74 protein-coding genes (2 of these 74 running past the window's edge) are annotated in these 52,525 nt (G+C 53.9%); 14 read left to right on the top strand and 60 right to left on the bottom strand.

The features are described from left to right. Positions 1–1,088, bottom strand: the 5' portion of a protein-coding gene (dprA, locus tag SK54_RS04140) for a DNA-protecting protein DprA (RefSeq protein WP_048246783.1). The gene continues 37 nt to the left of window position 1, outside the view; 1,088 of the gene's 1,125 nt are visible here — the first part of the coding sequence; its start codon is at positions 1,086–1,088; the stop codon falls past the left edge of the window. Between the two features lie 127 nt (positions 1,089–1,215). Between dprA and def the strand changes: the two genes are divergently transcribed. The 5 genes from def to mscL all read left to right on the top strand — a co-directional run bounded on the left by def (position 1,216) and on the right by mscL (position 5,995). Further along, positions 1,216–1,725 carry a peptide deformylase gene (gene def / locus SK54_RS04135; protein WP_015571402.1) on the top strand — a complete coding sequence of 170 codons (510 nt, stop codon included), beginning with the start codon at positions 1,216–1,218 and terminating at the stop codon, positions 1,723–1,725. Between the two features lie 24 nt (positions 1,726–1,749). Further along, positions 1,750–2,697, top strand: coding sequence for a methionyl-tRNA formyltransferase (gene fmt / locus SK54_RS04130; RefSeq protein WP_032104909.1), 948 nt, complete (start codon positions 1,750–1,752; stop codon positions 2,695–2,697). A 52-nt stretch (positions 2,698–2,749) separates the two neighbouring features. After that, positions 2,750–4,036, top strand: coding sequence for a 16S rRNA (cytosine(967)-C(5))-methyltransferase RsmB (gene rsmB / locus SK54_RS04125; RefSeq protein WP_048247929.1), 1,287 nt, complete (start codon positions 2,750–2,752; stop codon positions 4,034–4,036). Between the two features lie 22 nt (positions 4,037–4,058). After that, positions 4,059–5,435, top strand: a complete 1,377-nt coding sequence (trkA, locus tag SK54_RS04120) for a Trk system potassium transporter TrkA (RefSeq protein ID WP_003863337.1) — start codon at positions 4,059–4,061, stop codon at positions 5,433–5,435. A gap of 146 nt (positions 5,436–5,581) precedes the next feature. Then, positions 5,582–5,995: a large-conductance mechanosensitive channel protein MscL gene (mscL, locus tag SK54_RS04115; RefSeq protein ID WP_003863335.1), complete on the top strand. Its 414-nt coding sequence runs from the start codon at positions 5,582–5,584 to the stop codon at positions 5,993–5,995. Here the strand turns inward: mscL and SK54_RS04110 are convergent, their stop codons facing one another. From SK54_RS04110 to rpsJ, 31 genes are all read right to left on the bottom strand, one after another. Next, positions 5,996–6,211, bottom strand: a complete 216-nt coding sequence (locus SK54_RS04110; RefSeq protein WP_017383729.1) for an alternative ribosome-rescue factor A — start codon at positions 6,209–6,211, stop codon at positions 5,996–5,998. It abuts the gene before it with no gap. 57 nt (positions 6,212–6,268) lie between these two features. Then, complete coding sequence (gene zntR, locus SK54_RS04105) at positions 6,269–6,694, bottom strand: Zn(2+)-responsive transcriptional regulator (protein WP_003863328.1); 426 nt, start codon at positions 6,692–6,694, stop codon at positions 6,269–6,271. A gap of 2 nt (positions 6,695–6,696) precedes the next feature. Then, positions 6,697–7,065, bottom strand: coding sequence for a DnaJ family domain-containing protein (locus SK54_RS04100; RefSeq protein ID WP_023295520.1), 369 nt, complete (start codon positions 7,063–7,065; stop codon positions 6,697–6,699). Positions 7,066–7,172: 107 nt separating this feature from the next. Beyond that, entirely contained in the window at positions 7,173–7,556 is a 384-nt protein-coding gene (rplQ, locus tag SK54_RS04095; RefSeq protein WP_001216368.1) for a 50S ribosomal protein L17, read from the bottom strand. A 40-nt stretch (positions 7,557–7,596) separates the two neighbouring features. Further along, positions 7,597–8,586, bottom strand: a complete 990-nt coding sequence (gene rpoA, locus SK54_RS04090) for a DNA-directed RNA polymerase subunit alpha (protein ID WP_002919219.1) — start codon at positions 8,584–8,586, stop codon at positions 7,597–7,599. Between the two features lie 25 nt (positions 8,587–8,611). Next, complete coding sequence (gene rpsD / locus SK54_RS04085) at positions 8,612–9,232, bottom strand: 30S ribosomal protein S4 (RefSeq protein WP_003863314.1); 621 nt, start codon at positions 9,230–9,232, stop codon at positions 8,612–8,614. Between the two features lie 32 nt (positions 9,233–9,264). Further along, a complete protein-coding gene (gene rpsK / locus SK54_RS04080) occupies positions 9,265–9,654 on the bottom strand; it encodes a 30S ribosomal protein S11 (RefSeq protein ID WP_003863312.1) in 390 nt (129 codons plus the stop codon). Between the two features lie 16 nt (positions 9,655–9,670). Continuing rightward, the gene (rpsM, locus tag SK54_RS04075; protein WP_003863308.1) at positions 9,671–10,027 is read right to left on the bottom strand and encodes a 30S ribosomal protein S13; all 357 of its coding nucleotides are present in this window, start codon (positions 10,025–10,027) and stop codon (positions 9,671–9,673) included. Positions 10,028–10,173: 146 nt separating this feature from the next. Then, entirely contained in the window at positions 10,174–10,290 is a 117-nt protein-coding gene (rpmJ, locus tag SK54_RS04070; RefSeq protein ID WP_000868187.1) for a 50S ribosomal protein L36, read from the bottom strand. Between the two features lie 31 nt (positions 10,291–10,321). Further along, positions 10,322–11,653 (bottom strand): preprotein translocase subunit SecY, encoded by a 1,332-nt coding sequence (gene secY / locus SK54_RS04065; protein WP_003863305.1) that lies wholly within the window; start codon positions 11,651–11,653, stop codon positions 10,322–10,324. A gap of 7 nt (positions 11,654–11,660) precedes the next feature. Further along, positions 11,661–12,095 (bottom strand): 50S ribosomal protein L15, encoded by a 435-nt coding sequence (rplO, locus tag SK54_RS04060; RefSeq protein WP_003863304.1) that lies wholly within the window; start codon positions 12,093–12,095, stop codon positions 11,661–11,663. Positions 12,096–12,098: 3 nt separating this feature from the next. Next, the gene (rpmD, locus tag SK54_RS04055; RefSeq protein ID WP_003863301.1) at positions 12,099–12,278 is read right to left on the bottom strand and encodes a 50S ribosomal protein L30; all 180 of its coding nucleotides are present in this window, start codon (positions 12,276–12,278) and stop codon (positions 12,099–12,101) included. Positions 12,279–12,284: 6 nt separating this feature from the next. Then, positions 12,285–12,785, bottom strand: a complete 501-nt coding sequence (gene rpsE / locus SK54_RS04050) for a 30S ribosomal protein S5 (protein ID WP_003863299.1) — start codon at positions 12,783–12,785, stop codon at positions 12,285–12,287. Positions 12,786–12,799: 14 nt separating this feature from the next. After that, positions 12,800–13,153 (bottom strand): 50S ribosomal protein L18, encoded by a 354-nt coding sequence (rplR, locus tag SK54_RS04045; RefSeq protein ID WP_003863297.1) that lies wholly within the window; start codon positions 13,151–13,153, stop codon positions 12,800–12,802. A 9-nt stretch (positions 13,154–13,162) separates the two neighbouring features. Next, positions 13,163–13,696 carry a 50S ribosomal protein L6 gene (rplF, locus tag SK54_RS04040; protein ID WP_006178917.1) on the bottom strand — a complete coding sequence of 178 codons (534 nt, stop codon included), beginning with the start codon at positions 13,694–13,696 and terminating at the stop codon, positions 13,163–13,165. Between the two features lie 12 nt (positions 13,697–13,708). After that, a complete protein-coding gene (gene rpsH, locus SK54_RS04035) occupies positions 13,709–14,101 on the bottom strand; it encodes a 30S ribosomal protein S8 (RefSeq protein ID WP_006178918.1) in 393 nt (130 codons plus the stop codon). Between the two features lie 30 nt (positions 14,102–14,131). Then, positions 14,132–14,437: a 30S ribosomal protein S14 gene (rpsN, locus tag SK54_RS04030; RefSeq protein ID WP_003863291.1), complete on the bottom strand. Its 306-nt coding sequence runs from the start codon at positions 14,435–14,437 to the stop codon at positions 14,132–14,134. A gap of 14 nt (positions 14,438–14,451) precedes the next feature. Beyond that, positions 14,452–14,991: a 50S ribosomal protein L5 gene (gene rplE, locus SK54_RS04025; RefSeq protein WP_003863290.1), complete on the bottom strand. Its 540-nt coding sequence runs from the start codon at positions 14,989–14,991 to the stop codon at positions 14,452–14,454. Between the two features lie 14 nt (positions 14,992–15,005). Then, the gene (gene rplX, locus SK54_RS04020) at positions 15,006–15,320 is read right to left on the bottom strand and encodes a 50S ribosomal protein L24 (RefSeq protein ID WP_003863287.1); all 315 of its coding nucleotides are present in this window, start codon (positions 15,318–15,320) and stop codon (positions 15,006–15,008) included. Between the two features lie 10 nt (positions 15,321–15,330). Further along, positions 15,331–15,702 carry a 50S ribosomal protein L14 gene (rplN, locus tag SK54_RS04015; RefSeq protein WP_002919748.1) on the bottom strand — a complete coding sequence of 124 codons (372 nt, stop codon included), beginning with the start codon at positions 15,700–15,702 and terminating at the stop codon, positions 15,331–15,333. Between the two features lie 166 nt (positions 15,703–15,868). Beyond that, positions 15,869–16,123 (bottom strand): 30S ribosomal protein S17, encoded by a 255-nt coding sequence (rpsQ, locus tag SK54_RS04010; RefSeq protein WP_002438707.1) that lies wholly within the window; start codon positions 16,121–16,123, stop codon positions 15,869–15,871. Next, the gene (gene rpmC, locus SK54_RS04005; RefSeq protein ID WP_003863282.1) at positions 16,123–16,314 is read right to left on the bottom strand and encodes a 50S ribosomal protein L29; all 192 of its coding nucleotides are present in this window, start codon (positions 16,312–16,314) and stop codon (positions 16,123–16,125) included. The genes rpsQ and rpmC overlap by 1 nt, the downstream gene beginning before the upstream one ends. Further along, entirely contained in the window at positions 16,314–16,724 is a 411-nt protein-coding gene (gene rplP / locus SK54_RS04000) for a 50S ribosomal protein L16 (protein WP_002919759.1), read from the bottom strand. Before rplP ends, rpmC begins: the two co-directional genes overlap by 1 nt. A gap of 12 nt (positions 16,725–16,736) precedes the next feature. Then, positions 16,737–17,438 (bottom strand): 30S ribosomal protein S3, encoded by a 702-nt coding sequence (gene rpsC, locus SK54_RS03995; RefSeq protein ID WP_000529945.1) that lies wholly within the window; start codon positions 17,436–17,438, stop codon positions 16,737–16,739. Positions 17,439–17,455: 17 nt separating this feature from the next. After that, positions 17,456–17,788, bottom strand: coding sequence for a 50S ribosomal protein L22 (gene rplV, locus SK54_RS03990; RefSeq protein WP_002919773.1), 333 nt, complete (start codon positions 17,786–17,788; stop codon positions 17,456–17,458). A gap of 14 nt (positions 17,789–17,802) precedes the next feature. Then, positions 17,803–18,081 carry a 30S ribosomal protein S19 gene (rpsS, locus tag SK54_RS03985; protein WP_001138117.1) on the bottom strand — a complete coding sequence of 93 codons (279 nt, stop codon included), beginning with the start codon at positions 18,079–18,081 and terminating at the stop codon, positions 17,803–17,805. Positions 18,082–18,097: 16 nt separating this feature from the next. Then, positions 18,098–18,919 (bottom strand): 50S ribosomal protein L2, encoded by an 822-nt coding sequence (gene rplB, locus SK54_RS03980; RefSeq protein ID WP_000301859.1) that lies wholly within the window; start codon positions 18,917–18,919, stop codon positions 18,098–18,100. A 17-nt stretch (positions 18,920–18,936) separates the two neighbouring features. After that, a complete protein-coding gene (gene rplW, locus SK54_RS03975) occupies positions 18,937–19,239 on the bottom strand; it encodes a 50S ribosomal protein L23 (protein WP_000617546.1) in 303 nt (100 codons plus the stop codon). Next, a complete protein-coding gene (rplD, locus tag SK54_RS03970; protein WP_000424395.1) occupies positions 19,236–19,841 on the bottom strand; it encodes a 50S ribosomal protein L4 in 606 nt (201 codons plus the stop codon). The genes rplW and rplD overlap by 4 nt, the downstream gene beginning before the upstream one ends. 10 nt (positions 19,842–19,851) lie before the next feature. Further along, positions 19,852–20,481: a 50S ribosomal protein L3 gene (rplC, locus tag SK54_RS03965; protein WP_003863274.1), complete on the bottom strand. Its 630-nt coding sequence runs from the start codon at positions 20,479–20,481 to the stop codon at positions 19,852–19,854. A gap of 32 nt (positions 20,482–20,513) precedes the next feature. Continuing rightward, entirely contained in the window at positions 20,514–20,825 is a 312-nt protein-coding gene (gene rpsJ, locus SK54_RS03960) for a 30S ribosomal protein S10 (protein WP_001181005.1), read from the bottom strand. Between the two features lie 380 nt (positions 20,826–21,205). Here rpsJ and SK54_RS03955 point away from each other — a divergent pair, with 380 nt between their 5' ends. After that, a complete protein-coding gene (locus tag SK54_RS03955; protein ID WP_017383731.1) occupies positions 21,206–21,679 on the top strand; it encodes a prepilin peptidase in 474 nt (157 codons plus the stop codon). Here the strand turns inward: SK54_RS03955 and bfr are convergent. The 11 genes from bfr to fkpA form a co-directional block, all read right to left on the bottom strand. Beyond that, entirely contained in the window at positions 21,663–22,139 is a 477-nt protein-coding gene (gene bfr / locus SK54_RS03950; RefSeq protein WP_003863270.1) for a bacterioferritin, read from the bottom strand. The two genes, SK54_RS03955 and bfr, sit on opposite strands and share 17 nt — an antisense overlap. Before the next feature lie 72 nt (positions 22,140–22,211). Beyond that, the gene (bfd, locus tag SK54_RS03945; protein ID WP_003863268.1) at positions 22,212–22,406 is read right to left on the bottom strand and encodes a bacterioferritin-associated ferredoxin; all 195 of its coding nucleotides are present in this window, start codon (positions 22,404–22,406) and stop codon (positions 22,212–22,214) included. A 178-nt stretch (positions 22,407–22,584) separates the two neighbouring features. Next, positions 22,585–23,769: an elongation factor Tu gene (gene tuf, locus SK54_RS03940; RefSeq protein WP_017693880.1), complete on the bottom strand. Its 1,185-nt coding sequence runs from the start codon at positions 23,767–23,769 to the stop codon at positions 22,585–22,587. A 69-nt stretch (positions 23,770–23,838) separates the two neighbouring features. Then, a complete protein-coding gene (fusA, locus tag SK54_RS03935; protein WP_006812195.1) occupies positions 23,839–25,953 on the bottom strand; it encodes an elongation factor G in 2,115 nt (704 codons plus the stop codon). A gap of 96 nt (positions 25,954–26,049) precedes the next feature. Then, entirely contained in the window at positions 26,050–26,520 is a 471-nt protein-coding gene (rpsG, locus tag SK54_RS03930) for a 30S ribosomal protein S7 (protein WP_003861706.1), read from the bottom strand. Between the two features lie 96 nt (positions 26,521–26,616). Then, positions 26,617–26,991, bottom strand: a complete 375-nt coding sequence (rpsL, locus tag SK54_RS03925) for a 30S ribosomal protein S12 (protein WP_000246815.1) — start codon at positions 26,989–26,991, stop codon at positions 26,617–26,619. 124 nt (positions 26,992–27,115) lie between these two features. Then, positions 27,116–27,403: a sulfurtransferase complex subunit TusB gene (gene tusB, locus SK54_RS03920; RefSeq protein WP_015571409.1), complete on the bottom strand. Its 288-nt coding sequence runs from the start codon at positions 27,401–27,403 to the stop codon at positions 27,116–27,118. Positions 27,404–27,410: 7 nt separating this feature from the next. Next, complete coding sequence (tusC, locus tag SK54_RS03915; protein WP_032649699.1) at positions 27,411–27,770, bottom strand: sulfurtransferase complex subunit TusC; 360 nt, start codon at positions 27,768–27,770, stop codon at positions 27,411–27,413. After that, complete coding sequence (gene tusD, locus SK54_RS03910; protein ID WP_048246781.1) at positions 27,770–28,156, bottom strand: sulfurtransferase complex subunit TusD; 387 nt, start codon at positions 28,154–28,156, stop codon at positions 27,770–27,772. The genes tusC and tusD overlap by 1 nt, the downstream gene beginning before the upstream one ends. After that, on the bottom strand, positions 28,156–28,878 hold the full coding sequence (locus SK54_RS03905; protein ID WP_003861697.1) for a helix-turn-helix transcriptional regulator: 723 nt from the start codon (positions 28,876–28,878) through the stop codon (positions 28,156–28,158). The genes tusD and SK54_RS03905 overlap by 1 nt, the downstream gene beginning before the upstream one ends. Positions 28,879–29,045: 167 nt before the next feature. Next, positions 29,046–29,864 (bottom strand): FKBP-type peptidyl-prolyl cis-trans isomerase, encoded by an 819-nt coding sequence (fkpA, locus tag SK54_RS03900; RefSeq protein WP_003861695.1) that lies wholly within the window; start codon positions 29,862–29,864, stop codon positions 29,046–29,048. 238 nt (positions 29,865–30,102) lie between these two features. Between fkpA and SK54_RS03895 the strand changes: the two genes are divergently transcribed. Beyond that, complete coding sequence (locus SK54_RS03895; protein WP_003861693.1) at positions 30,103–30,321, top strand: protein SlyX; 219 nt, start codon at positions 30,103–30,105, stop codon at positions 30,319–30,321. Positions 30,322–30,372: 51 nt separating this feature from the next. Here SK54_RS03895 and slyD read toward each other — a convergent pair whose 3' ends face one another. From slyD to kefG, 4 genes are all read right to left on the bottom strand, one after another. Continuing rightward, positions 30,373–30,963 carry a peptidylprolyl isomerase gene (gene slyD, locus SK54_RS03890; RefSeq protein ID WP_003861691.1) on the bottom strand — a complete coding sequence of 197 codons (591 nt, stop codon included), beginning with the start codon at positions 30,961–30,963 and terminating at the stop codon, positions 30,373–30,375. A gap of 94 nt (positions 30,964–31,057) precedes the next feature. After that, positions 31,058–31,258: a YheV family putative zinc ribbon protein gene (locus tag SK54_RS03885; RefSeq protein WP_003861689.1), complete on the bottom strand. Its 201-nt coding sequence runs from the start codon at positions 31,256–31,258 to the stop codon at positions 31,058–31,060. A 13-nt stretch (positions 31,259–31,271) separates the two neighbouring features. Then, positions 31,272–33,077, bottom strand: coding sequence for a glutathione-regulated potassium-efflux system protein KefB (kefB, locus tag SK54_RS03880; protein WP_032103994.1), 1,806 nt, complete (start codon positions 33,075–33,077; stop codon positions 31,272–31,274). After that, entirely contained in the window at positions 33,077–33,628 is a 552-nt protein-coding gene (gene kefG / locus SK54_RS03875) for a glutathione-regulated potassium-efflux system ancillary protein KefG (RefSeq protein WP_003861686.1), read from the bottom strand. Before kefG ends, kefB begins: the two co-directional genes overlap by 1 nt. A gap of 132 nt (positions 33,629–33,760) precedes the next feature. Between kefG and SK54_RS03870 the strand changes: the two genes are divergently transcribed. Together SK54_RS03870 and SK54_RS03865 are read left to right on the top strand one after the other, a co-directional pair. Beyond that, on the top strand, positions 33,761–35,665 hold the full coding sequence (locus SK54_RS03870; protein ID WP_039269632.1) for an ABC transporter ATP-binding protein: 1,905 nt from the start codon (positions 33,761–33,763) through the stop codon (positions 35,663–35,665). A gap of 15 nt (positions 35,666–35,680) precedes the next feature. Further along, positions 35,681–36,613 carry a LysR substrate-binding domain-containing protein gene (locus SK54_RS03865; RefSeq protein ID WP_017384171.1) on the top strand — a complete coding sequence of 311 codons (933 nt, stop codon included), beginning with the start codon at positions 35,681–35,683 and terminating at the stop codon, positions 36,611–36,613. A gap of 85 nt (positions 36,614–36,698) precedes the next feature. Here the strand turns inward: SK54_RS03865 and mdcH are convergent, their stop codons facing one another. The 8 genes from mdcH to mdcA all read right to left on the bottom strand — a co-directional run bounded on the left by mdcH (position 36,699) and on the right by mdcA (position 43,745). After that, positions 36,699–37,595, bottom strand: coding sequence for a malonate decarboxylase subunit epsilon (gene mdcH / locus SK54_RS03860; protein WP_017693877.1), 897 nt, complete (start codon positions 37,593–37,595; stop codon positions 36,699–36,701). Beyond that, on the bottom strand, positions 37,595–38,212 hold the full coding sequence (locus SK54_RS03855) for a malonate decarboxylase holo-ACP synthase (protein ID WP_017693876.1): 618 nt from the start codon (positions 38,210–38,212) through the stop codon (positions 37,595–37,597). The genes mdcH and SK54_RS03855 overlap by 1 nt, the downstream gene beginning before the upstream one ends. Before the next feature lie 2 nt (positions 38,213–38,214). Continuing rightward, a complete protein-coding gene (locus tag SK54_RS03850) occupies positions 38,215–39,174 on the bottom strand; it encodes an AEC family transporter (protein ID WP_000222846.1) in 960 nt (319 codons plus the stop codon). Between the two features lie 123 nt (positions 39,175–39,297). Further along, a complete protein-coding gene (mdcE, locus tag SK54_RS03845; RefSeq protein WP_032104009.1) occupies positions 39,298–40,098 on the bottom strand; it encodes a biotin-independent malonate decarboxylase subunit gamma in 801 nt (266 codons plus the stop codon). Continuing rightward, positions 40,098–40,931 (bottom strand): biotin-independent malonate decarboxylase subunit beta, encoded by an 834-nt coding sequence (locus tag SK54_RS03840; RefSeq protein ID WP_039269630.1) that lies wholly within the window; start codon positions 40,929–40,931, stop codon positions 40,098–40,100. Before SK54_RS03840 ends, mdcE begins: the two co-directional genes overlap by 1 nt. After that, a complete protein-coding gene (gene mdcC / locus SK54_RS03835; RefSeq protein WP_000411786.1) occupies positions 40,924–41,223 on the bottom strand; it encodes a malonate decarboxylase acyl carrier protein in 300 nt (99 codons plus the stop codon). Before mdcC ends, SK54_RS03840 begins: the two co-directional genes overlap by 8 nt. 9 nt (positions 41,224–41,232) lie before the next feature. Continuing rightward, positions 41,233–42,090, bottom strand: coding sequence for a triphosphoribosyl-dephospho-CoA synthase (locus SK54_RS03830; RefSeq protein ID WP_039269629.1), 858 nt, complete (start codon positions 42,088–42,090; stop codon positions 41,233–41,235). Then, the gene (mdcA, locus tag SK54_RS03825) at positions 42,090–43,745 is read right to left on the bottom strand and encodes a malonate decarboxylase subunit alpha (RefSeq protein ID WP_015571421.1); all 1,656 of its coding nucleotides are present in this window, start codon (positions 43,743–43,745) and stop codon (positions 42,090–42,092) included. The genes SK54_RS03830 and mdcA overlap by 1 nt, the downstream gene beginning before the upstream one ends. Before the next feature lie 228 nt (positions 43,746–43,973). Between mdcA and SK54_RS03815 the strand changes: the two genes are divergently transcribed. From SK54_RS03815 to SK54_RS03805, 3 genes are read left to right on the top strand one after another with little or no spacing between them, the layout of a single operon-like run. Next, a complete protein-coding gene (locus SK54_RS03815) occupies positions 43,974–44,993 on the top strand; it encodes a hydrolase (RefSeq protein ID WP_017693875.1) in 1,020 nt (339 codons plus the stop codon). Then, the gene (locus SK54_RS03810; protein WP_014171926.1) at positions 44,993–45,211 is read left to right on the top strand and encodes a YheU family protein; all 219 of its coding nucleotides are present in this window, start codon (positions 44,993–44,995) and stop codon (positions 45,209–45,211) included. Before SK54_RS03815 ends, SK54_RS03810 begins: the two co-directional genes overlap by 1 nt. A gap of 30 nt (positions 45,212–45,241) precedes the next feature. Next, positions 45,242–46,111: a phosphoribulokinase gene (locus SK54_RS03805; protein ID WP_048246779.1), complete on the top strand. Its 870-nt coding sequence runs from the start codon at positions 45,242–45,244 to the stop codon at positions 46,109–46,111. An 86-nt stretch (positions 46,112–46,197) separates the two neighbouring features. Here the strand turns inward: SK54_RS03805 and SK54_RS03800 are convergent, their stop codons facing one another. Then, the gene (locus tag SK54_RS03800; protein ID WP_015571423.1) at positions 46,198–46,602 is read right to left on the bottom strand and encodes an OsmC family protein; all 405 of its coding nucleotides are present in this window, start codon (positions 46,600–46,602) and stop codon (positions 46,198–46,200) included. 310 nt (positions 46,603–46,912) lie between these two features. On the opposite strand from SK54_RS03800, the gene crp reads away from it, so the two are divergent. Together crp and SK54_RS03790 are read left to right on the top strand one after the other, a co-directional pair. Beyond that, positions 46,913–47,545 carry a cAMP-activated global transcriptional regulator CRP gene (gene crp / locus SK54_RS03795; RefSeq protein ID WP_000242758.1) on the top strand — a complete coding sequence of 211 codons (633 nt, stop codon included), beginning with the start codon at positions 46,913–46,915 and terminating at the stop codon, positions 47,543–47,545. 57 nt (positions 47,546–47,602) lie between these two features. Continuing rightward, complete coding sequence (locus SK54_RS03790) at positions 47,603–49,690, top strand: YccS/YhfK family putative transporter (protein WP_006812214.1); 2,088 nt, start codon at positions 47,603–47,605, stop codon at positions 49,688–49,690. Here the strand turns inward: SK54_RS03790 and SK54_RS03785 are convergent. The 4 genes from SK54_RS03785 to ppiA form a co-directional block, all read right to left on the bottom strand. Beyond that, on the bottom strand, positions 49,687–50,907 hold the full coding sequence (locus SK54_RS03785) for a bifunctional acetylornithine/succinyldiaminopimelate transaminase (RefSeq protein ID WP_181007806.1): 1,221 nt from the start codon (positions 50,905–50,907) through the stop codon (positions 49,687–49,689). The two genes, SK54_RS03790 and SK54_RS03785, sit on opposite strands and share 4 nt — an antisense overlap. An 87-nt stretch (positions 50,908–50,994) precedes the next feature. Next, a complete protein-coding gene (gene pabA / locus SK54_RS03780) occupies positions 50,995–51,558 on the bottom strand; it encodes an aminodeoxychorismate synthase component 2 (RefSeq protein WP_048246775.1) in 564 nt (187 codons plus the stop codon). A 30-nt stretch (positions 51,559–51,588) separates the two neighbouring features. After that, positions 51,589–52,173, bottom strand: coding sequence for a putative adenosine monophosphate-protein transferase Fic (locus SK54_RS03775; RefSeq protein ID WP_048246773.1), 585 nt, complete (start codon positions 52,171–52,173; stop codon positions 51,589–51,591). 105 nt (positions 52,174–52,278) lie between these two features. Next, positions 52,279–52,525: the final stretch of a peptidylprolyl isomerase A gene (ppiA, locus tag SK54_RS03770; RefSeq protein WP_000920483.1), read on the bottom strand. The gene runs 326 nt beyond the window's last position; the window shows 247 of its 573 coding nt (coding positions 327–573); its start codon lies off the right edge, out of view; it ends in the stop codon at positions 52,279–52,281.

The raw sequence follows: 52,525 nt of genomic DNA, 5'->3' as shown, positions 1-52,525 counted from the left end.
CTCCTTAATCGGACATAGCCGCCGGGTACAGCTGCGATCCACCCTGCTAACTCCAGTTCGAGTAGCTGTGCTACCGTTACTGGCACAGGTTGGCCGGCACGTTCAGCGACAACGTCAACAGGTGTTACCTCATCTCCTACGTTAGCCAGGAGCTTGGGAAATGGCAATGCTACTGCCTCCTGATCCGATGAAATATGTCGCTTTTGGAGATCATCCTGCAACCAATGCAATCCATATTGCAAATTTTCCAGGATATCCTCTTTACAGGTCACCAGCGTCGCCCCCTGTTTTATCAGCCAGTGAGGGCCTTCGCAGCCAGGGTTCCCCAACGGGCCGGGTAGCGCAAAAACTTCACGCCCCTGCTCCAGTGCGCACCTTGCGGTAACCAGCGATCCACTCCGAATCGCAGCTTCGACCACCAGCACGCCCTGGCTTAACCCACTGATGATCCGGTTACGCCGTGGAAAGTTACCCGGTCTGGGCGATGTCGAAAGTGAAAACTCAGACACTATCGCCCCCTCTGAAGCGATAAGTTGCTCAGCCAGAATGTGATGACGACGCGGATAGAGACTAAAAAGACCATTGCCAAGCACGGCGACACTTTGCCCTTTTGCTGACAACGCCGCATGATGTGCCACACCATCGATGCCGCAAGCCAGGCCACTGGTGATCGTAAAGCCACATTGGGACAGCTGTTCACTCAGCATTTTCCCCCACCGCTCGCCATACCACGAGGGCGCACGGCTGCCCACAACCGCAAGCTGCATGCTATTAAGCACGTCAACGCGGCCTCGCACAAATAGCGCCCCGGGAAAATCAGGTATAGAACGTAACAATGGCGGAAAGCGAGGATCATCCGCTGTGAGAAGGTGGTTGTCGGTGTGTTCCAGCCATTCCAGACTACGTTCAAGCTCACTCTCACTGAACGAAAAAAACTTTACGGCATGTTTGGGCGAAAGCCCTGACGCGTTGACAGCTTCAGCATCGACGGTTGCCTGGCGAAGCAGCCTCTGCGCAATCTCCAGCATCGCGTCACCGTATAACGACCCGATGTTTATAAGCCGTAACCATATCTCTGTGGACGTCATCCTTTTCCCTGCCATAAGCAGCCTCAGCAATCTTTGCGATTGGTCACTGATGCTGTCAATCGACCGGGGATTTGTCTAGAATAGAAGTAATATTCTTATCAACTCCTGAACACGACTCTGGAAATTTATGGCAGTTTTGCAAGTGTTACATATTCCTGACGAGCGCCTTCGCATCGTCGCGGAACCGGTTAAAGAAGTGAATGCAGAAATTCAGCGTATCGTCGATGATATGTTCGATACCATGTACGCTGAAGAAGGCATTGGCCTTGCCGCGACCCAGGTAGACATTCACAAACGTATTATTGTGATCGACGTTTCTGAAAATCGTGATGAGCGCCTGGTGCTGATCAACCCTGAGATGCTGGAAAAAAGCGGCGAAACAGGTATTGAGGAAGGCTGTCTGTCTATCCCTGAACAGCGCGCTTTGGTGCCACGTGCCGAAAAAGTTAAAATCCGCGCACTGGATCGTGACGGCAATCCGTTTGAGCTGGAAGCCGACGATCTGCTGGCGATTTGCATTCAGCATGAGATGGATCACCTGGTCGGTAAGCTGTTTATCGATTACCTCTCACCGCTGAAGCAACAGCGTATTCGTCAGAAAGTTGAGAAACTGGATCGTTTACGTTCTCGCGCTTAACGCCCCCCGGATACAAGGAATAACGTGTCTACATCACTACGTATAATCTTCGCGGGTACCCCTGATTTTGCGGCGCGTCATCTCGACGCGCTGCTATCGTCTGGTCATCAGATTGTTGGCGTATTTACTCAGCCTGATCGTCCGGCTGGCCGCGGTAAAAAATTGATGCCTGGCCCGGTTAAAGTGCTGGCAGAAACGCATGGTTTGCCGGTTTTCCAGCCTGCATCATTACGACCTCAGGAAAACCAGCAGTTAGTGGCAGACCTGAACGCTGACGTGATGGTAGTTGTGGCTTACGGCCTCATTCTGCCGAAAGCGGTACTCGATATGCCCCGCCTGGGCTGTGTTAACGTTCATGGTTCCTTGCTCCCACGCTGGCGTGGTGCAGCCCCTATTCAGCGCGCTCTGTGGGCAGGCGATGCTGAAACTGGCGTGACAATCATGAAGATGGACGTAGGTTTAGACACGGGCGACATGCTGTATAAACTGGCGTGTCCCATTACCGCAGAAGATACCAGCGCCACGCTGTATGACAAGCTGGCGGATCTCGGTCCGCAGGGGCTGATTGAGACGTTGCAACAGCTTGCTGACAATACAGCGTCACCTGAAGTGCAGGATGAGGCACAGGTGACCTATGCTGAAAAACTGAGTAAAGAAGAAGCCCGGATCGACTGGTCCCTGTCAGCAGCTCAACTCGAACGCTGTATCCGCGCCTTTAATCCATGGCCGATGAGCTGGTTGATGATTGATGAGCAGCCAGTGAAAGTCTGGAAAGCTTCAGTTATTAACGGCAATACTTCGGCAGAGCCCGGTACGATTATCGACGCCAGCAAAAACGGTATCCAGGTTGCGACCGGAGAAGGGATCCTGAATCTTGAATCGCTGCAACCGGCCGGTAAAAAGGCAATGAGCGCGCAGGATCTATTAAATTCCCGTCGTGAATGGTTCATCCCTGGCAATCGCCTTGCCTGAACAAATTTACTCTTAAGGCCCGGTGTTTCCGGGCATTTTTATTTTTACGGTTATGAAAAGACAAAATCTACGCACTATGGCGGCTCAGGCCGTTGAGCAGGTTATCGAGCAGGGCCAGTCACTGAGTAATGTCCTGCCTCCACTGCAACAAAAGGTTTCCGATAAAGACAAAGCACTGCTTCAGGAGCTGTGCTTTGGCGTGCTGCGCACCCTCTCTCAGCTTGAATGGTTAATTAATAAGCTGATGTCACGCCCGATGAGCGGCAAGCAGCGTACCGTGCATTATTTGATCATGGTCGGTTTCTACCAGCTTCTTCATACCCGCATTCCACCTCATGCTGCGCTGGCTGAGACAGTGGAGGGTGCCGTTGCGATTAAACGTCCCCAGCTGAAAGGATTGATTAATGGCGTGCTGCGTCAGTTCCAGCGTCAGCAGGACGAACTGCTGGCAGAATTTGCGCAAAGCGAAGCGCGCTTCCTGCACCCTGAATGGCTGCTGAATCGCCTTAAAAAAGCCTACCCACAGCAATGGCAAGACATTGTGGATGCCAATAACCAACGTCCGCCGATGTGGTTACGCGTCAATCGTAACCATCATACCCGCGACGGATGGCTGGCCCTGCTGGAAGAGGCCGGAATGAGCGGCTTCACACATGCTGCTTATCCTGATGCGGTTCGTTTAGCCTCCCCTGCACCGGTACATGCATTACCCGGTTTTGAAGAGGGCTGGGTAACGGTACAGGACGCATCCGCTCAGGGCTGCATGACCTGGCTTGAACCGAAAGACGGGGAGCAGATCCTTGATCTCTGTGCAGCGCCAGGGGGGAAAACAACGCATATTCTGGAAGTGGCGCCGCAGGCCAGCGTGATGGCCGTGGATGTTGATGAGCAGCGTCTTTCACGCGTCTATGACAACCTCAAGCGTCTGGGTATGAAAGCTCAGGTTAAGCAAGGCGATGGACGTAAACCCGCAGACTGGTGTGGTGATACCAGGTTCGATCGTATTTTGCTGGACGCCCCTTGCTCAGCAACTGGCGTGATTCGTCGTCATCCCGATATCAAATGGCTGCGTCGCGATCGTGATATCAAGGAGCTTGCCCAGTTGCAATCCGAAATTCTGGATGCCATCTGGCCGCATCTCAAACCCGGCGGAACCCTGGTGTATGCAACCTGCTCTGTTCTTCCGGAAGAGAACCGTCAGCAAATTGCGGCTTTCCTGAAACGCACCCCGGACGCTACGCTGCATGATACGGGAACACCTGAGCACCCGGGTCTGCAAAACCTGCCGGGCGCAGAAGAGGGTGATGGTTTCTTTTACGCTAAGCTAATCAAAGAGTGATGTTGAGAACAGGTCACGAAAGATGAAAATTATCATTCTGGGCGCAGGGCAAGTTGGCGGAACGCTGGCGGAAAATCTCGTGGGCGAAAACAACGATATCACCATTGTGGATACCAATGGCGATCGCCTGCGCGTTTTGCAGGACAAGTTTGATCTTCGTGTTGTACAGGGGCACGGCTCTCACCCACGTGTGCTTCGGGAGGCGGGCGCGGACGATGCCGACATGCTGGTTGCAGTAACCAGTTCTGATGAAACCAACATGGTTGCATGTCAGGTGGCCTACTCGCTTTTCAACACACCGAACCGCATCGCCCGCATTCGCTCCCCGGACTATGTCCGGGATGCGGAAAAGCTGTTTAATTCCGAAGCAGTACCTATCGACCATCTTATTGCCCCTGAACAGCTGGTTATCGACAGTATTTATCGTCTGATTGAGTACCCGGGCGCGTTGCAGGTTGTGAACTTTGCGGAAGGAAAAGTAAGCCTGGCGGTTGTGAAGGCTTATTACGGCGGCCCGCTGATTGGTAATGCCCTGTCGACAATGCGCGAGCATATGCCACATATCGATACGCGTGTTGCGGCGATTTTCCGTCACGACAGACCTATTCGTCCGCAAGGGTCCACCATTGTCGAAGCCGGGGATGAAGTCTTCTTTATTGCGGCTTCTCAGCATATCCGTGCGGTGATGAGTGAACTTCAGCGTCTCGAAAAACCGTATAAACGTATTATGCTGGTTGGCGGCGGTAATATTGGCGCAGGTCTGGCGAGACGGCTGGAAAAAGACTACAGCGTGAAGCTGATCGAACGAGATCAACAGCGCGCGTCGGAGCTGGCTGAAAAGCTTCAGAATACTATCGTGTTTTATGGCGATGCTTCGGATCAGGAATTGCTGGCCGAAGAGCATATCGATCAGGTTGATCTTTTTATTGCCGTCACCAACGACGACGAAGCGAATATTATGTCCGCCATGCTCGCTAAACGTATGGGGGCGAAAAAAGTAATGGTGCTTATCCAGCGTAAGGCTTATGTCGACCTGGTACAGGGTAGCGTAATTGATATTGCTATTTCGCCTCAGCAAGCCACCATTTCTGCCCTGCTAAGCCATGTACGTAAAGCGGATATTGTCGGCGTGTCGTCTCTTCGTCGTGGTGTTGCTGAAGCCATTGAAGCCGTCGCTCATGGGGATGAAACGACGTCGCGCGTTGTTGGTCGCGCGATCGACGAAATTAAACTTCCACCAGGCACCATTATCGGCGCCGTAGTACGAGGTAACGATGTCATGATCGCCAATGATAATTTACGTATTGAGCAGGGTGACCACGTTATTATGTTCCTGACCGATAAAAAATTTATTACCGACGTCGAGCGTTTATTCCAGCCAAGCCCGTTCTTCCTGTAATGATTTGGGTGCTCAGACGAGAGCACCCAAATATTAACCTTCTAATTTTCATGCCTTTTATTTTTCATAACGATTATTTATCCCCAATGGCAATTAGCTAATCATTTGTTAAACTTATAGGCGTCAGCTGGCACAAGGAGAACATAATGAGTTTTATTAAAGAGTTTCGCGAATTTGCGATGCGCGGGAATGTGGTGGATTTGGCTGTGGGTGTCATTATTGGTGCGGCGTTCGGTAAGATCGTTTCATCATTAGTCGCCGACATTATTATGCCGCCGTTAGGACTGTTGATTGGAGGCATTGATTTCAAACAGTTCGCCTTCACCCTTCGGGAGGCTCAGGGCGATATCCCTGCGGTTGTAATGCACTATGGCGTATTCATTCAGAACGTATTTGATTTCGTGATCGTGGCATTTGCCATTTTCATGGCGATCAAACTTATCAACAGACTTAACCGTAAAAAAGAAGAACCGGCTGCTGCCCCGCCAGCACCAACTAAAGAAGAAGTCTTACTGACTGAAATTCGCGATCTGTTAAAAGAGCAGAACAACCGCGTTTAATCAGGCGACAGAAACAGAAAGGCCAGTGGTAAAAAAGCGATTAGCTTGCTTGCCACTGGCCTCCCAGTTACCCCGTTGTGCATGTTTACCTTTACGTAGATAACTCCCTTTTCCTTTCTTGTTCTTCTCAACACGCTGTCTGAAAAGCGGGTCGTGAAGCAATGCCTCAATGGCGTTATCCTTAATTTGTCCCTTAGTATGCTGATAGCGGCTCATCATTTCTCCTGAGCATAGTTAATGTCGGCGGGAATCTAGTCCCTGGCTGATAAAAAATCAACAACCCTGAGTTTCACTACTGGCGCCCTGTTCAAGAGCTTCCAGTATTGAGCAATAAACACTGCTATGAGCGGTACCGCAGCACGCGTCATTTAACCTTTGCAGAGATCGCTGCATAGCTTGCAGCTCCTGAATGCGTCCTTCAACTTCATCCAGCCGGGCCTGAACGATGCTTTTAGATTCCTGACACGTATGATGTTCAGGATCGATACGGATCGACAGCAGTTCACGGATCGACTCCAGCGTGAAGCCGAGTTGCCGTGCATAGCGGATAAAACGAAGGCGTTGCAGGTCGTTATCCGTATAAAGGCGAAATCCACCTTCCGTTCTGACCTCATGATCGATCATCTGCTGCTTTTCGTAGTAGCGGATAGTATCCGGCGTTACGTTAGCAAGCTTCGCAAGTTCACCTATGCGGTACATGGCTACTCCTCGTTTATTTTTTGCATTAACCTTTCACTGTACTCACCATGCAAAAAGTCAGTATTCATTCCCGTCTGGCGCAGTTTTAGCTCGATGAGCGCCAACCGACGACTGATTTCGGAGTACCGCGGGTCATTCTTATGAATGCCTTTAAGCAGATCGGCAAGCTCGACGGCTTCATTGCGTTGCTGAAGTTCAGGCGGTAAACAACCTGCGTTTTTCAGTAAGCGATAACCGGCCCGTAATTCAGGGGGAATATGTGAATCATCGTCCAGAATCAGCGGCTCACCGCTGCCGGGAAGATTTTCGAACTCGCCTTTGTTTTGGGCATCGCAAATATGGCGTTCAGCCCACTGATCGAGCAACCACATAATGAACTCCAGCGGATGAGCAGAAAAGATACAGACATTGTAGATAAGTGGAGATTCTGCGGATATAAAAAAACCCGCCGAGGCGGGTTTTTTTACGTTACTACAGATTACTCTGCAGCAGCTTCTGCTTTCTCTGAACGATCAACCAGCTCGATGTAAGCCATCGGCGCGTTGTCGCCTGCACGGAAGCCACACTTCAGAATGCGAGTGTAACCACCGGCACGGCTCGCGAAACGCGGGCCCAGTTCGTTAAACAGTTTTGCCACGATCTCGTTATCACGAGTACGGGCGAATGCCAGACGACGATTAGCAACGCTGTCAGTCTTGGCAAGAGTAATCAGCGGCTCAACTACGCGACGCAGCTCTTTCGCTTTAGGCAGGGTCGTCTTGATGATTTCATGACGAACCAGTGAACCTGCCATGTTGCGGAACATAGCCTGGCGATGGCTGCTGTTGCGGTTCAGTTGACGACCACTCTTACGATGGCGCATGACCTTATCCTTCTCAGTAAAACCTTAACCTGTGATCCGGTTACTCGTCAGCAATGCTTGCTGGTGGCCAGTTTTCCAGGCGCATGCCCAGAGACAGACCACGTGAAGCCAGCACGTCTTTAATCTCGGTAAGAGATTTTTTACCCAGGTTCGGCGTTTTCAGCAACTCAACCTCGGTACGCTGTACCAGATCACCGATATAGTGGATAGCTTCTGCCTTGAGGCAGTTAGCAGAGCGGACAGTCAATTCCAGATCGTCAACAGGGCGCAGCAGGATCGGATCGAATTCTGGTTTCTCTTCTTTCACTTCCGGCTGACGTACATCACGTAAGTCAACGAAAGCTTCCAGTTGTTCTGCCAGGATGGTTGCCGCACGACGAATCGCCTCTTCAGGATCGATTGTGCCATTGGTTTCCATTTCGATGACCAGCTTGTCCAGGTCGGTACGCTGTTCTACACGCGCTGCTTCAACATTGTAGGCAATACGCTCTACAGGGCTGTAACATGCGTCGACCAGCAGACGGCCGATTGGGCGCTCATCTTCTTCCGAATGAATTCGGGCAGAAGCCGGCACATAACCACGACCGCGCTGAACTTTGATACGCATGCTAATAGCTGCGTTCTCATCGGTCAGGTGGCAGATCACGTGCTGCGGCTTGACGATTTCAACATCACCGTCGTGGGTGATGTCGGCTGCAGTCACAGGGCCAATGCCAGATTTATTCAGAGTAAGAATAACTTCATCTTTACCCTGAACTCTCACCGCCAGCCCTTTCAGGTTGAGCAGGATTTCAAGGATATCTTCCTGAACGCCTTCTTTGGTGCTGTACTCATGAAGTACACCATCAATCTCAACCTCGGTCACCGCGCAACCCGGCATCGATGAGAGCAGAATACGGCGCAGTGCGTTACCCAGAGTATGGCCAAAGCCACGCTCTAAAGGCTCAAGGGTCACCTTGGCGTGCGTCGAACTCACTTGCTCGATATCTACCAGGCGCGGTTTTAGAAACTCTGTCACAGAACCCTGCATTGTGTCCTCTCTTTGGTACTAAGCTTTACTTGGAGTAAAGCTCGACGATCAGGTGTTCGTTAATGTCCGCAGACAGATCAGAACGTTCTGGCTGACGCTTGAACGTACCTTCCATCTTGCCAGCATCAACTTCCAGCCAGGTTGGCTTTTCACGCTGCTCAGCCAGCTCCAGAGCGGCTTTCACGCGAGATTGCTTTTTCGCTTTCTCACGAATGCTAACAACGTCATTCGCTTTAACCTGATAAGAAGCGATGTTAACAACACGACCGTTTACCATGATTGCTTTATGGCTAACCAGCTGGCGTGATTCAGCACGAGTCGCGCCGAAGCCCATACGGTATACAACGTTGTCCAGACGACCTTCCAGCAGAGCCAGCAGGTTTTCACCTGTGTTGCCTTTCAGACGTGCTGCTTCTTTATAGTAGTTACGGAACTGACGCTCCAGCACACCGTAGATACGGCGAACTTTTTGCTTTTCACGCAACTGCACACCATAGTCAGACAGACGCGGTTTACGCGCACCGTGCTGGCCAGGAGCTTGTTCAATTTTACACTTGGTATCGATCGCGCGAACGCCAGACTTAAGGAATAAGTCGGTGCCCTCACGACGGCTCAGCTTGAGCTTAGGACCCAAATATCTTGCCATTTTCTATCTCCAACTAACCTAAAAAACGAGCGTTATACGCGACGTTTTTTCGGCGGACGACAACCGTTATGAGGGATCGGAGTCACATCAGTAATATTCGTGATGCGGAAACCAGCGGCGTTCAGAGCGCGAACAGTAGATTCACGACCCGGACCCGGACCTTTAACCATAACTTCCAGATTCTTGATGCCGTATTCTTTTACGGCTTCAGCGCAACGCTCTGCTGCAACCTGAGCTGCGAACGGAGTGGATTTGCGAGAACCACGGAAACCGGAACCACCGGCTGTTGCCCAACCCAATGCGTTACCCTGACGATCAGTAATAGTAACGATGGTGTTGTTGAAAGAAGCATGGATATGAGCCACGCCGTCAGAGACTTGTTTTCTTACACGTTTACGTGCACGAACTGGTGCCTTTGCCATTATTCAATCACCCCGATTATTTCTTGATCGGTTTGCGCGGACCCTTACGGGTACGTGCGTTGGTCTTAGTACGCTGACCGCGCACTGGCAGACCACGACGATGACGCAAACCGCGATAGCAACCAAGATCCATCAGGCGCTTGATGCTCATGCTGATTTCACGGCGCAGATCACCTTCAACGACAAATTTGGCAACTTCGTCACGCAGCGTGTCGATTTGTTCTTCAGACAGCTCACTGATCTTAACATCTTCAGCGATACCCGCTGCAGCCAGAATGGCTTTAGAACGGGTCTTGCCGACGCCATAGATCGAAGTTAATGCGATCACAGCATGTTTCTGATCAGGAATGTTAATGCCTGCTATACGGGCCACTATGCACTCCTACTATTTAATATGTACGCACCATGCTGAAAAGCCCGTTTTCAGGATACTCAAATGGAAACGTACAGACATACAAAAGATTGGCTGGCTAATCTAGCCAGCTCAACCCAACTTTGCAAGAAAAATATGCGAAATAATCAGCCTTGGCGCTGTTTATGCTTCGGCTCGGCACTGCAAATCACACGGATGACACCATCACGCTTAACGATTTTGCAGTTACGGCATAATTTCTTGACGGAAGCACGAACTTTCATTTTTACTCTCCGTAACTTCTCAGGCGACCAGTTAGCGGCCGTAGCCTTTCAGGTTCGCCTTCTTCAATGCAGACTCATACTGACTGGACATCATCAGAGTTTGCACTTGAGCCATAAAGTCCATAATCACGACCACAACGATAAGCAGTGAGGTCCCACCGAAGTAGAACGGTACTTTCATTGCATCACGCATGAACTCCGGGATCAGGCAGATAAAAGTAATATAAAGCGCACCAACCAAAGTCAGGCGAGTCATTACTTTATCGATATACTTCGCCGTTTGCTCTCCCGGACGAATTCCTGGTACAAATGCACCGGACTTCTTCAGGTTATCTGCTGTTTCACGCGGGTTGAAGACCAACGCCGTGTAGAAGAAACAGAAGAAGATGATCGCAGACGCATAGAGTAACACATAAAGTGGTTGCCCAGGCTGCAAATACAGCGAAATTGTTGTCAGCCAGTTCCAACCAGTACCGCCCCCGAACCATGACGCGATGGTTGCCGGGAACAGAATAATACTGGAAGCGAAGATAGCCGGGATAACCCCCGCCATATTCACTTTCAGCGGTAAATGTGTGCTCTGTGCAGCATAGACACGACGACCCTGCTGACGTTTAGCGTAGTTCACCACAATGCGGCGTTGACCACGTTCAACGAAGACAACAAAGAACGTCACTGCAAATACTAATACTGCAACCAACAGCAACAGGAGGAAGTGCAGGTCGCCTTGACGCGCTTGCTCGATAGTATGGGCGATGGCCGGCGGGAGACCCGCAACGATACCGGCGAAGATAATGATTGAGATACCGTTACCGATACCTCGTTCAGTAATCTGTTCGCCGAGCCACATCAGGAACATGGTCCCTGTGACCAGACTTACAACAGCGGTGAAATAGAATGCAAAGCCTGGGTTTAATACCAGGCCCTGCATACCAGGCATATTCGGAAGACCGGTAGCAATACCGATCGACTGGAATATTGCCAGCACCAGAGTGCCGTAACGGGTGTACTGGCTAATCTTACGACGTCCAGACTCCCCTTCTTTCTTCAACTCTGCCAGGGCCGGATGAACGACCGTCAGCAGCTGGATAATAATCGATGCCGAAATGTACGGCATAATACCCAGTGCGAAAATAGAAGCACGGCTGAGAGCACCACCAGAGAACATGTTGAACATTTCAATGATGGTGCCTCGCTGTTGCTCAAGCAGTTTGGCAAGTACAGCGGCATCAATACCAGGGATCGGAATAAAAGAGCCAATACGGAACACAATCAGCGCGCCGATTACAAACAGCAGTCTGCGTTTCAGCTCGCCAAATCCACCTTTGGCACTTTGAAAATCTAATCCCGGTTGCTTAGCCATCTGCTACTTATTCCTCAATTTTACCGCCAGCAGCTTCGATAGCAGCACGAGCACCTTTAGTAACACGCAGGCCACGAACAGTTACCGGAGTAGAAACTTCACCAGCCAGGATCACTTTCGCGAACTCGATCTGGATACCGATAATGTTAGCCGCTTTCAGCGTGTTCAGGTCTACAACGCCGCCTTCAACTTTCGCCAGGTCAGACAAACGGATTTCCGCTGTGATCGCTGCTTTGCGAGAGGTGAAGCCGAACTTCGGCAGACGACGGTACAGTGGCATCTGGCCACCCTCGAAACCGCGACGTACGCCACCGCCAGAACGAGAATTCTGACCTTTGTGACCACGACCACCGGTTTTGCCGAGGCCAGAACCGATACCACGACCCAGGCGTTTACCCGCCTTTTTAGAGCCTTCGGCCGGAGACAGAGTATTTAAACGCATCTCTTACTCCTCAACTTTAACCATGAAGTAAACCGCGTTGACCATACCACGAACAGCAGGAGTATCCTCGCGCTCAACGGTATGACCAATACGACGCAGACCCAGGCCAAGCAGCGTTGCCTTGTGTTTCGGCAGACGACCGATTGCACTGCGGGTTTGAGTGATTTTAATAGTCTTTGCCATGGTCAATTACCCCAGAATTTCTTCAACGGATTTACCACGCTTGGCAGCGACCATTTCTGGAGAATTCATATTTTCCAGGCCATCAATAGTTGCACGAACCACGTTGATCGGGTTGGTGGAACCATATGCTTTAGCCAGAACGTTATGAACTCCAGCAACTTCCAGAACGGCGCGCATTGCACCACCGGCGATGATACCGGTACCTTCGGAAGCTGGCTGCATGAATACACGAGAACCCGTGTGAACACCTTTAACTGGGTGTTGCAGGGTACCGTTGTTCAGCGCGACGTTAATCATATTGCGACGGGCTTTTTCCATCGCTTTCTGGATCGCTGCTGGAACTTCACGCGCTTTACCGTAACCAAAACCAACGCGACCGTTACCATCACCCACTACAGTCAGAGCTGTGAAGGAGAAAATACGACCACCTTTAACGGTTTTAGATACGCGGTTTACCGCGATCAGCTTTTCCTGCAGTTCGCCAGCCTGTTTTTCGATGTGAGCCATCTTACACCTCTACCTTAGAACTGAAGGCCAGCTTCACGGGCAGCATCTGCCAGTGCCTGGACACGACCATGATATTGGAACCCGGAACGGTCAAAGGAAACATTGCTGATGCCTTTTTCCAGAGCGCGTTCAGCGACAGCTTTACCTACAGCTGCTGCGGCGTCTTTGTTACCGGTATACTTCAATTGTTCTGAGATAGCTTTTTCTACAGTAGAAGCAGCTACCAGAACTTCAGAACCGTTCGGTGCAATTACCTGTGCGTAAATATGACGCGGGGTACGATGTACCACCAGGCGAGTTGCACCCAGCTCTTTGAGCTTGCGGCGTGCGCGGGTCGCACGACGGATACGAGCAGATTTCTTATCCATAGTGTTACCTTACTTCTTCTTAGCCTCTTTGGTACGCACGACTTCGTCGGCGTAACGAACACCCTTGCCTTTATAAGGCTCAGGACGACGGTAGGCGCGCAGATCTGCTGCAACCTGACCGATCAGCTGTTTATCAGCGCCTTTCAGCACGATTTCAGTCTGAGTCGGGCATTCTGCAGTGATACCGGCCGGCAGCGGATGCTCAACAGGGTGTGAGAAGCCCAGAGACAGGCCTACTGCATTCCCTTTGATAGCTGCACGATAACCTACACCAACCAGCTGAAGCTTTTTAGTGAAGCCTTCGGTAACACCAACAACCATTGAGTTCAGCAGGGCACGCGCGGTACCAGCCTGAGCCCATCCATCCACGAAACCATCACGTGGACCGAAGGTCAGAGCGTTATCTGCATGTTTAACTTCAACAGCATTGTTGAGGGTACGAGTCAGCTCGCCGTTTTTACCTTTGATCGTAATAACCTGACCGTCGATTTTTACATCAACGCCGGCAGGAATAACGACCGGTGCTTTAGCAACACGAGACATTCTTTCCTCCGATTAGGCTACGTAGCAGATAATTTCGCCACCAAGACCAGCCTGGCGCGCTGCACGATCAGTCATAACACCTTTAGAGGTAGAAACAACTGCGATACCAAGACCAGCCATTACTTTTGGCAGCTCATCTTTTTTCTTATAGATGCGCAGGCCTGGGCGGCTGACACGCTGAATGCTTTCTACAACAGCTTTACCCTGGAAATACTTGAGAGTAAGTTCCAGTTCCGGCTTGGTGTCGCCTTCAACTTTAAAATCTTCGATAAAACCTTCTTCCTTCAGCACGTTGGCAATTGCCACTTTCAGCTTGGCGGAAGGCATGGTGACCGCAACTTTGTTCGCGGCCTGACCGTTACGGATACGGGTCAGCATATCCGCGATCGGATCTTGCATGCTCATCTGTCTTTACTCCCGTGATTCAATTGGTAATTACCAGCTAGCCTTTTTCAAGCCTGGCACTTCACCGCGCATGGCGGCTTCACGCAGTTTGATACGGCTCAACCCAAACTTGCCCACATAACCATGTGGACGACCTGTTTGACGACAGCGGTTACGCTGACGAGACGGGCTGGAATCACGCGGCAGAGACTGCAGCTTGAGAACCGCATTCCAACGATCTTCGTCGGAAGCGTTCACATCAGAAATGATCGCTTTCAGTTCAGCGCGTTTAGCGAAGAATTTATCAGCTAAAGCTACGCGCTTTACTTCGCGTGCTTTCATTGATTGCTTAGCCATTCAGTAACCCTACCTTACTTGCGGAACGGGAAGTCAAAGGCAGCCAGCAGAGCACGGCCTTCTTCATCAGATTTCGCAGTAGTGGTAATGGTAATATCCAAACCACGCACGCGGTCGACTTTATCGTAGTCGATTTCTGGGAAGATGATCTGCTCACGGACACCCATGCTGTAGTTACCACGACCGTCGAAAGACTTAGCGGACAAGCCACGGAAGTCACGGATACGTGGAACAGCAATAGTGATCAGGCGCTCAAGGAACTCCCACATGCGTTCGCCACGCAGAGTTACTTTACAGCCGATCGGATAGCCCTGACGGATTTTGAAGCCTGCAACAGATTTGCGTGCTTTGGTGATCAGCGGTTTTTGACCGGAGATTGCTGTCAGGTCAGCTGCTGCGTTATCCAGCAGTTTCTTGTCAGCGATCGCTTCACCAACACCCATGTTCAGGGTGATCTTCTCGACCCGAGGGACTTGCATGACAGAATTGTAGTTAAACTCAGTCATGAGTTTGTTAACTACTTCGTCTTTGTAGTAATCATGCAGTTTCGCCATCGTACTACTCCAAATTACTTGATAGTTTCGCTGTTAGATTTGAAGAAACGGACTTTTTTACCGTCTTCGAATCTAAAGCCTACACGGTCAGCCTTGCCGGTAGCCGCATTGAAGATTGCAACGTTAGAAACCTGAATAGCAGCTTCTTTTTCAACGATGCCGCCTGGTTGGTTCAGGGCCGGAACCGGCTTCTGATGTTTCTTAACCAGGTTAATACCTTCAACGACAAGTTTGCCGGAAGACAGAACATTTTTTACTTTACCGCGTTTACCTTTATCTTTACCGGTTAACACGATAACTTCGTCATCACGACGGATTTTCGCTGCCATGATTCGCTCCTTAGAGTACTTCTGGTGCCAGAGAGATAATTTTCATGAACTTCTCAGTACGAAGTTCACGAGTTACCGGCCCAAAGATACGCGTGCCGATAGGCTGCTCGCTGTTATTGTTTAAAATAACGCATGCATTACCATCGAAGCGAATGACAGAACCGTCAGGGCGACGAACACCCTTCTTGGTGCGCACCACTACCGCCTTCAGCACATCACCTTTTTTGACCTTACCACGTGGAATTGCTTCCTTGATGGTGATCTTGATGATGTCGCCTACGCCTGCGTAGCGACGGTGCGAGCCACCCAGAACCTTGATACACATTACGCGACGTGCACCGGAGTTGTCGGCGACGTTCAGCATAGTCTGTTCTTGGATCATTTTAGTGCTCCGCTAATGTCAACTACTACCTGAGACTCTAAAATCAGAGCCGTTAAAAAGCCCCATATCGAGGGCGCGGCATTATAACACCGCTTCTGCAATATGGGTAGAAAAAATAAACGGCTCATCGCTGAGCCGTTTATTCGTATTGAGAATGCGTACTCTATTACAGAACCGCTTTCTCTACAACGCGAACCAGCGTCCAGGACTTAGTCTTGGACAGTGGACGGCATTCACGGATTTCCACCTTGTCGCCGATACCACATTCGTTGTTCTCGTCATGTACGTGCAGTTTGGTCGTACGCTTGATGAATTTACCGTAGATCGGGTGTTTCACAAAACGTTCGATAGCTACAACAATGGATTTCTCCATTTTATCGCTAACAACACGACCTTGCAGAGTACGGATTTTATCGGTCATTACGCACCCGCCTTCTGAGTCAGTAAAGTCTTAACGCGCGCAACATTGCGACGCACTTGCTTCAGCAGGTGAGTCTGTTGCAGCTGGCCACTTGCAGCCTGCATACGCAGGTTGAACTGCTCACGCAGCAGGTTCAGCAGCTCAGCGTTCAGCTCTTCAACGCTTTTTTCACGCAGCTCTTTTGCTTTCATTACATCACCGTCTTAGTTACAAAGGTGGTTTTGATAGGCAGTTTCGCTGCTGCCAGGCCGAAGGCTTCACGGGCCAGCTCTTCCGGAACACCGTCCATTTCATAAAGGACTTTGCCCGGTTGGATCAAGGCAACCCAGTACTCCACGTTACCTTTACCTTTACCCATACGAACTTCCAGTGGCTTCTCGGTGATCGGTTTGTCCGGGAATACACGGATCCAGATCTTACCTTGACGCTTAACTGCACGGGTCATTGCACGACGTGCTGCTTCGATCTGACGTGCAGTCAGACGACCACGGCCAACAGCTTTCAGACCGAAAGTGCCGAAGCTAACATCCGTACCCTGCGCCAGACCACGGTTGCGGCCTTTGTGCACTTTACGGAATTTTGTACGCTTTGGTTGTAACATCAGCGACGCTCCTTATTTACGGCCTTTACGCTGCTGCTTTTTAGGTTGAGCAGCCGGTTTTTCCGGTTGTTCAACAGCAGCCATACCACCCAGGATCTCACCTTTGAAGATCCATACCTTAACGCCGATTACACCGTAAGTGGTGTGCGCTTCAGAGGTGTTGTAGTCGATGTCAGCACGCAGAGTGTGCAGCGGTACGCGACCTTCGCGGTACCATTCGGTACGTGCGATTTCCGCGCCGCCCAGACGGCCGCTAACTTCAACTTTGATACCTTTAGCGCCCAGACGCATTGCGTTCTGTACAGCACGCTTCATAGCACGACGGAACATAACGCGACGTTCCAGCTGAGAAGTGATGCTGTCAGCAACCAATTTAGCGTCCAGTTCAGGCTTACGAACTTCAGCGATATTGATCTGTGCAGGAACGCCAGCGATATCCGCTACGACCTTGCGCAGTTTTTCTACGTCTTCGCCTTTCTTACCGATAACGATGCCAGGGCGAGCAGTGTGAATAGTCACACGGATGCTCTTAGCTGGACGCTCGATAACGATACGAGATACAGACGCTTTAGCCAGTTCCTTAGTCAGGTACTGACGTACTTTAAAATCGCTGTCCAGGTTGTCAGCGAATTCTTTGGTGTTCGCAAACCAGGTAGAGTTCCATGGTTTTACAATACCCAGGCGAATACCATTAGGATGTACTTTCTGACCCATTGCTAGTCTCCAGAGTCTCAGCGATCGGACACAACCACAGTAATGTGGCTGGTGCGCTTCAGGATGCGATCTGCACGACCTTTCGCACGCGGCATAATGCGCTTCATGCTTGGGCCTTCATCTACGAAAATTTTCGCGACTTTCAGATCGTCGATGTCAGCGCCATCGTTGTGTTCAGCGTTAGCAATGGCAGATTCCAGTACTTTCTTGACCAATACCGCAGCTTTCTTGTTGGTATAGGTCAGGATGTCCAGGGCCTGCGACACTTTCTTACCGCGAATCAGGTCAGCAACAAGGCGAACCTTCTGTGCAGAAGAACGAGCATGGCGATGTTGAGCTAAAGTTTCCATCTCTTCCTCCTACCTTATTTCTTCTTCGCTTTTTTATCAGCAGCGTGGCCGCGATAAGTACGAGTCGGTGCGAATTCACCCAGTTTGTGACCAACCATTTCGTCGGTAACAAAGACTGGAACGTGCTGACGACCATTATGGACAGCGATGGTCAAACCGATCATGTTAGGAAAGATCGTTGAACGACGGGACCAAGTGCGCAGGGGCTTCTTGTCTCCGCTTTCCACCGCTTTCTCTACCTTCTTCAGCAAGTGCAGGTCAATAAAAGGACCTTTCTTGAGAGAACGTGGCATGGCTTATCCTCTAAAATTATTTGCTACGGCGACGTACGATAAATTTATCAGTACGCTTGTTGCTGCGGGTCTTCTTACCTTTGGTCTGAACGCCCCACGGAGTTACCGGGTGCTTACCAAAGTTACGACCTTCACCACCACCATGTGGGTGGTCGACTGGGTTCATCGCAGTACCGCGAACGGTAGGACGAACACCACGCCAGCGTGCAGCACCAGCTTTACCCAGAACGCGCAGCATATGCTCAGCATTGCCAACTTCGCCCAGAGTAGCGCGGCAGTCTGCTTCGACTTTACGCATTTCACCAGAACGCAGACGCAGGGTGACATAAGCACCGTCACGCGCAACGATCTGAACGTAAGTACCCGCGGAACGCGCCAGCTGACCGCCTTTACCTGGTTTCATTTCTACGTTATGAACGGTAGAACCAACCGGGATATTGCGCATCGGCAGGGTGTTGCCTGCTTTGATTGCAGCATCAACGCCAGACTGAATCTGGTCGCCAGCTTTCAGGCCTTTAGGGGCCAGGATGTAACGGCGTTCGCCATCTTTGTACAGAACCAGCGCGATGTTCGCGGAACGGTTCGGATCGTACTCAAGACGCTCAACAACTGCTGGGATACCGTCTTTGTTGCGTTTGAAGTCAACAATACGATAAGCCTGCTTGTGGCCACCACCGATGTGACGAGTGGTGATACGGCCATTGTTGTTACGACCACCGGATTTGCTGTTTTTTTCCAGCAACGGAGCAAAAGGTTTGCCCTTGTGCAGCTCAGGGTTAACCACTTTAACTACGTGGCGACGACCCGGAGATGTCGGTTTACATTTAACAACTGCCATTGTATTACTCCTCCGACTTACTCAGCGCCGCCAACGAAGTCCAGGTTCTGGCCTTCTTTCAGGGTGACGTAAGCTTTTTTCCAGTCGCTACGACGACCGATACGCTGTCCGTGACGTTTAACTTTCCCTTTAACTACCAGGGTGTTAACGACTTCGACTTCGACTTCAAACAGTTTCTGCACAGCAGCTTTGATCTCTGCTTTGGTCGCGTCTTTAGCAACTTTGAGAACGATGGTGTTTGTTTTTTCCATCGCAGTAGACGCTTTTTCAGAAACGTGCGGTGCGCGCAGCACCTTCAGCAGACGTTCTTCACGAATCATGCCAGCATCTCCTCAACTTGCTTAACAGCATCAGCAGTCATTACGACTTTGTCGAAGGCGATCAGGCTAACCGGGTCGATACCAGTCGCGTCGCGTACGTCAACCTTGTGCAGGTTACGCGCGGCCAGGAACAGGTTCTCGTCCAGCTCACCGGTGATGATCAGCACATCTTCCAGAGCCATGTCTTTCAGTTTCTGTGCCAGCAGCTTAGTTTTAGGCGCTTCAACAGAGAACTTCTCGACAACGATCAGACGATCCTGACGTACCAGTTCGGACAGAATGCTTTTCAGCGCGCCGCGGTACATCTTTTTGTTAACTTTTTGACTGTGGTCCTGTGGACGCGCAGCGAAGGTCACGCCACCTGAACGCCAGATCGGGCTCTTGATAGAACCTGAACGCGCACGGCCGGTACCTTTCTGGCGCCATGGCTTTTTGCCTGAACCAGTTACTTCAGCACGAGTCTTCTGAGCACGAGTACCCTGACGAGCACCAGCTGCATAAGCAACAACAACCTGGTGAACCAGCGCTTCGTTGAAATCACGACCGAAGGTAGTTTCGGAAACAGTCAGCGCGCTCTGCGCGTCTTTCAATACTAATTCCATTGCTATCCCCTTACGCCTTCACAGCTGGTTTAACGATCAGGTCGCTACCGGTTGCACCCGGGACCGCACCTTTAACCAGCAGCAGGTTGCGCTCAGCGTCAACACGTACTACGTCCAGGCTCTGAACGGTTACACGTTCGTTGCCCAGCTGACCTGCCATTTTCTTGCCTTTGAACACTTTGCCCGGAGTCTGGTTCTGACCGATAGAACCCGGAACGCGGTGAGACAAGGAGTTACCGTGAGTAGCGTCCTGGGTACGGAAGTTCCAGCGCTTAACGGTACCAGCAAAACCTTTACCTTTAGAGGTACCGGTTACGTCAACTTTTTTAACGTCAGCAAACAGCTCAACGCTAATGTCCTGACCTACGGTGAACTCTTCGCCTTCAGCAAGACGGAATTCCCACAGACCACGGCCAGCTTCAACGCCAGCTTTAGCGAAGTGACCCGCTTCTGGTTTGGTTACACGGTTAGCTTTTTTAGCACCAGTGGTAACCTGAATAGCGCGGTAGCCATCGTTAGCCAGATCTTTAACCTGAGTAACGCGGTTTGCTTCAACTTCGATTACGGTTACTGGGATAGAAACGCCATCTTCAGTGAAGATGCGGGTCATACCCACTTTTTTACCGACTAAACCAATCATTGTTTCAACCTCTCAATCGCTCGATGACCTGATTAACCCAGGCTGATCTGCACGTCTACACCGGCAGCCAGATCCAGACGCATCAGAGCATCAACGGTTTTCTCAGTTGGCTCAACGATGTCAACCAGACGCTTGTGAGTGCGGATTTCGTACTGATCACGCGCATCTTTGTTAACGTGCGGAGAGATCAGAACGGTAAAGCGCTCTTTGCGGGTCGGCAGCGGGATCGGACCACGGACTTGCGCACCAGTGCGCTTAGCAGTCTCGACGATTTCCGCGGTTGATTGATCGATCAGACGATGATCAAACGCTTTAAGGCGGATACGGATTCTTTGGTTCTGCATGAGACCAGAGCTCCAATTATTTTATAAACGAAAATGATTACTCCTCAAACCCATTACGATTGATGGGAGAGTGTAACCGTTCTTACGTAGCTCCCCAATTGGGAGCATTGTTGAGTAACAAAGTGAGCTACTCTGGTTCAGATTGAACCCGCCGTCAATTACGACAAGCCCGCGCATTATACGTAAATCAGAGAAAGACGCAAGTGCCGTTTAGAAATTAAGCGCCAAAGACGTACTATACGTAAGGCCGCGCAATTTTTTATGCAAAGTATCCCTTCTCAACTCTTTGTATGAAGCCGCTACGCAATTGCTGTTTTTACACATTGCCGGGCATGCAGATTATTACGAGTATGCGCTCAAACCATTTTGAGGCTCTCGCTATGCTACTGTCCCTCCCCTTTCTGTTGATCTATTTTGCGTTATCGGCCTTGCTTGTTCGCACCGATATCCGCACGGGGCTTCTTCCCGATAAATTTCTTTGCCCGCTGCTATGGACGGGCCTGCTCTACCAGCTTTGTCTCCATCCTGATTTTTTGCCGAGCGCGGTAGTGGGTGCGATGACAGGATATGCCGGATTCGCCATTATCTATTGGGGATACCGGCTCATCTGCCGACGTGAAGGGATGGGATATGGCGACATAAAATATCTGGCGGCGCTGGGGGCATGGCATGGCTGGTGTGTACTACCAATACTGGCATTAGTGGCCGCGTTAATGGCTCTGCTGTATCTGGTTGCTTTCTCGTTGTTTACCCCTGATAAGCAGGCATTAAAAAACCCACTGCCTTTTGGGCCATTTCTGGCGGCAGCGGGTTTATGCGTTGGCTGGGAAAGCCTGATTAACTTTCCACTTTGATCTGAGACTGAAGGTAGTTCTGTAGGCCAATTTTGCTAATGAGATCCAGTTCGGTCTCAAGCCAGTCGATGTGCCCTTCTTCATCGGCCAGGATCTGGATCATCATATCGCGGCTGACGTAGTCATGTACGCTGTCCGCATAGGCAATGGCTTCACGCAGATCTTTTGCACCCTCCAGCTCCAGCCGGAGATCAGAACGCAGCATCTCTTCGACATCTTCTCCGATGCCCAGTTTTCCGAGATCCTGTAGGTTAGGAATGCCTTCGAGGAATAAAATACGCTCAATGTATTTATCGGCGTGTTTCATTTCATCAATGGACTCATGGTATTCAACATCGTTGAGGCGAGTCAGTCCCCAGTTTTTAAACATTCTTGCATGGAGAAAATACTGATTGATTGCGACAAGCTCATTTCCCAATAATTTATTGAGATAACTTATGATTTTAACATCACCTTTCATTATATAGTCCCTCCGCTTCCACTCATTGAAGCGTAGATCGGGCTACGGGGATGTCAAAAAAAAGATAGAGGCTTACGCGATCTCTTTGAATTCCGGGATCTGCATCAGTTCGTCCTGCATGATCTCACGCGCTGCGCGAACGCATTTACCGCATTGATTTCCCACCGGAACAAACTTGCGAAGCTGCTGGAAAGATTGTGGTTGAAACTGGCGAACGGCCTGACGAATTTTTTTGTCGCTTACACCATTACATAAACAAACGTACATAAAGACTCCCGTTCAAAATATGCGCAAAGTGTAAGTGAGAATGGTTATGATTACAATAGCGCGGGCGTCGGAATACGTGGCGGGAGAAAGCAAAAAATGCGAATTTTTATGACAATGCCCCAACGGCAGAAAACAAAAAAGGACGCCGGAGCGTCCTTTTTATTTCAGGGATAATTAATTAGCCCAGAACTTTAGCAACAACGCCCGCGCCAACGGTACGGCCGCCTTCACGGATTGCGAAACGCAGACCGTCGTCCATCGCGATTGGGTGGATCAGCGTCACAACCATCTTGATGTTGTCGCCTGGCATTACCATCTCTACGCCTTCTGGCAGTTCGATGGTACCGGTCACGTCAGTTGTACGGAAGTAGAACTGTGGACGGTAGCCTTTGAAGAACGGAGTATGACGGCCGCCTTCGTCTTTGGACAGAATGTACACTTCAGATTCGAACTTGGTGTGTGGCTTGATTGAGCCTGGCTTCGCCAGAACCTGACCACGTTCGATTTCTTCACGTTTGATACCACGCAGCAGAACACCAACGTTCTCACCAGCACGGCCTTCGTCCAGCAGTTTGCGGAACATTTCAACGCCAGTACAGGTAGACTTCGCAGTCTCTTTGATACCAACGATTTCAACTTCTTCACCAACTTTGATGATACCGCGCTCTACACGACCGGTAACAACGGTACCACGACCGGAGATGGAGAATACGTCTTCGATTGGCAGCAGGAATGGCTTGTCAATCGCACGCTCTGGTTCTGGGATGTAAGAATCCAGGTAGCCAGCCAGTTCGATGATTTTCTCTTCCCACTCTGCTTCGCCTTCCAGCGCTTTCAGCGCGGAACCACGAACGATTGGAGTGTCGTCGCCTGGGAAATCGTACTGAGACAGCAGTTCACGAACTTCCATCTCTACCAGTTCCAGCAGCTCTTCGTCATCAACCATGTCACATTTGTTCAGGAACACGATGATGAAAGGAACGCCTACCTGACGACCCAGCAGGATGTGCTCACGAGTCTGAGGCATAGGGCCGTCAGTCGCAGCAACAACCAGGATCGCGCCGTCCATCTGCGCAGCACCGGTGATCATGTTTTTAACATAGTCGGCGTGGCCTGGGCAGTCTACGTGTGCGTAGTGGCGAGTCGGGGTGTCATACTCAACGTGAGAGGTGTTGATGGTGATACCACGAGCTTTTTCTTCTGGTGCGTTATCGATCTGGTCGAAAGCACGAGCAGCACCGCCGTAGGTTTTAGCCAGTACGGTAGTGATTGCAGCAGTCAGGGTAGTTTTACCATGGTCAACGTGGCCGATAGTACCAACGTTGACGTGCGGTTTTGTACGTTCAAATTTTTCTTTAGACACGGCTATATTCCTTACTATAGTGCTCTCCCCTTCGGAGAGAGCACGGGACTTAGGTTTTAATCCTGTGGATTACTTACCACGGGCTTCGATAACGGCCTGAGCAACGTTGTTCGGCGCATCATCATACTTCAGGAATTCCATAGTGTATGATGCACGACCTTTGGTCAGAGAACGCAGCTGAGTCGCATATCCGAACATTTCAGACAGCGGAACTTCAGCGTGGATCTTAACGCCAGTTACTTCGGATTCCTGACCACGCAGCATACCGCGACGACGGCTCAAGTCACCGATAACGTCACCGGTGTTCTCTTCAGGAGTTTCTACTTCAACCTTCATGATCGGCTCAAGCAGAACTGGTTTTGCTTTCTTAAAGCCTTCTTTAAAGGCAATAGACGCAGCCAGTTTAAACGCCAGTTCAGAGGAGTCAACGTCGTGGTAAGAACCGAAGTGCAGACGAACACCCATGTCTACAACCGGGTAACCAGCCAGAGGACCAGCTTTCAGCTGCTCCTGGATGCCTTTATCAACGGCAGGGATGTATTCGCCAGGAATTACACCACCTTTGATGTCATTGATGAACTCGTAACCTTTAGGGTTAGAGCCCGGCTCCAGTGGGTACATGTCGATCACAACGTGACCGTACTGACCGCGACCACCAGACTGCTTAGCGTGTTTACCTTCAACATCGGTAACTTTCGCGCGAATCGCTTCGCGGTAAGCAACCTGAGGTTTACCCACGTTCGCTTCAACGTTGAATTCACGCTTCATACGGTCAACGATGATGTCCAGGTGCAGTTCACCCATACCAGCGATGATGGTCTGGTTAGATTCTTCATCAGTCCATACGCGGAATGATGGGTCTTCTTTCGCCAGACGGCCCAGAGCCAGACCCATTTTTTCCTGGTCAGCTTTGGTTTTTGGTTCAACTGCGATGGAGATTACCGGCTCAGGGAATTCCATACGCTCCAGAATGATCGGGTGATCCGGGTCACACAGGGTGTCACCAGTGGTCACGTCTTTCAGACCGATAGCAGCAGCGATGTCGCCCGCACGAACTTCTTTGATCTCTTCACGTTTGTTAGCGTGCATCTGTACGATACGGCCAAAACGTTCACGCGCCGCTTTCACGGAGTTCAGGATGGTGTCACCGGAGTTAACCACACCAGAGTAAACGCGGAAGAAGGTCAGGTTACCTACGAATGGGTCGGTAGCAATTTTGAACGCCAGTGCAGAGAACGGCTCGTCATCACTTGCGTGACGCTCAGCCGGAGTATCTTTACCGTCGTCCAGGATGCCGTTGATCGCAGGAACGTCAACCGGGGATGGCAGGTAGTCAACTACCGCATCCAGCATCGCCTGAACACCTTTGTTCTTGAACGCAGAACCACAGGTTACCAGGATGATTTCGTTGTTCAGAACGCGCTGACGCAGAGCAGATTTGATCTCTTGCTCAGACAGTTCTTCACCACCCAGGTATTTCTCCATCAGCTCTTCAGAAGCTTCTGCTGCGGATTCGATCAGGTTCTGGTGCCATTCGTCAGCCAGGTCCTGCATCTCTGCCGGGATATCTTCGTATTCGAAGGTAACGCCCGCATCTGCTTCGTTCCAGTTGATGGCTTTCATTTTCACCAGGTCGATAACGCCGGTGAAACCTTCTTCAGCACCAATTGCCAGCTGAAGCGGAACAGGGTTCGCGCCCAGACGGGTTTTGATCTGGCCAACAACTTTCAGGAAGTTAGCACCCATACGGTCCATTTTGTTAACGAACGCGATGCGTGGAACTTTATATTTGTTTGCCTGACGCCATACGGTTTCAGACTGTGGCTGAACACCACCAACTGCGCAATAAACCATTACCGCGCCGTCAAGAACACGCATGGAACGTTCTACTTCGATGGTGAAGTCAACGTGCCCTGGGGTGTCGATGATGTTTACGCGATGCGGTTCGTACTGCTTAGCCATACCTGACCAGAATGCAGTAGTCGCTGCGGAGGTGATAGTAATACCACGCTCCTGCTCCTGTTCCATCCAGTCCATGGTGGCTGCGCCGTCATGAACTTCACCGATTTTATGGTTTACACCGGTGTAGAACAGAATACGTTCGGTAGTAGTGGTTTTACCGGCGTCGATGTGCGCACTGATACCGATGTTACGGTAGCGTGCGATGGGTGTTGTACGAGCCATTTGATTCCTCGTTTATATCTTTAGGCGTTCAGTTAAGTTACCCAGAGCGGGCGGCTTCTCTGAAGCGCCCGCCTGGTGACTACGACTCCGAAGGGATTACCAACGGTAGTGTGCGAACGCCTTGTTGGCTTCTGCCATACGGTGAACGTCTTCACGTTTCTTAACTGCGGTACCTTTGTTTTCCGCAGCATCAGAAAGTTCGTTCGCCAGACGCAGAGCCATGGATTTATCACCGCGTTTACGAGCAGCTTCAACGATCCAACGCATTGCCAGAGCATTACGACGAACCGGACGAACTTCAACTGGAACCTGATAAGTAGAACCACCAACGCGGCGAGACTTAACTTCTACAGTCGGGCGCACGTTGTCGAGAGCGACTTCGAAGGCTTCCAGTTCATTTTTACCAGAACGCTGAGCCAGGGTCTCCAGCGCGCTGTATACGATTGCTTCTGCGGTAGATTTTTTACCATCTACCATCAGGATATTTACAAATTTTGCCAGCAGTTCTGATCCGAATTTCGGATCTGGAAGAATTTTACGCTGACCAATGACGCGACGACGTGGCATGGGATTACTCCGTTGTTAATTCAGGATTGTCCAAAACTCTACGAGTTTAGTTTGACATTAAGATAAATCAGTTTGGCCTTACTTAACGGAGAACCATTAAGCCTTAGGACGCTTCACGCCGTACTTGGAGCGAGCCTGCTTACGGTCTTTAACACCTGAGCAGTCCAGCGCACCACGAACGGTGTGGTAACGAACACCCGGAAGGTCTTTAACACGACCGCCACGGATCAGGATCACGGAGTGCTCCTGAAGGTTGTGACCTTCACCACCGATGTAGGAAGTCACTTCGAAACCGTTAGTCAAACGCACACGGCATACTTTACGCAGTGCGGAGTTTGGTTTTTTAGGAGTGGTGGTATATACACGAGTACATACGCCACGTTTCTGCGGGCAGGCTTCCAGCGCAGGCACGTTGCTTTTTGCAACTTTGCGTGCACGTGGTTTGCGTACCAGCTGGTTAACTGTTGCCATTAAATAGCTCCTGGTTTTAGCTTTTGCTTCGTAAACACGTAATAAAACGACCTCATACAATATGAGGACGCGAAATTTTAGGGCTACGTCGAAAAGGTGTCAAGAAATATACAGCGATCTCAAATCACCAGTTCATTTGACTGGCGTGCGTCACAGTAAGATTGACGAAATCAGTATAGCCAACCACGTCAATTTTGGCTGAAATTTGACCAGAAAGACCCCGCGCATCCAGATCCTCTTTCAGCGCAGAGACTGTTATGGGGGCATTAGCGAGGATTTCAACAAAACGGCTGCCTTCAAGCGCCGCAAGCACGCCATCCTGAATCAGCAGCAGATCATCACCTTCGCGCAGCATGCTCAGTAACGTGTCGATATCGCATTGCCACGGTGAACGGCTCAGGGTATGGAGCATGACAGCCTCAGAAAGTCAGAACGGTATTGTAGTGAGAGAGTTGTTCGCGCAGCGCAGCAGATGTCAGGATCGTCACGTCCAGCACGAACGGTGTTTTCTCGTTTAACCCACGCGCGGCCAGCGAGTCGGCGCACACATAGAAGGTTTCAATGTCATAGAGCGGCAGAACTTTAAAGGTCGCAATGTAGTCGCGCGCAAGAATGGCCTGCGGTTGTTGGCCTGCCAGAAGCTGGAATACGCCATCGCCTAAAAAGAAGACGCCGATATCTTCGGTTAAAGCCGATGTCGCGAGCAATGCATCCAGCCCTTCCCGGCCTGAAGCGCTGCCATGCGGCGCAGAAGTAAAAACAAACGCTACGCGCTTCATCAAAATTGCACCACTCTGTCGCAGGACAACGCCGCCTGTGCCAAGGCACCCAGTCCGCTGAGCGAAAAGCCCGGTTGCAGGTTAGCCCCCGCCAGACCAAGGCGTTCGGCTTCGGTCACATCCGTCACGCCGCGACGCAGTGCCGCCGCGACGCAGATATGCAGGTCAACGCCCTGCGTTTCGTTTAATTTTTGCCAGGCGCGCACGAGGTCAAACTCATCGCTCGCCGGAGACGTAAACTGGTTCGCGTTATATACGCCTTCGCGATAAAAGAAGACGCTTGCCAGTTCATGACCGGCATCAAGCAGCGCATGGGCAAACTGTAGCGCGCTGCTGGCCTGCTGGGTACCGTACGCCGGGCCCGTCACCATTAACGCAAAACGCATTACTTGTCTTGTCCCAGGAAGTCGCCGCTTTTGAACTGGCGAATATAGAGGTAAACCGTGTGTTTGGAGATATTCAGGCGATCGGCCACCTGGTTGATGGCATCTTTGATATCAAAAATCCCTTTCTCATAGAGGTTCAGGACGATCTGACGATTCTTGGCGTTGTTGGATACGTTGCGATCGGCATTCACCTCTTCAATGGTGAACTCCAGCGTCTGGGTCACGAGATCCTCAACCGAAGAAGCAAAGTTCACCGATGAGCCCACGTCCGGCGTTTCGGGCGGGATGAAGGTGCTCATGATTTGCGAGAATGGCACATCAAGGTTCATGTTGATGCACAGCAAACCGATTACCCGGTGTTCGCGATTTCGAATCGCGATCGTTTCTGATTTCATCAGCACGCCACTTTTGGCGCGGGTGAAATAGCATTTTGAGACGCTGCTGTCCGCGCCGGTCATGTCATGCAACATACGCAATGCAAGGTCGGTTATTGGCGAACCAATTTTACGGCCAGTGTGCTCACCATTCGCAATGCGGATAGCGGAACACTTAAGATCTTGCAGGGAATGCAATACGATTTCGCAGTGGGAACCAATGAGCATCGCTAACCCGTCCACTACCGCTTCGTAGGATTTCAGAATATCGAAGTCGGTCTGGTCAAATGGACGTTGATCCAGCAAATCAAGTTCACTGGTTTCGTTGGTTAAAAGCGACCTGGACATGAAAAAAACACTCCTTTTCAGGAGCCTGTCGTTAGGTTTTCAGGGCAGGCTCATTATCTACACGGACAACTAAATTAATACAGCGTGTATAACGCTTTCCAGTGTTAATTATATCTGCCCCACAATAAAAAAACCGCCGCCTGTAAAGGCGGCGGTTTTTTTCAGCATTACTTCTTAGCTGCTGCGGCTTTGTCGTCAGCCGGTGCGTCTGTTTTCGCATCCGCTTTCGGCGCCGGTTTGATGTCCAGCAGTTCTACATCAAATACCAGCGTGGAGTTAGCCGGGATACCCGGAACGCCGGTTTTGCCGTAAGCCAGATCCGGTGGGATGACCAGCTTGATTTTACCGCCTTTCTTGATGTTCTTCAGGCCTTCGGTCCAGCCCGGGATCACACCATCCAGACGGAAGGAGAGAGGCTCACCGCGGGTATAAGAGTTATCGAACTCTTTACCGTCGATCAGCGTACCTTTGTAGTTCACCACAACGGTGTCGCTGTCTTTAGGCGCGTCGCCGGTACCTTCTTTCTCAACTTTATAGATCAGGCCAGTAGAAGACGTTTTAACGCCTTTCTCTTTAGCGAACTTGTCGCGGTAGGCTTTGCCTTTCGCTTCGTTATCTTTAGCGTCTGCTTCCATCTTGGTCTGAGCGGCGCCTTTCACGCGCGCTTCAAACGCTTGCAGAGTCTGCTCGATTTCCTGGTCAGACAGTTTGCTCTTGTCTGCGAACGCATCCTGAACCCCTGCGATCAGCTGGTTTTTGTCCAGTTTGATGCCCAGTTTCTCTTGTTCTTTCAGAGAGTTTTCCATGTAACGACCCAGAGACGCGCCAAGTGCGTAGGCGGATTTCTGGTCGTCATTTTTGAATGCCGCTTTGCTGTCTGTAGTCGCAGCAGGCTTCGCAGCAGTATCAGCAGCGAAAGACAGCGGCGCATTGAGCGCTACAGCCATAGTGGTCGCCAGCAGCGTAACTTTAAACAGTGATTTCATCCATATCTCCAGGACCTGAGGTCTCTCACCCCAGTGTTAAACGTAAATGAGTGACGTACTATAAAACGTTGCGGAAGAAATCTACAGACAGACTCCCCCGAATGTCGCTTCTTTTCAGACTATTTTTGTTTAAATAAGTTTCTTGTCAGGGAGATGGATACTGTACTTAAGGAAAAAGTCAGCTAAACTTCGCCGCCGCTGGTCCATTATGGCGAATGAGAGATAAACGAGGTGAATGATGAAGGATACAACGATCGAAGCGAGACTGGCTGAGCTGGAAAGCCGCCTGGCTTTTCAGGACATCACCATCGAAGAACTGAATCAGACCGTGACGGCCCATGAGCTTGAAATGGCAAAACTGCGCGATCACATGCGCCTGCTGACGGAAAAGCTGAAGGCCACGCAGCCGTCAAACATTGCCTCTCAGTCAGAAGAGACGCCACCACCTCATTATTGAGGCGTAAAAAAAGCGGGATTATCCCGCTTTTTTATTTTCCGGAGTACGGAATCAGTGGCAACCGCAGCCGCCGTTACCGCAACCACCTTTACCGTGGCCGTGGTCATGACCATGGTCGTGGCCGTGACCACCACAGCAGCCATCGTGGCCGTGATCGTGGTCATGATCGTGACCGTGCGCACCGTGAACGTGGCCATGAGCCAGCTCTTCTTCGGTCGCTTCACGGATCGCAACAACTTCTACGTTGAACTTCAGGTTCTGACCCGCCAGCATGTGGTTGCCGTCAACCACAACGTGGTCGTCTTCAACTTCAGTGATTTCAACCGGAACCGGACCCTGGTCAGTTTCCGCCAGGAAGCGCATGCCAACCTGCAACTCGTCGACGCCCATGAATACGTCTTTAGGAACGCGCTGAACCAGGTTGTCATCATACTGACCGTAAGCGTCGTTCGCGCCTACAGCAACGTCGAATTTGTCGCCAACTTCATGGCCTTCCAGCGCCGTTTCCAGGCCGGAAATCAGGGAACCGTGACCATGCAGGTAGTCCAGCGGCGCACTCACCGGAGACTCATCAACCAACACACCGTCTTCTGTACGTACCTGATAGGCCAGGCTGACCACCAGGTCTTTTGCTACTTTCATGATATCTCCTGAGCGTGGGAAAATTGCTGGCGCAGATTGTAGCGGAAATCTGCACCCGTGTACCCTTAAGCTTAAAAAAACTCAGAGCATATCGCTAGTCTGGATGAAAAATGCCGATCACTTGCTCTTCTTTGCGAACGTGATCGCGGGCTTCTTTATCGGCCTCACGCATCTGGTGACCGCACTTAACACATTCAACGATATCGATATTATTTTCACGCCACATGGCCAGCGTATCTTGCGCCTGGCAGGATGGGCATTTTGCGCCCGCGATAAAGCGTTTACGTACAGCCATCTTTCGTTACCCTTTATTCAAATTCATCCCAGCCGTCGAGCTGGCGTCGTTCCTGTTGCATCTCACGCTGGAAGATCTCCTCCAGTTCGCGACGCGCTTCCCGAACGCGGGAGATCTGCGCCGTGTCGCTGTGCACGGGCATCAGTTCACGCAGCATTCGCATATCCAGCCGGCGGAAATGCATCTGGGCGCGTTGCGCCTGGTGAGGATGCATACCCAGCGAAACCAGCGCCTTGCGTCCCAGCTCCAGCGCGCTGGAGAAGGTTTCGCGGGAGAAGTGTTTCACACCCGCCTGCAAAAGTTCGTGAGCCTCCACACGTCCACGCGCACGCGCCAGAATATGCAGATGCGGGAAATGCTGCTGGCACAGCTCCACCAGCTTCATCGTGTCTTCCGGATCGTTGCAGGTGATGACGATGGACTCCGCAGCCTCTGCCCCCGCCGAGCGCAACAGCTCAAGCTGCGTCGCATCGCCGTAGTACACCTTATAACCATATTTGCGCATCAGGTTGACGGCGCTGATATCGCGCTCCAGCACCGTAATGCGCATTTTATTCGCCATCAACAGGCGACCAATCACCTGTCCGAAGCGACCAAAGCCCACGACGATCACCTGCGGTTTATCATCTTCCACCCACGGCGCTTCGTCTTCATCGTCTGCGGGATTCAGGCGGCGCGACAGCAGTTTGTCCACCAGCTTCATCAGCAGCGGGGTGGTCATCATCGACAGCGTAACCGTCACCAGCAGCAGCGCCATCTGGTCATCTTTGAACAGCTTCTGAGACGACGCCGTGGAAAACAGCACAAACGCAAATTCTCCACCCTGGCTTAACACGCTGGAAAACTGCATTCTTTCCGAGCTGCGCAGCCCGTAAATCCTCGCGAGGAGATACAGCACCAGCGTTTTGACCGCCACCAGCACGGCGACACTCGCAATAACCCACAGCAGATGGGTATAGAGCACGCCAAGATTAAGCGCCATACCCACCGAGATAAAGAACAGCCCTAACAGCAGCCCCTTAAACGGATCGATGGCGGTCTCCAGCTCGTGGCGGTACTCGCTTTCCGCAAGCAGCACCCCGGCGATAAACGTCCCAAGCGCCATCGACAGCCCCAGCGCATCCATAAACAGCGCTGAGCCAAGCACCAGCAGCAGCGTTGCGGCGGTGAATACCTCGCGCACGCCGGATGCGGCAATAAACCGGAATACCGGACGCAGTAAAAACCGTCCGCCGATCAGCATCCCCGCGAAGGCCAGCACCTTCATGGAGATCTTCATCCAGTCGAAATGATCGTCTCCGGAGCCCGCCAGTAGCGGCACCAGCGCCAGCGCCGGGATCACCGCTAAATCCTGGAACAGCAGCACCGAAAAACCCAACTGCCCCGCCTCGTTGCGGTTCATCCCTTTGTCGCGCATCAGCTGAAGCGCCATCGCCGTCGACGACATCGCAAGACCGATCCCGCCAATCACCGCGGCCTGCCAGGAAAACTGCGTCAACATCAGCAGTCCCGCGAGAATGGCCGCGCTGAGTAACACCTGCGCCGCCCCGACGCCAAAAATAGATTGCCGCAGTTGCCACAGCTTGGCGGGGTTCAGCTCCAGCCCGATGATAAACATCAGGAAGACCACGCCCAGCTCGGAGAAGTGGAGAATTTCATCCACATCGCTGATAAATCCAAGCCCCCAGGGGCCAATGGCGATCCCTGCCAGCAAATAGCCCAGCACCGCGCCAATGCCGAGACGCGCAGCAAGCGGGACCGCGACGACGGCGGCAAACAGAAACAGCACCCCGGCAAGGAGTAAATTCGAACCGTCCATTAGCGTCCTCCCGCCGGAATCGGTGACGCCAGCCATTCGCCATAGGCCCTGGCATGGCTCGCCAGTGCTTTCGGATCCTGTCGCCGTGCCCAGTAGATAATAATCGGGCTCATCCAGTGCATACGGCACATCGCCGCCGTCAGCTCAAACGGCCGCAGAATGTCGCTCATGGGGTAACGGTTCAGCCCGTCGTGACGGTAAGCGCTTTCCGGCTCACCGGTGGTAATGACACTCCGCCAGTACTTTCCCGCCAGTTGGTTGCCCCCCACCCCGCTGGAGAAGCCCCGGCTCAGCACGCGGTCCAGCCACTCTTTGAGCAGCGCCGGACAGCTGTAGGTATAAAGCGGATGCTGGAACACAATCACGTCGTGCTGACGCAGCAGTTCCTGCTCGTAAGGAATATCGATAAAAAAATCAGGATAGTGCGCGTAGAGATCGTGCACCGTTACGTTACTGAGCTGTGTGGCCGGCTTAAGCAGCACCCGGTTCGCCACCGAGTCCTGTGATTCCGGATGGGCATACAGCAGCAGCACTTTCGCTGTCTGAGACATCACTCCCCTCCCGGTTCTGTTTTTGTGTATTGTTGTCGTTTTGGGCTACCATGGCGGCCCGGTGGGGAAAATGGCCCACACCTTACATTATCATAATGACAAATTAACATAGTCGGAACATACGGCGCTTCTATGATTGTTTTCTCCTCGTTACAAATTCGTCGCGGCGTGCGCGTCCTGCTGGATAACGCGACTGCTACCATCAACCCGGGCCAGAAAGTGGGGCTGGTCGGCAAAAACGGCTGCGGTAAATCCACCCTGCTGGCGCTGCTGAAAAACGAGATAAGCGCGGATGGCGGTAACTTTACCTTCCCGGGCAACTGGCAGCTCGCTTGGGTGAACCAGGAGACGCCCGCGCTGAGCGAACCCGCGCTCGACTATGTTATCGACGGCGATCGTGAATACCGCAAGCTCGAAGCGGAGCTCAACGCCGCCAACGAACGTAACGACGGCCACGCCATCGCCACCGTCCACGGCAAGCTGGACGCCATCGATGCCTGGACCATTCGCTCCCGTGCCTCCAGCCTGCTGCACGGTCTGGGTTTCAGCAACGAACAGCTTGAACGCCCGGTGAGCGATTTCTCGGGCGGCTGGCGCATGCGCCTTAACCTGGCCCAGGCGCTGATCTGCCGCTCCGACCTTTTGCTGCTCGATGAACCAACCAACCACCTCGATCTTGATGCGGTTATTTGGCTGGAGAAGTGGCTCAAGAGCTATCAGGGCACTCTGATTCTGATCTCTCACGACCGCGACTTCCTCGATCCGGTAGTTGATAAAATCATTCATATCGAACAGCAAAGCATGTTCGAATACACCGGCAACTACAGCTCTTTCGAGCGCCAGCGCGCGACGCGCCTTGCCCAGCAGCAGGCGATGTATGAAAGCCAGCAGCAGCGCGTGGCGCACCTGCAAAGCTTTGTGGATCGCTTCAAGGCCAAGGCGTCAAAAGCCAAGCAGGCGCAGAGCCGCATCAAGATGCTGGAACGCATGGAGATGATCGCCCCGGCGCACGTGGATAACCCGTTCCACTTCAGCTTCCGCGAGCCTGAAAGCCTGCCTAACCCGCTGCTGAAGATGGAGAAGGTCAGCGCGGGCTATGCCGAGCGCATTATTCTCGATTCCATCAAGCTCAACCTGGTGCCGGGTTCACGTATTGGTCTGCTGGGGCGCAACGGTGCCGGTAAATCGACGCTGATCAAACTGCTGGCGGGCGAGCTTAACCCGGTCAGCGGCGAAATCGGCCTGGCGAAGGGCATCAAGCTAGGCTACTTCGCCCAGCATCAGCTGGAATTTTTACGCGCGGATGAATCGCCGATCCAGCACCTGGCGCGCCTGGCGCCGCAGGAGATGGAGCAGAAACTGCGCGACTACCTCGGCGGCTTTGGCTTCCAGGGCGATAAGGTGACTGAAAACACCGAGCGCTTCTCCGGCGGCGAAAAGGCCCGTCTGGTGCTGGCGCTGATCGTCTGGCAGCGTCCAAACCTGCTGCTGCTTGATGAACCGACCAACCACCTCGATCTCGACATGCGCCAGGCGCTGACCGAAGCGCTGATAGAGTTCGAAGGGGCGCTGGTTGTCGTATCGCACGACCGCCACCTGATCCGCTCCACCACCGACGATCTCTACCTGGTGCACGGCGGCAAAGTGGAGCCGTTCGACGGCGATCTGGAAGATTATCAGCAGTGGCTGACGGACGTGCAGAAGCAGGAAAACCAGCCGGAAGAGTCAGCGAAAGACAACGCCAACAGCGCCCAGGCGCGTAAAGATCAGAAGCGCCGTGAAGCGGAAATGCGCACCCAGACGCAGCCGCTGCGTAAAGAGATTGCCCGTCTCGAAAAAGAGATGGAAAAGCTCAACGCCACGCTTGCTGCCGTCGAAGAGAAGCTGGGCGACAGCGAACTGTACGATCAGAGCCGCAAAGCGGAGCTGACGGACTGTCTGCAAACTCAGGCGAAAGCCAAATCCAGCCTCGAAGAGTGCGAAATGGCATGGCTGGACGCGCAGGAACAGCTGGAAGCGATGCTGCAAGCCGACTAACACGCCGGGAGGGTTATGGGCTTCGATACCACGAGCGAGATTACATTCCGTAAGCTCAGCATCTTCATGACGTTCATGGAGAAGGGCAATATCGCACGTACCGCCGAAACGCTCGGCCTGAGCGGTGTCAGCGTGCACCGCGCGCTGCATACCCTCGAAGAGAACGTCCGCTGCCCGCTCTTTGCTCACAAAGGGCGTAACCTGATTGCCCTCCCCTCCGCGTGGACGCTGCTGGAGTATTGTCAGGAGGTGATGCAGGTGATGGAGCGCGGGCTGGAAGAGTCGCGCAAGATCGCCGGTATCGGCCAGGGACGGTTGCGCGTCGGCACGCTCTACTCGCTGACGCTGGAAACCGTGCCGCGCCTGATAATGGGCATGAAGCTGCGCCGTCCGGATCTGGAGATGGATCTGACGATGGGCTCGAACGAAACCCTGCTCCATATGCTGGATGAGGGATCGCTGGATGCGATTTTAATCTCTATTTCCGAAAGCGATATCGACCGTAACAGCCTCGAAGTGCTTCCTCTGTTCCATGACGATATTTTCCTTGCCGCACCGGCCTCTGCCACGCTGAATACCAGCGGCCCCGCCGATCTGCGTGATTATAAAGATCAGAAGTTTGTCGCCCTCGCGGAAGGGTTCGCCACTTACGCCGGGTTTCAGGAAGCGTTTCATATCGCCGGTTTCGAGCCGGAGATTGTGACGCGCGTGAACGATATCTTCTCGATGCTGAGTCTGGTGCAGGCGGGGGTCGGGTTTACGCTGATGCCGGGCAGGATGAAGAAAGTGTATGAAAATTCGGTACAGCTACTGAAGCTGGCGCAGCCGTACCAGATGCAGCAGCTGATTGCGATCGTCTTTGCCCGCAACCGCGAGCAGGATCCGAGCCTGCGGGCATTGGCCGCGGAAGGGCGGATGTATGCGAGAAGTTTGCAGGATAGTGCCTGATGTTATTGCCCGGTGGCGGCTGCGCCTTACCGGGCCTACTCCCGAATTGTAGGCCCGGTAAGCGTAGCGCCACCGGGCTAAAAACTCATGCACGAAGCCGACCCGCCAGATGCACCGCCACGTCCACCCCGCTGCGCTCCAGCGAAATGGATTCACCTTCCCACGCCGCCTGCCGCGTCAGACAGGTCAGGATGCCCCCTGGCGGCATCTCAATCGCCAGCCGCGCTTCACGCTCGTTAGCGGAAATCACCGCCTCCTGCCAGCGCACGGTTCGCGCCATATTCATCGCCAGATCGTCGGCAATTTTCTCCGGCTGCCAGAGCACGCGTCCGGTACTGCCGCTCAGGTACGCACAGCGCGGACGTGAAAGCGTGACCGAATTAAATGCTGCCACCAGCTTCTGCGCCGGTTCCGCCAGCAGTTCACAGTGCGACGGTACGCTCACCGCCAGCCGCTTAGCCTTGCTCGCGCCTTTTGCCAGGGCGCGCTCCGCCACCTGCGCCATGCCGTCATCGGCTCCGGCAATCACGATCTGCGTTTCGGCGTTCAGGTTAGCAATATAGGTTCCTGTCCCCTGAATCAGGTTTTCCACCTGCGGCAGGGTCAACCCCATAATTGCCGTCAGGCCGTAGCCGTGAGGATACGCCTGCTCCATCAGATCGCCGCGCAACGCCACCAGCTTCAGCGCGTCCGTAAAGTCCAGCGCGCCGGCGATAACCGCCGCAGGATAAGCGCCAATGGACAGCCCGCTGACGATATCCGGCGACACGCCGCGACGTTCCAGCTCGCGCGCCCACGCCACGCCGGCAATCAACAGCGAAAGCTGAACCGCACGGGTGTGGGTTAACGAGCATGCGCTGTCCAGGGTATCGACTTCCGCCCCCAGCACAGCACGGGCCTGCTCCAGCTCCGTTCCCGGCAGGTTTTGCAGCATACCTTCATGCTGTGTGCCCTGCCCCGGAAAGGTAAACAGTATTTTCATTACTCCTCCCTGTGCCATGGATCCGCCACCAGGCGCGGTCCACATTGCGTTTTTAGCAGCGTTTTGCCGTCGCGTAACCATTCCGCCAGCGCGAATCCGCCCTCGGGCGTGTCCACCTGCGTATCCGCCCGGCACAACGCACGGCTGAGCTGAGCCTGCCAGCCAGTAAACGCCTCAGGGGAAACGGCACGCGGGGCGCGGATGAGCAGATCGAGATCGCTGTCGGCGTGGATCACCGGAATGCCGGTCGCCAGCGCGTAACCCGTACTGCCGGTTATCCCCCACGTCCACGGCCACGACTGCTGCGCAAGCTGAAGCGCCACCTGAACCGGCGGCTGAGTGATAAACGGCGAACGCAGCAGGTCGGCGGCAACGCTCAAATCTTCGGGCGACACCACGCGCAACACGTTCTCAGGCTTCACCCATCCGGCCGCCCGCTGGTCGCGGCGCAATCCGCGCACGCCAACGGGAATACGGCCTTCATTATCAACATCACGCCGCACCACTACCGGTAGTCCGGCATGCCAGGCCGCGTCCACCCAGGATTCGGTAATCCCTTCCAGGGCGTCGCGCGCGGTAAGCCAGATGAGGTCGTGTGGGCGTAATGTTGTGGTCATGATTACATTCCTGAAGTCAGCGAGATAAACAGCGGCAGCGACAGGATACACAGTACGGAGCTCAACAGCAGCACGGCTTCAGCATCCGGCGACTGCACGCCAAAGCGGTTACCGAACACCACGCCAAAGAAGCCCGCGGACAGCGCAATCATCAGGATGGCGGTGATCGCCACGGAGCCGTGCAGACCGAAGATTAAAACGATACCCCAGGCGATCGCTGGCTGGATCAGCAGCTTGGCGATAGTGGAAGTGATCACCATGGTGTTGATCTGAAGTTTACGCGCGGAGAGGATCACCCCGGTCAGGAACAGCGCCGCAGCGGTCGCAGACAGTCCCAGCGGTTTAATCGCCGCCAGTACCAGCTCCGGCATTTTGATGCCGATAGCGGACAGGATCACACCCAGCAGCGGGCCCATCACGATCGGTTTTTTAATGGAACGCCACATCAGCACCGGCAGCATGGAAAGCGTTGAACCCGAGTTATTGCCTTCGGCGCGGGCTTTCTCACGCTCCAGAATCAGCAGGCAGAACGGGGTCATCAACACTGAACCACAGGCGATGGAGACCGCCACGGACAGTGACGTTGAAGGGCCTTCGCCCAGCACGCTGCCCAGAATCGGCAGGCCAAGCGCCGCGTAGTTTGGCAGGGCGACGGTAAGCGTCAGCACGGCCGCATCCTGCGGGGATTTTTTAAACACTTTCGTCGCGAGGAAGTAGATGACCGCATAGGTGATCCACATCGCCAGGGTGAGCACCAGGATCAGCGGCGACTGCGCCACGATGCCGGTCCACGGGGTTTGCACGGTGGCGCTGAACAGCGCAGCCGGGAGTGCAAAATCCATCACGAAGATATTCAGCAGGGAAACATTTTTGTTATCGACCATCTTTGCCTTACCGGCCCAGAATCCCAGCAGCATGATGACGAAAATCGGTGCAAGAGCATGAACAATTACGTAAGTCATAAATCACCTGTAGTAAAAAAGTTTAAGCACTGGCGCGATGTTTATTATTTTCAGGATGCAGGTTCCCGCGTGGACGCAACGGGCGCGCCCACGGGGTGATGCATCTGGCAGGTCTCTTTTTACTTACCAGCTGGCTCGCATACGTTCACGTACGAGCGCCGAGCTGCGGCGGTTGTCAGCACCCAGACGGTTTTTCAACGTGGTGTCCTGACGAGCGTCGCTGATGGCCTGTTGCAGGGTGGTTTTCACCCGCGTCAGATCGCTTTCGGTAGGGGCATCCGGATTGCTGATATCCAGCAGGTCGGAAAGCAGCCCCAGCGTGGCGTAGTTGCTGATGTCATACGCCATTGGCGGAATGGTTGCAGCCAGTTTTTCCAGCGCCTCAACGGTACGCAGCGTAATGCGCGCCGCAGACTCTTTGCCCATGGCATGGATCAGCACGCCTTTATCGTTGAAGGCAATCAGACGGTTAGCCTGGTAGCCGTGCGCCAGAAACGCGCCGGACATGGCCTTACCGACGATAAGACCAATCACCGGATGACCCGCCAGCCGCGCATTAGCGTAGGCGGCAGCGGCGCCGGCCAGCGCCTGGTGGATACCAAACGCCTCTTCGCGACGGCCATAGGCCTGGCTTGGGACGTCGATTACCGCCACAATCGGGCGCTTCACGGCTTTATCTGCGTCGGCGGCGACGGTTTCGCTGACCACTTTTGCCAGCGTCCATCCTTCCAGCAGGCCGACTTCACCCTGCGCCGCGCGCGGGAAGTGGTTGTTGGCGTCCGGCACCACGGCGACAAAACGCACCGTTTCACCGTTTAGCTCGCCGTCTGCGGCCTGCACGGACGGGCATAACCCCTCCAGACGTTTCGCGTTCGGGGCCAGAGTTTCCAGCCAGAGTTCGCCACGGCTAATTGAGTTAGTCATCATTTCACCTCCCGGGCAAAAAGCGCTTTAATCTGTTCGGCATCGGCCTGTTTGCGGGTGTCGAAATTCGTCAGACGGTTCAGGTAATCGTCGTAGTTATCGGTGCGATGTTTCGCCGGTACGCCTTTGGCGATGGCGTCGTTCATCGCGGCTTTCACCGCGTTCACGCCGTCGCCCACCAGCGCGTCCACCAGCCCGCTTTCAAAGCGTACTTCGCCGCCGGTCATGCTCCAGATAAACGGACGGTCGCGGGAGTCATACTCTTCAATGCTCGCTTCCTGCTCGATAACCTGCGGACCGTTGAGGCCGAGCCGCGCTTCGCGGGTCACAATCAGGTAGCTGCACAGCGCCGCGGCGATAGACATCCCACCGAAGCAGCCCACGGTCCCGGCGACAATCCCGACGACCGGGGTATAGCGACGCAGGTCAACGATCGCGGCGTGGATATCGGCAATCGCCGCCAGGCCGAGGTTGGCTTCCTGCAAACGTACGCCGCCGGTTTCGAGGCACAGCACCGCCTGAGTCGGAATGCCGTTGCGGTTATCTTCCGCCGCCAGCTCCAGCGCTGCCGCCATTTTGGCGCCGGACACTTCGCCCATGCTGCCGCCCTGGAAGGTGCCTTCAATCGCCACCACCACCGCAGGCTGGCCGTTGATGGTCCCTTTCGCGACCACCATGCCGTCATCGGCCTGAGGAACAATCCCCTGTGGCCCAAGCCACGGAGAGATAATGCCTTCAAACGGATCCAGCAGTTCGCGGTAGCTGCCGTCGTCGAGCAGCGCCTGCGCACGCTGGCGCGCTTTTAATTCGATAAAGCTGCTGTCATCACGCATGGTTCACCCCTTCAAAAACCTGTTCGATACGAATGCGTGCCACGCCCGGCGTCGCGCCGAAGTCGTGGATGGTCAGCTTACCTGCGGGCAGGCTGCTGACGGTTTGCAGGCGGTTGAACAATGCCTCCCAGCGCCCGCGGCTGTTGTCGACGGAGGTGGTGATATCAATGGTTAAGGTCTGGCCCGGTTCGGCGGTGAAAAGCACCTCCATATCCCCGGAACCGACGACCCCTGCCAGCGCCCTGCCGCTTACTTCGCGGCTGGCGGGCACGGTCAATGTGATTTTTTCCATAACATCCTCTTAATGCTTTGAATAGGGCGTTTCGGCGCGGTCAAGAAACAGCGTGGCGGCAAGCAGGTCTGCGGCTCCGCCCGGCGAGGCGTTAAGCGCCAGCATCTGACGGTCTAACCGCGCCAGCGCCTGCTGCCCCGCGAGGGTTGCGCATCCTCCGGCGTTCAGCACCGCACCGGCGCCGCTCTGCATGGCGTCCAGCCCCTCCATGCCGGCGCGCGACAGCACGCAGGTGTCGGTGAGCGAGGTCATGATCGCCATCAGCGCGTCGAGTCTGGCCTGCGTTTCGCTGCTGCCGTTGAGACGGCTGAGGCGAAGCTGCGGCAGCGCGCGCTGCATAACGTGCGGAAACGCCTGCTGAGCCTCTTCACGCGCGCCCGGTACACGGTAGCGGTGCGTGACGCGTAACCCCTTGCTGAACACTTTCGGCGCCGCGTCATCCGGCAGCTTCGCCAGCTGAGCGGCGGTGTTCGCGACGGTTTGCGCCCGGGCATCGCCGCCCAGCATCGCCACCGCGCTCACCAGCAATCCCAGCGCCCAGATCGCGCCACGGTGCGTGTTCACGCCGTCGGTAGCGGCCATCATCTGCCGTTCACCTTCGCGACCCAGGCGGCCAACGGTTTGCCTGAGGGCAATATCCGCCGGACGCTGCCAGCTCTGCTGCGCCAGCGCCTGAAACGTGGGGGTCAGGCTGTGAGCGGAGCGCTCCATCAGCGCAAGCGATAAATCGTGGTGCGCGCCGTTCCCCCGGCTGTCCACCAGACCGGGCTTCGGGCTTAAACGTGCTTCGTCAATCAGACACTGCGTGGCGGTTCGCGCCAGCCATTCGGCACCGCCTTCAACCTGGATCTGGGGCAGAAGTTTCATTACCAGCTCCGGAATTTCGCAGGTGGGTTGTAAAGACCGCCGGACCATTCCACCAGGTCCGCGACGCTACCGGCCGCCAGCAGCGAACGGGTGGCATCGGTGCGGCGAATGCCCATATCTTCCGGATACACAACCTTGCCGCTCTGGCGCAGTTCCGCCACGCGTTTGGCGTCAACGCCCAGACCGATATCGGTGATACCCGCCACGGCGGCGACCATGGCGCGACGCTCTTCCAGATCTTTCGCCCGGTAGAGGTAAGCAATCCCCTCTTCCGTCAGCACGTGGGTGACGTCATCGCCGTAAATCATGACCGGCGCCAGCGGCATACCAGAGGCTTTCGCGACCTCAACGGCGTCGAGTTTTTCCACGAAGGTTGGCTTCACGCCCGCCTGGAAGGTTTCCACCATCTGCACAACCAGCTTTTTACCGCGCTGCATCGGGTCAGGCTCGGTGATCATGTTCAGCCAGGCCGGTGTGGCGTGGCGACGACCGTGCGGATCGTGGCCCATGTTTGGCGCGCCGCCGAAGCCGGAAAGACGGCCGCGAGTCACGGTTGAGGAGTTAGCGTAACCGTCGACCTGTAGCGTGGAGCCGATAAACATATCGACCGCGTACTGACCTGCCAGCTGACAGAAGGCGCGGTTAGAGCGCATGGAGCCGTCGGCACCGGTAAAGAACACGTCAGGACGGGCGCGGATGTACTCTTCCATTCCCAGCTCGCCGCCGAAGCAGTGGACGCTCTCCACCCAGCCGCTTTCGATGGCCGGGATCAGCGTTGGATGCGGGTTCAGGGTCCAGTGTTTACAGATTTTGCCTTTGAGTCCGAGCTGTTCGCCGTAGGTTGGCAGCAGCAGCTCGATCGCTGCGGTGTTAAAGCCAATCCCGTGGTTCAGGGACTGCACCTGGTGTTCAGCGTAGATGCCTTTAATCGCCATCATCGCCATCAGGATGTGTTCCTGTTTGATCAGGCGCGGGTCACGGGTGAAGAGCGGTTCGATAAAGAACGGCTTATCGGCAACCACCACAAAATCAATCCACGAGCCCGGAATATCCACACGCGGCAGGTCGCACTCGTCGTCCACCAGCTCGTTTACCTGCGCGATGACGATGCCGTCATGGAACGCGGCGGCTTCCACCAGCGCCGGAGTATCTTCGGTACTCGCCCCGGTATAGAGGTTGCCTTTGCGGTCCGCTTTAAAACCGGCAATCAGCGCCACGTTTGGCGATAGGTCGACGTATAAACGTGAGTAGAGTTCGATGTAGGTGTGAATCGCCCCGATTTCGAGCTGACCATCCTCCAGCAGTTGGGAGATTCGCAGGCTTTGCGTACCGGAGAAGGAGAAGTCCAGCTTGCGGGCGATGCCTTTCTCAAAGATGTCCAGATGTTCGCTGCGGCCCACGCTCGGCATGATCATATGCAGATCGTGCACGATTTGCGGGTTCACTTCCGCCAGTGAACGGGAAAGGAAATCCGCCTGCTTCTGGTTGTTGCCTTCCAGAACGACTTTGTCGCCTGGTGCGATCAGTTTTTCCAGCATGGCGACAAGATCGCCGGTTGGCAGTACCTTGCCCTGCACCGGTACGGACGCCAGACGACGCGCTTTCTCACTGCGTCGGGTGTTCCATTGCCGGGTGGGTGTTTGCCCAGATAACATTATTAACCTCCTGATTCAGCACATCATTCTGATTTGCTTAACGTTGAGTAAAGTGTGCGCTCTGGTGAGAAAGGCATCAATTAAGCGTAGAGCCAAATCATTAGCCTGAGAGTAATAATCAAGGTAAATATTTGTGATCGGGATCAGTTCATGTTTCGGAAAAACGGGCTAAACGGGGTACAATTCGGAAGGTATAGTTAATTTCTGACAAGAATCAGCATCGCCCTTATGACCCAAATCATTCCCTCAGACTTCGACATTGCAGCCGAAGAGAGCGCAGAGTTCGTGCCCATGCGCGGTGTGGCTAACCCTCACCTGCAAACCATGCTGCCGCGCCTGATCCGCCGCAAGGTACAGTTCACCCCGCACTGGCAACGGCTGGATTTGCCGGATGGCGATTTTTTGGATCTCGCCTGGAGCGAAGATCCGGATCGGGCCAGACATAAACCCCGTCTGGTGGTGTTTCACGGTCTGGAAGGCAGCCTGCACAGCCCTTACGCACACGGTCTCATTGAGGCGGCGAAAGCCCGCGGCTGGCTTGGGGTAGTGATGCATTTTCGCGGATGCAGCGGCGAGCCTAATCGTCAGAAACGTATTTATCACTCGGGTGAAACCGAGGACGGTACCTGGTTCCTGCGCTGGCTAAGAGACAATTTCGGCGAGGCGCCAACGGCAGCGGTGGGGTATTCGCTGGGCGGCAATATGCTGGCCTGCCTGCTGGCGAAGGAGAGCGACGCCGTACCGCTGGATGCGGCGGTGATCGTCTCTGCGCCCTTTATGCTGGAGCAGTGCAGCTATCATATGGAAAAGGGGTTTTCGCGAGTGTACCAGCGCTACCTGCTCAACCTGCTGAAAGCCAACGCCGCGCGCAAGCTGAAGGCCTATCCGGATACGCTGCCTGTGACGCTGCAACAGCTCAAACGCGTGAAGCGCCTGCGCGAGTTTGATGATTTGATCACCTCGAAAATTCACGGCTTTGCCGATGCGATTGACTATTACCGTCAGTGCAGCGCCATGCCTTTACTGAACCAAATCACGAAACCTACGCTGATTATCCACGCCAAAGATGATCCGTTTATGGATCATCACTCGATTCCGGCGCCCGATCATCTGCCGGCCAACGTGGAGTATCAGCTCACCCAATTCGGGGGACACGTCGGCTTTGTCGGCGGCACGCTGCGTCGGCCAAAAATGTGGCTTGAGACGCGTATTCCCGACTGGTTAACGGCTTATCTGGACGGTAAATAATGATTATTCCCTGGCAGGATCTCTCTCCCGACACGCTCGATAATCTGATTGAAAGCTTTGTCTTGCGCGAAGGCACCGATTATGGTGAACATGAACGTTCGCTTGAACAAAAGGTCAACGATGTTAAGCGCCAGCTTAAAAGCGGCGACGTGGTGCTGGTATGGTCCGAACTGCATGAGACGGTCAATATCATGCCACGCAACGCGTTTCACGGCTGATCTTTACACTTTTCCAGTCAGGGAGTTGCTATGTCTGCCAGACATCCGGTTATTGCCGTTACGGGTTCGAGTGGGGCGGGAACCACTACCACCAGCCTCGCCTTCCGCAAGATCTTCGCCCAGCTTAACTTACGGGCGGCAGAGGTAGAAGGCGACAGCTTTCACCGCTACACGCGCCCGGAGATGGATATGGCCATCCGCAAAGCGCGCGATCTGGGTAAACACATCAGCTACTTCGGCCCGGAGGCGAATGACTTCGGCCTGCTGGAGCAAACCTTCCGTGAATACGGGCAAAGCGGTACCGGGCAGTCCCGCAAGTATCTCCACACCTACGATGAAGCCGTGCCCTGGAACCAGGTCCCCGGCACGTTCACGCCCTGGCAGCCGCTGCCGGAACCGACTGACGTGCTGTTTTACGAAGGATTGCACGGCGGCGTGGTGACGCCTCAGCACGACGTGGCGCGCCACGTGGATTTTCTGGTGGGGGTGGTGCCGATTGTTAACCTTGAGTGGATCCAGAAGCTGACGCGTGACATGAGCGAGCGCGGCCATTCGCGAGAGGCGGTCATGGACTCGGTGGTGCGCTCCATGGAAGATTACATCAACTTCCTGACGCCGCAGTTCTCCCGAACCCACATTAACTTCCAGCGCGTCCCCACCGTGGACACCTCCAACCCGTTCGCTGCAAAAAGCATCCCTTCCCTGGACGAGAGCTTTGTGGTGATCCACTTCCGCAACCTGGAAGGCATTGATTACCCCTGGCTGCTGGCGATGCTACAGGGTTCGTTTATTTCGCACATGAATACGTTAGTGGTGCCCGGGGGAAAAATGGGGCTGGCAATGGAGCTGATCATGACACCGCTGGTGCAGCGGCTGATGGAAGGAAAGCAGATCGCGTGACGCCTGTTGCCGGATGGCGCTTCGCTTATCCGGCCTACGGGCGTGCTTTTGTAGGGCGGGTCAGCGCAGCGCCACCCGCCAAAAAATTAAGCCGCGATCACTTCATACGAATGGGTGATTTTTACCGCTTTCTCCAGCATTAGCGCCACAGAGCAGTATTTCTCCGCAGACAGGTCAACCGCACGCGAGACCGCCGCATCCTTCAGTTCTTTGCCGGTGACGATAAAGTGCAGATTAATATGCGTGAACAGGCGTGGCGCCTCTTCGCGACGTTCTGACGTCAGCTTCACTTCACAATCGGTCACGTCATGACGGCCTTTTTGCAGGATCGACACCACGTCGATCGCACTGCATCCGCCTGCCGCCATCAGCACCATTTCCATTGGGCTTGGCGCTTTATCGCCGGAGTTGCCATCCATCAAAACCTGGTGCCCGGAAGCAGACTCGCCCAGGAACGTTAACCCTTCAACCCATTTCACACGCGCTTGCATATTCACTCACTCCAACGTTGCATTTTTTATGACAGATTACGTGTACGTTACATTTCTCGCAACGGAAGGCGACCTGCGTCATGCTGAAGCGAGACACCAGGAGACACGCGGCGAAAGCTATGCTAAAACACTCTGGATGCTACAGTAATACATTGACGTTACACATGTATGCAGAGGACATCAAACTTTACTGGCTGCGAAACGTTACGACAGCCGACTTCCCAGGTATGGGTAAGAATTCGATTGCAACCCCAGAGTCCGGATGCATCTTATGACTCTGGTGACAGCTTATAACAGAGGATAACAGCGCATGGTGCTTGGCAAACCGCAAACAGACCCGACTCTCGAATGGTTCTTGTCTCATTGCCACATTCATAAGTACCCATCAAAGAGCACGCTGATTCACCAGGGTGAAAAAGCGGAAACGTTGTATTACATCGTTAAAGGCTCGGTGGCCGTGCTGATCAAAGATGAAGAAGGGAAAGAGATGATCCTTTCTTATCTGAACCAGGGCGATTTTATCGGTGAACTGGGCCTGTTTGAAGAAGGCCAGGAACGTAGCGCCTGGGTTCGTGCAAAAACAGCATGTGAAGTGGCTGAAATTTCTTACAAGAAATTCCGTCAGCTGATTCAGGTCAACCCTGACATCCTGATGCGTCTTTCTTCCCAGATGGCACGCCGTCTGCAAGTGACCTCTGAGAAGGTGGGTAACCTCGCCTTCCTGGACGTGACCGGTCGTATCGCGCAGACGCTGTTGAACCTGGCGAAACAGCCAGACGCCATGACCCACCCTGACGGTATGCAAATTAAAATTACCCGTCAGGAAATCGGTCAGATCGTCGGCTGCTCCCGTGAAACAGTGGGCCGTATCCTGAAGATGCTGGAAGACCAGAACCTGATCTCTGCCCACGGTAAAACTATCGTGGTCTACGGAACCCGTTAATTTCGGTCAAACGGCGTGCCGCCGCAGGGTGGCACGCCGTTTTTGTCTCTACTCCTCATGTGGCGCAGGCTGATCTATCACCCGGAAGTTAACTACGCACTACGACAAACGCTGGTGTTGTGTCTTCCCGTGGCCGTGGGCCTGATCCTCGGACATCTTCAGCAAGGCCTGCTGTTTTCCCTCGTGCCCGCCTGCTGCAACATTGCCGGTCTGGATACACCGCATAAACGCTTTTTTAAACGTCTGATTATTGGCGGCTGCCTGTTTGCCGGCTGTAGCCTTGCCGTACAACTCTTACTGGCCCGCGACATTCCTCTGCCGTTGATCCTGACCGTGCTGGCGATGACGCTCGGCGTCACCGCCGAAATCAGCTCGCTGCACGCCCGGCTGCTTCCCGCGTCGCTGATTGCCGCCATCTTCACCTTAAGCCTTGCGGGCAATATGCCGGTGTGGGAGCCATTGCTGATTTACGCCCTCGGCACGCTATGGTACGGGCTGTTTAACTGGTTCTGGTTCTGGCTGTGGCGGGAACAGCCGCTGCGCGAATCCCTGAGCCTGCTCTACGTGCAGCTTGCTGAATACTGCGAAGCAAAATACACCCTGCTCACTCAACATACCGACCCGGAAAAATCCCTGCCGCCGCTGCTGGCGCGCCAGCAAAAAGTGGTGGATCTGATCAGCCAGTGCTATCAGCAGTTGCACATGCTTGCCGCCAACAAAAATCATGAATACAAGCGGCTGCTGCGAACCTTCCAGGTCGGGCTGGATTTGCAGGAGCATATCTCCGTCAGCCTTCATAATCCGGAAGAGGTGCAAAAGCTGGTGGAGCGCAGCCATGCGGAAGCGGTGATCCGCTGGAACGCGCAGACCGTCGCGGCCCGCCTGCGGGTGCTGGCTGACGATATCCTCTATCACCGCTACCCGACGCGCTTTAACATGGACAAACAGCTCGGCGCGCTGGAAAAGATTGCGCGTCAGCACGCGGATAACCCGGTCGGGCAATTTGCTGCCTGGCATTTCAGCCGCATCGCCCGGGTGTTACGCACCCAGCGCCCGCTTTATGCCCGGGACCTGATGGCCGATAAGCAAAAACGGCTGCCGCTGCTGCCCGCGCTCAAAAGCTATCTATCACTGAAATCTTCCGCCCTGCGCAATGCCGCGCGGATCAGTGTGATGCTGAGCATCGCCAGCCTGATGGGAATGGCCCTGCACCTGCCGAAACCCTACTGGATCTTAATGACCGTGCTGTTTGTCACCCAGAACGGCTATGGCGCCACGCGGGTGCGCATTCTGCATCGGGCGGGCGGTACGATGGCGGGGCTGATTATCGCGGGCGTGACGCTGCACTTTCACGTGCCGGAAGGCTATACCCTGGCCGGTATGCTGGCGATCACGCTGGTGAGCTACCTGATCATCCGCAAAAACTACGGCTGGGCGATGGTGGGCTTTACGGTCACGGCGGTGTATACCCTGCAACTGCTCACGCTTAACGGGGAACAGTTTATTATTGCCCGGCTGGTCGATACGCTAATTGGCTGCCTGATCGCCTTTGGCGGCATGGTCTGGTTGTGGCCGCAGTGGCAAAGCGGGCTGCTGAGGCAGAACGCCCACGACGCGCTCGAAGCCGATCAGCAGGCCATTCGTCTTATTCTGAGCGATGACCCGCAGCCCTCTCCGCTGGCCTACGAGCGCATGAAGGTCAACCAGGCGCATAACGCCCTGTTCAACTCCCTTAACCAGGCCATGCAGGAGCCGGGCTTTAACGCGCACTATCTGGCTGACATGAAGCTGTGGGTCACGCACAGCCAGTTTATCGTCGAGCACATCAATGCCATGACGACGCTGGCGCGGGAGCACACGATGCTGACGCCGGATCTGGCGCAGCGCTATTTGCAGTCGTGTGAAATTGCGTTGCAGCGCTGTCAGCAGCGTCTGGAGTATGACGCGCCGGGCGAGTCAGGGGATTCGAACATTCTGGAAGCGCCGGAGACGCTGACCCATGGGCCGATGAGCACCCTGGAGCAGCATTTGCAGCGCGTGCTGGGGCATCTGAACACCATGCACACCATTTCGTCGGTGGCATGGCGTCAGCGCCCGCATCACGGGATTTGGTTAACGCGTCGGTTAAAACGAACCGCGTATTAGCCTCTGACGATCTTCGCGACCGCCGCGGCAAAACGGGTTAGTCCGTCTTCGATGTCTTTGTCTTCCACCACCAGCGATGGCGCAAAGCGCATCACGTCCGGCCCGGCGTTGAGCACCATGACGCCTTCGTGCGCGGCGGCGTGCAGGAAATCGCGCGCGCGGCCTTTGTACTGCGGCTTCAGTTCGGCGCCGATCAGCAGCCCCATCCCGCGGATGTCACTGAAGACATCAAACTGTTGGTCAATCTGCTGGAGATGTTTCACAAACAGGTCGCGTTTCGCATTCACGCCATTCAGGACGTCCGGCGTATTAATGATGTCGAACGCCGCACCCGCCACGGCGCACGCCAGCGGATTACCGCCGTAGGTGGAGCCGTGTGAGCCCACATGAAATGCGGAAGCGATATCCTGGGTGGTGAGCACCGCACTGACCGGGAAACCGCCGCCGAGCGCTTTCGCGCTGGTCAGAATATCCGGCGTTACGCCGTAGTGCATATAAGCAAACAGGTCTCCGGTACGCCCCATCCCACACTGCACTTCATCAAACACCAGCAGCGCCTGGTGCTCGTCGCACAGCTCGCGCAGCCCTTGCAGAAATTCCGGGGTGGCCGCCGTGACGCCGCCTTCCCCCTGAATGGGCTCGACCACCACGGCACAGGTGTGATCGTCCATCACCGCTTTAACGGCGTGGAGATCGTTAAACGGCACGTGGATGATATCCGCAGGTTTCGGACCAAAGCCGTCGGAATACTTCGGCTGGCCGCCAACGGAAACGGTAAAGAAGGAGCGACCGTGGAAGGCGTTATGGAAGGCGATGATTTTGGTTTTGTACGGGCTATGACGCGTGGTTGCGTAGTAGCGCGCCAGCTTAAAGGCGGTTTCGTTGGCTTCGGTGCCGGAGTTCATAAACAGCACGCGTTCGGCGAAGGTGGCATCGATGATCTTACGCCCCAGACGCAGCGCCGGTTCGTTGGTGAACACGTTGCTCGTGTGCCACAGCGTTTCGCCCTGCGTTTTCAGCGCGTCCACCAGCGCAGGATGGCAATGGCCCAGCGCCGTCACCGCAATACCGCCTGCGAAATCAACATACTCGTTGCCCTGCTGATCCCAGACGCGGCTGCCTCTCCCTTTCACCGGGATAAACTCAGCCGGTGCATAAATCGGCAGGATCACTTCATCGAATGTCGCGCGGGTAATTGCTGGTTGTTCAGTTGCCATGTCATGACCATCCATTTTTATGTCACATTGATTGTGAAAATATAATCACAAAATATGCATAAAAAATCACAACAAGGCAACAGATATTCAGCGATTAAGGAAATTGGCCAGCAGCGCGTGCCCCTGTTCGCTGAGAATGCTTTCCGGGTGGAACTGCACGCCTTCCAGATCGTACTCACGGTGACGAATGCCCATGATCTCCTGCGTCTCGCTCCAGGCGGTGACCTCAAAGCAGGCCGGCAGGGTCGGCGGATCAATGATCAGAGAATGGTAGCGCGTCACGATTAACGGATTGTTTAGCCCCAGGAATACGCCGGTACCGGTGTGCGTGACCGGAGAGGTTTTGCCGTGCATGACTTTCGCGGCACGGACAATGGTGGCGCCAAAGACCTGCGCAATGGCCTGATGACCCAGGCAGACGCCCAGAATCGGCAGTTTGCCCGCATAATGGCGGATCGCCTCCAGCGAGATACCAGACTCCGAAGGGGTACACGGCCCCGGCGAAATCACGATTTTCTGGGGTGCCAGCGCGTCAATGTCAGCCAGCGCGATCTCATCGTTACGGCGGACAACCACCTCTGCCCCCAGCTCACAAAAATACTGGTAAAGGTTCCAGGTAAAGGAATCGTAGTTATCAATCAGCAGAATCATGGCGGCTCCTGAAAAAATGGCCGCCCTATTTTACGCAGATTCCCGCGCTTCGCTCACAACTTTGGCAAAGATGGCGTTCAGGGCGGTCAAATCCCCCATTGCCCCGCTCTGATTGGCGGCTGCCCAGTCGTTCGGGCCGATCCCCTGCCAGTTCAGCACATAGCCCGCATGAATAGCCAGTTGTTCAAAGAAGATCCGCTGGGCCACGCCATTACCGCTCATAAACGGATGTAGCATGTTGATTTCACAGTAGTAATGACTGATTCTGTCTGTAAACTCTGCTTTCTGAAGGCCCACCAGATATTTATCACTTTCCAGCGAAGCCATCAGCTCATTACCCACTTTCTCGATGTACTCGAAATGGCAAAAAGGAATGTCGCCCTTAGAAATATCGGCGGTGCGCAGCTCGCCCGCGCCTTTCATTTCGTTGCGGAATAAATGGCGGTGAATAAGACACAGATGGGGTAAACCCGGTGCGGAAGGCCCCAGTTCCAGCGTCTCGATATCGGGTTCAGCGGGACCCTTACCTTTTTCAAGGAGGCAGCTGGCCTGAAAATTGACCTTACGTTGTTGCTCCCAGAGACGGGATTTTTGCTTGTCGGTGAGTTTTTTCACTACGCCTCCCTGAATAGTCCGTTTGCCACAAGTATAAGCAGCAAAACGCGCTTTCGCAGGGAGGGTGGAAAGACACGGGCAAGATGTGCCCGTGTGGGGGAACGATTACGGCAGCACTTTCGCGGAGAGAATGACGACTGGCTTAGACGGCACATTCTGGTATGGACCGACATCGTGAGTCTGAACCTGAGAGATCTTATCCGCAACGTCCATGCCTTTCACCACTTTGCCAAACACCGCGTAGCCAAAGTCGCGCTGACCGTGGTCCAGGAAAGCGTTATCAGCCACGTTGAGGAAGAACTGGCTGGTGGCGCTGTCTTTGTCCGCCGTACGCGCCATGGAGATGGTGCCG

It is taken from the genome of Enterobacter sp. MGH120, from assembly GCF_001037725.1.
GTDB lineage: Bacteria > Pseudomonadota > Gammaproteobacteria > Enterobacterales > Enterobacteriaceae > Enterobacter > Enterobacter hormaechei_C.
The sequence above is the reverse complement of the archived record's forward strand: the minus strand, read 5'-3'. Positions and strand labels throughout refer to the sequence as shown.

Excerpts from the sequence above, each read along its gene's own strand:
- def (WP_015571402.1), top strand. The coding sequence starts at position 1,216 with ATGGCAGTTTTGCAAGTGTTACATATTCCTGACGAGCGCCTTCGCATC.
- rsmB (WP_048247929.1), top strand. The coding sequence starts at position 2,750 with ATGAAAAGACAAAATCTACGCACTATGGCGGCTCAGGCCGTTGAGCAG.
- trkA (WP_003863337.1), top strand. The coding sequence starts at position 4,059 with ATGAAAATTATCATTCTGGGCGCAGGGCAAGTTGGCGGAACGCTGGCG.
- mscL (WP_003863335.1), top strand. The coding sequence starts at position 5,582 with ATGAGTTTTATTAAAGAGTTTCGCGAATTTGCGATGCGCGGGAATGTG.
- SK54_RS04110 (WP_017383729.1), bottom strand. The coding sequence starts at position 6,211 with ATGAGCCGCTATCAGCATACTAAGGGACAAATTAAGGATAACGCCATT.
- zntR (WP_003863328.1), bottom strand. The coding sequence starts at position 6,694 with ATGTACCGCATAGGTGAACTTGCGAAGCTTGCTAACGTAACGCCGGAT.
- SK54_RS04100 (WP_023295520.1), bottom strand. The coding sequence starts at position 7,065 with ATGTGGTTGCTCGATCAGTGGGCTGAACGCCATATTTGCGATGCCCAA.
- rplQ (WP_001216368.1), bottom strand. The coding sequence starts at position 7,556 with ATGCGCCATCGTAAGAGTGGTCGTCAACTGAACCGCAACAGCAGCCAT.
- rpoA (WP_002919219.1), bottom strand. The coding sequence starts at position 8,586 with ATGCAGGGTTCTGTGACAGAGTTTCTAAAACCGCGCCTGGTAGATATC.
- rpsD (WP_003863314.1), bottom strand. The coding sequence starts at position 9,232 with ATGGCAAGATATTTGGGTCCTAAGCTCAAGCTGAGCCGTCGTGAGGGC.
- rpsK (WP_003863312.1), bottom strand. The coding sequence starts at position 9,654 with ATGGCAAAGGCACCAGTTCGTGCACGTAAACGTGTAAGAAAACAAGTC.
- rpmJ (WP_000868187.1), bottom strand. The coding sequence starts at position 10,290 with ATGAAAGTTCGTGCTTCCGTCAAGAAATTATGCCGTAACTGCAAAATC.
- secY (WP_003863305.1), bottom strand. The coding sequence starts at position 11,653 with ATGGCTAAGCAACCGGGATTAGATTTTCAAAGTGCCAAAGGTGGATTT.
- rplO (WP_003863304.1), bottom strand. The coding sequence starts at position 12,095 with ATGCGTTTAAATACTCTGTCTCCGGCCGAAGGCTCTAAAAAGGCGGGT.
- rpmD (WP_003863301.1), bottom strand. The coding sequence starts at position 12,278 with ATGGCAAAGACTATTAAAATCACTCAAACCCGCAGTGCAATCGGTCGT.
- rpsE (WP_003863299.1), bottom strand. The coding sequence starts at position 12,785 with ATGGCTCACATCGAAAAACAGGCTGGCGAACTGCAGGAAAAGCTGATC.
- rplR (WP_003863297.1), bottom strand. The coding sequence starts at position 13,153 with ATGGATAAGAAATCTGCTCGTATCCGTCGTGCGACCCGCGCACGCCGC.
- rplF (WP_006178917.1), bottom strand. The coding sequence starts at position 13,696 with ATGTCTCGTGTTGCTAAAGCACCGGTCGTTATTCCTGCCGGCGTTGAT.
- rpsH (WP_006178918.1), bottom strand. The coding sequence starts at position 14,101 with ATGAGCATGCAAGATCCGATCGCGGATATGCTGACCCGTATCCGTAAC.
- rpsN (WP_003863291.1), bottom strand. The coding sequence starts at position 14,437 with ATGGCTAAGCAATCAATGAAAGCACGCGAAGTAAAGCGCGTAGCTTTA.
- rplE (WP_003863290.1), bottom strand. The coding sequence starts at position 14,991 with ATGGCGAAACTGCATGATTACTACAAAGACGAAGTAGTTAACAAACTC.
- rplX (WP_003863287.1), bottom strand. The coding sequence starts at position 15,320 with ATGGCAGCGAAAATCCGTCGTGATGACGAAGTTATCGTGTTAACCGGT.
- rplN (WP_002919748.1), bottom strand. The coding sequence starts at position 15,702 with ATGATCCAAGAACAGACTATGCTGAACGTCGCCGACAACTCCGGTGCA.
- rpsQ (WP_002438707.1), bottom strand. The coding sequence starts at position 16,123 with ATGACCGATAAAATCCGTACTCTGCAAGGTCGTGTTGTTAGCGATAAA.
- rpmC (WP_003863282.1), bottom strand. The coding sequence starts at position 16,314 with ATGAAAGCAAAAGAGCTGCGTGAAAAAAGCGTTGAAGAGCTGAACGCT.
- rplP (WP_002919759.1), bottom strand. The coding sequence starts at position 16,724 with ATGTTACAACCAAAGCGTACAAAATTCCGTAAAGTGCACAAAGGCCGC.
- rpsC (WP_000529945.1), bottom strand. The coding sequence starts at position 17,438 with ATGGGTCAGAAAGTACATCCTAATGGTATTCGCCTGGGTATTGTAAAA.
- rplV (WP_002919773.1), bottom strand. The coding sequence starts at position 17,788 with ATGGAAACTTTAGCTCAACATCGCCATGCTCGTTCTTCTGCACAGAAG.
- rpsS (WP_001138117.1), bottom strand. The coding sequence starts at position 18,081 with ATGCCACGTTCTCTCAAGAAAGGTCCTTTTATTGACCTGCACTTGCTG.
- rplB (WP_000301859.1), bottom strand. The coding sequence starts at position 18,919 with ATGGCAGTTGTTAAATGTAAACCGACATCTCCGGGTCGTCGCCACGTA.
- rplW (WP_000617546.1), bottom strand. The coding sequence starts at position 19,239 with ATGATTCGTGAAGAACGTCTGCTGAAGGTGCTGCGCGCACCGCACGTT.
- rplD (WP_000424395.1), bottom strand. The coding sequence starts at position 19,841 with ATGGAATTAGTATTGAAAGACGCGCAGAGCGCGCTGACTGTTTCCGAA.
- rplC (WP_003863274.1), bottom strand. The coding sequence starts at position 20,481 with ATGATTGGTTTAGTCGGTAAAAAAGTGGGTATGACCCGCATCTTCACT.
- rpsJ (WP_001181005.1), bottom strand. The coding sequence starts at position 20,825 with ATGCAGAACCAAAGAATCCGTATCCGCCTTAAAGCGTTTGATCATCGT.
- SK54_RS03955 (WP_017383731.1), top strand. The coding sequence starts at position 21,206 with ATGCTACTGTCCCTCCCCTTTCTGTTGATCTATTTTGCGTTATCGGCC.
- bfr (WP_003863270.1), bottom strand. The coding sequence starts at position 22,139 with ATGAAAGGTGATGTTAAAATCATAAGTTATCTCAATAAATTATTGGGA.
- bfd (WP_003863268.1), bottom strand. The coding sequence starts at position 22,406 with ATGTACGTTTGTTTATGTAATGGTGTAAGCGACAAAAAAATTCGTCAG.
- fusA (WP_006812195.1), bottom strand. The coding sequence starts at position 25,953 with ATGGCTCGTACAACACCCATCGCACGCTACCGTAACATCGGTATCAGT.
- rpsG (WP_003861706.1), bottom strand. The coding sequence starts at position 26,520 with ATGCCACGTCGTCGCGTCATTGGTCAGCGTAAAATTCTTCCAGATCCG.
- rpsL (WP_000246815.1), bottom strand. The coding sequence starts at position 26,991 with ATGGCAACAGTTAACCAGCTGGTACGCAAACCACGTGCACGCAAAGTT.
- tusB (WP_015571409.1), bottom strand. The coding sequence starts at position 27,403 with ATGCTCCATACCCTGAGCCGTTCACCGTGGCAATGCGATATCGACACG.
- tusC (WP_032649699.1), bottom strand. The coding sequence starts at position 27,770 with ATGAAGCGCGTAGCGTTTGTTTTTACTTCTGCGCCGCATGGCAGCGCT.
- tusD (WP_048246781.1), bottom strand. The coding sequence starts at position 28,156 with ATGCGTTTTGCGTTAATGGTGACGGGCCCGGCGTACGGTACCCAGCAG.
- SK54_RS03905 (WP_003861697.1), bottom strand. The coding sequence starts at position 28,878 with ATGTCCAGGTCGCTTTTAACCAACGAAACCAGTGAACTTGATTTGCTG.
- fkpA (WP_003861695.1), bottom strand. The coding sequence starts at position 29,864 with ATGAAATCACTGTTTAAAGTTACGCTGCTGGCGACCACTATGGCTGTA.
- SK54_RS03895 (WP_003861693.1), top strand. The coding sequence starts at position 30,103 with ATGAAGGATACAACGATCGAAGCGAGACTGGCTGAGCTGGAAAGCCGC.
- slyD (WP_003861691.1), bottom strand. The coding sequence starts at position 30,963 with ATGAAAGTAGCAAAAGACCTGGTGGTCAGCCTGGCCTATCAGGTACGT.
- SK54_RS03885 (WP_003861689.1), bottom strand. The coding sequence starts at position 31,258 with ATGGCTGTACGTAAACGCTTTATCGCGGGCGCAAAATGCCCATCCTGC.
- kefB (WP_032103994.1), bottom strand. The coding sequence starts at position 33,077 with ATGGACGGTTCGAATTTACTCCTTGCCGGGGTGCTGTTTCTGTTTGCC.
- kefG (WP_003861686.1), bottom strand. The coding sequence starts at position 33,628 with ATGTCTCAGACAGCGAAAGTGCTGCTGCTGTATGCCCATCCGGAATCA.
- SK54_RS03870 (WP_039269632.1), top strand. The coding sequence starts at position 33,761 with ATGATTGTTTTCTCCTCGTTACAAATTCGTCGCGGCGTGCGCGTCCTG.
- SK54_RS03865 (WP_017384171.1), top strand. The coding sequence starts at position 35,681 with ATGGGCTTCGATACCACGAGCGAGATTACATTCCGTAAGCTCAGCATC.
- mdcH (WP_017693877.1), bottom strand. The coding sequence starts at position 37,595 with ATGAAAATACTGTTTACCTTTCCGGGGCAGGGCACACAGCATGAAGGT.
- SK54_RS03855 (WP_017693876.1), bottom strand. The coding sequence starts at position 38,212 with ATGACCACAACATTACGCCCACACGACCTCATCTGGCTTACCGCGCGC.
- SK54_RS03850 (WP_000222846.1), bottom strand. The coding sequence starts at position 39,174 with ATGACTTACGTAATTGTTCATGCTCTTGCACCGATTTTCGTCATCATG.
- mdcE (WP_032104009.1), bottom strand. The coding sequence starts at position 40,098 with ATGACTAACTCAATTAGCCGTGGCGAACTCTGGCTGGAAACTCTGGCC.
- SK54_RS03840 (WP_039269630.1), bottom strand. The coding sequence starts at position 40,931 with ATGCGTGATGACAGCAGCTTTATCGAATTAAAAGCGCGCCAGCGTGCG.
- mdcC (WP_000411786.1), bottom strand. The coding sequence starts at position 41,223 with ATGGAAAAAATCACATTGACCGTGCCCGCCAGCCGCGAAGTAAGCGGC.
- SK54_RS03830 (WP_039269629.1), bottom strand. The coding sequence starts at position 42,090 with ATGAAACTTCTGCCCCAGATCCAGGTTGAAGGCGGTGCCGAATGGCTG.
- mdcA (WP_015571421.1), bottom strand. The coding sequence starts at position 43,745 with ATGTTATCTGGGCAAACACCCACCCGGCAATGGAACACCCGACGCAGT.
- SK54_RS03815 (WP_017693875.1), top strand. The coding sequence starts at position 43,974 with ATGACCCAAATCATTCCCTCAGACTTCGACATTGCAGCCGAAGAGAGC.
- SK54_RS03810 (WP_014171926.1), top strand. The coding sequence starts at position 44,993 with ATGATTATTCCCTGGCAGGATCTCTCTCCCGACACGCTCGATAATCTG.
- SK54_RS03805 (WP_048246779.1), top strand. The coding sequence starts at position 45,242 with ATGTCTGCCAGACATCCGGTTATTGCCGTTACGGGTTCGAGTGGGGCG.
- SK54_RS03800 (WP_015571423.1), bottom strand. The coding sequence starts at position 46,602 with ATGCAAGCGCGTGTGAAATGGGTTGAAGGGTTAACGTTCCTGGGCGAG.
- crp (WP_000242758.1), top strand. The coding sequence starts at position 46,913 with ATGGTGCTTGGCAAACCGCAAACAGACCCGACTCTCGAATGGTTCTTG.
- SK54_RS03790 (WP_006812214.1), top strand. The coding sequence starts at position 47,603 with ATGTGGCGCAGGCTGATCTATCACCCGGAAGTTAACTACGCACTACGA.
- SK54_RS03785 (WP_181007806.1), bottom strand. The coding sequence starts at position 50,907 with ATGGCAACTGAACAACCAGCAATTACCCGCGCGACATTCGATGAAGTG.
- pabA (WP_048246775.1), bottom strand. The coding sequence starts at position 51,558 with ATGATTCTGCTGATTGATAACTACGATTCCTTTACCTGGAACCTTTAC.